The following is a 55,324-nucleotide window of genomic DNA, read 5'->3' as shown; positions in this document are numbered from 1 at the left end:
CTCGGGATGTTCCGCGGTGTGAACCACGGCGGCTGGGACCCGAACACCAACAACTTCCACCTGTACACGATCGTCATCGGCTCGCAGACCCTGCACGCCACCGGCTACGCCATGGGCGTCGCCAAGGACGGCGCGGACTCGGCCGTGATCGCGTACTTCGGTGACGGTGCCTCCAGCCAGGGCGATGTCGCGGAGGCGTTCACGTTCTCCGCGGTCTACAACGCCCCGGTCGTGTTCTTCTGCCAGAACAACCAGTGGGCGATCTCCGAGCCGACCGAGAAGCAGACCAGGGTGCCGCTCTACCAGCGCGCCCAGGGCTTCGGCTTCCCCGGCGTCCGGGTCGACGGCAACGACGTACTGGCCTGCCTGGCCGTCACCCGTTCCGCCCTGGAGCGCGCCCGCCGCGGCGAGGGCCCCACCCTCGTGGAGGCGTTCACCTACCGGATGGGCGCCCACACCACCTCCGACGACCCGACGAAGTACCGGGCCGACGAGGAGCGCGTCTCCTGGGAGGCGAAGGACCCGATCCTGCGCCTGCGCACGTACCTGGAGAAGGTGGGCGCCGCCGACGAGGCGTTCTTCACCGGCCTGGACGAGGAGAGCGAAGTCCTCGGCAAGCGGGTGCGGGAAGCGGTACGGGCCATGCCCGACCCGGACCGGCTGGCGATCTTCGACCACGCCTACGCCGACGGGAGCGCCCTCGTCGACGAGGAGCGCGCCCAGTTCGCCGCCTACCAGGCGTCGTTCGCCGAGGAGGGCAAGTAGCCATGGCCACGCAGAAGATGTCCATCGCGAAGGCGCTCAACGAGTCGCTGCGCAAGGCCCTCGACACCGACCCCAAGGTCCTCATCATGGGTGAGGACGTCGGAAAGCTGGGCGGGGTCTTCCGGATCACCGACGGCCTCCAGAAGGACTTCGGCGAGGGCCGCGTCATCGACACCCCGCTCGCGGAGTCCGGCATCGTCGGTACGGCGATCGGCCTGGCGCTGCGCGGTTACCGGCCGGTCGTGGAGATCCAGTTCGACGGCTTCGTCTTCCCCGCGTACGACCAGATCGTCACGCAGCTCGCGAAGATGCACGCCCGCTCGCTCGGCAAGATCAAGCTGCCGGTCGTCGTGCGGATTCCGTACGGCGGCGGCATCGGCGCGGTGGAGCACCACAGCGAGTCGCCCGAGGCGCTCTTCGCGCACGTCGCGGGCCTGAAGGTGGTCTCCCCGTCCAACGCGTCGGACGCCTACTGGATGATGCAGCAGGCCGTCCAGAGCGACGACCCGATCATCTTCTTCGAGCCGAAGCGCCGCTACTGGGACAAGGGTGAGCTCGACACCGAGTCCATCCCCGGCGGTCTGCACCGCGCCTCCGTCGCCCGCACCGGCACGGACCTCACGCTGGTCGCGTACGGCCCGATGGTGAAGGTCTGCCTGGAGGCCGCCGCGGCCGCCCAGGAGGAGGGCAAGTCGATCGAGGTCGTGGACCTGCGCTCGATGTCCCCGATCGACTTCGACGCCATCCAGACGTCGGTCGAGAAGACCCGCCGGCTCGTCGTGGTGCACGAGGCGCCGGTGTTCTACGGCTCCGGCGCGGAGATCGCCGCCCGGATCACCGAGCGCTGCTTCTACCACCTGGAAGCACCCGTGCTGAGGGTCGGCGGCTACCACGTCCCGTACCCGCCGGCCCGGCTGGAGGACGAGTACCTGCCGGGTCTCGACCGTGTGCTCGACGCCGTCGACCGCTCGCTGGCGTACTGAGGACTGGGGCGTGACAACGATGACCGACACTTCCAACGCTGCTCGCTTCCGTGAGTTCAAGATGCCCGACGTGGGCGAGGGACTGACCGAGGCCGAGATCCTCAAGTGGTTCGTCAAGCCGGGCGACACCGTCACCGACGGCCAGGTCGTCTGCGAGGTCGAGACGGCGAAGGCGGCCGTCGAGCTGCCGATCCCGTTCGACGGGGTGGTGCACGAGCTGCGCTTCGGCGAGGGCACGACCGTCGACGTCGGCGAGGTGATCATCGCGGTGGACGTGGCGCCCGGCAGCGCTGACGAGGCCCCGGCTGCGGCTCCGGTTCCGGCTTCGGCTTCGGTCGAGCCGGCCGCCGCGCCCGCCGCCGAGCCGGAGGCCGAGGCCCCGAAGGGCCGTACGCCGGTCCTGGTCGGCTACGGCGTGGCCGAGTCCTCCACGAAGCGGCGCGCCCGCAAGGGCACGGAGGCGGCGCCCGCCGCCGCGTCCGCCGCGATCCAGGGCGAGATGAACGGGCAGGGCACCGCCGCCGTACCCGAGACCCGGCCGCTCGCGAAGCCTCCGGTACGGAAGCTGGCGAAGGACCTGGGCATCGACCTGGCGACGGTCGTCCCGACCGGCGAGGGCGGCGTCGTCACCCGCGAGGACGTGCACGCGGCGGCGGCACCGGAGCAGGCCCCGGCCCCCGCGCCGGTGCAGGCCCCGGCCGCTGCCCCGGCCCCCGCCCCGGCCCCCGCCCCGGCCCCGGCCGTGGTCGCGTCGATGGGTGCGCGGGAGACACGTATCCCCGTCAAGGGTGTGCGGAAGGCCATCGCACAGGCGATGGTCGGCAGCGCGTTCACGGCACCGCACGTGACCGAGTTCGTGACGGTCGACGTGACGCGCACGATGAAGCTGGTCGCGGAGCTCAAGGAGGACAAGGAGATGGCGGGGGTGCGGGTCAACCCGCTCCTGATCATCGCCAAGGCGCTCCTGGTCGCGATCAAGCGGCACCCCGAGGTCAACGCCGCCTGGGACGAGGCCAACCAGGAGATCGTGCAGAAGCACTACGTGAACCTGGGCATCGCGGCCGCGACCCCGCGCGGACTGATCGTGCCGAACATCAAGGACGCGCACGAGCAGACCCTCCCGCAACTGGCCGCGTCCCTGGGCGAGCTGGTCTCCACGGCTCGCGAGGGCAAGACGTCCCCGGCGGCGATGGCGGGCGGCACGGTGACCATCACCAACGTCGGCGTCTTCGGCGTCGACACGGGTACGCCGATCCTCAACCCGGGCGAGTCCGCGATCCTCGCAGTCGGCGCGATCAAGCTCCAGCCGTGGGTCCACAAGGGCAAGGTGAAGCCCCGCCAGGTCACCACCCTGGCCCTGTCGTTCGACCACCGTCTGGTCGACGGCGAGCTCGGCTCCAAGGTGCTGGCGGACGTCGCCGCGATCCTGGAACAGCCGAAGCGCCTGATCACCTGGGCGTAGCTGTGTGCGAGGGGCCCGCGCGACGTTCGCGCGGGCCCCTCGGCATGTCCGGCCCCTGCCGCAAAACCAGTTCGGCGAACACGGTCTTGCCGACGGTGCGCGGCTCGACGCCCCAGCGATCGGCGAGCCGGGCGACGATCAGCAGCCCGCGCCCGTAGCAGTCGTCGTCCCCCGCCTCGCGCACCGCCGGCAACCGCTCGCCGCGCGGGTCGCTGACCTCGATGCGGAGGGTGGTGGCGGTGAGGAGGAGGTGCACGCGGAAGAGCCGCCCCCGCACGGAGCCGTGCAGCAGGGCGTTGGTCGCCAACTCGCTCACGAGCAGGGCGACTTCACCTACGTGGTTGGGGTATCCCCACTCGGTGACCAGCCGCACGGCCCGGCGCCGGCAGAGGTGGACGCTGCGCGCGGTGGGCGTGTAGTCGAGTCGGTCCTCCTGGAGGACGGGCTCGGGGGTGGACGCGGGGGCCTTCTCCTGGGCTGCGGTCATGGACGCGTGCCTCTCGGTGAGGGGGCGGTGGCGATGCCGATCCTGAGCAGGGCAGGGCGGTGCACTTCCGCCGGGCGGTGCCGCTGGGTGAGCGGCTTGGTGCCGAACGTAGTGACCGCGCGGAGTGAGGGGCAAGTGAAACGGGGACATTAGTCCCCAATGAGTGAAGGTGGTCGACGCCCGGTCGCGTGGGGCGAGACACTGAGGTGGTGAATCGAGCGACTCCGCAAGGTAATCGAACGTCAACTGTGCTCGGCCGCAGACTTGGTAGCGAGCTGCTGCATCTGCGCGACGCCTCCGGGAAGACACAGCAGCAGGCGGCCCAGGTCATCAGCGCGACCAACTCGAAGATTGTGAAGATGGAGCGGGGATGGGTTCCGATGAGGGACCCGGACATCCGTACTCTCTGCGAGTTCTATGACCTTGAAGACGCGAAGATCGTCGGTCGCCTGCTGGAGGTGGCCCGGCTCGACAGGGAGCGTCGCAAGGCGAAGGGCTGGTGGAACCAGTACCCGGAGCTGCGCTCCTTGGTTGAATACGTCGCACTCGAAGACATCGCGACGGGAATCAGAACCTGGCAAGGGGCCTTCGTGCCCGGACTGCTTCAGACGCCGGACTATGCCAGGGCGCTCGCGGTCGGCAACGCGGAGTGGGACGACCCGGAGGAGATCGAGCGTTTCGTGGAGGCGAAGATCGCCCGTCAGGCGCGTCTGTCGGAAAGCAACCCGCTTGCGCTGTGGGCGATCGTCGCGGAAGGCGCCCTGCGGCAACTGGTGGGCGGTCGTGAAGTGATGCGTACACAACTGGCCCGCCTGGCAGAGGCGGCAGCCGAGCCAAATGTCACGGTGCAGGTTGTCCCCTTTCTCGCAGGCTCACACCCGGGCATGACCAGCGCTTTCAGCGTGGTGTCGTTTGCTGAACCCGGTGCGATGGACGTGGTCTACATGGACACGACGTCGTCTACGCTGTGGCTTGAGAGCGAGACGGACGCCGCGCGTCACAACGTCACGTTCGGTCGTATCGCCAGAAGTGGACTCGCTCCTCGCGATTCCATCGCTCTGATTGGGCGTATTCGCAAGGAGTTGTAGCCGTGCCACACTTCGTGTTCGTCAAGTCCAGCTACAGCAGTGGCAATGGCGAGTGCGTCGAGGTCGCCCGCAACATCCCCCACACCGTCGCCGTCCGCGACTCCAAGCGGCTGGACGGCCCCGTCCTCCTCCTGGCCCCCGCCGCGTGGGACGCCTTCCGGGAGGCCTTGGGGCGGCAGGTGTTCTAACTGCACTGCCCGGGTGTTGACTGGCCCAGCATGGGGGAAAGAGGCAGTAAGTGATGGCGTTTGGGTTCGCCAAATCCAGCAGCAGTGGCAACGGAGCGTGCGTCGAGGTGGCCCGCAACCTTCCCCACATTGTCGCCGTCCGTGACTCCAAGCGGCTGGACGGCTCCGTCCTCCTCGTGGCACCCGCTGCGCGGGACGCCTTGGGGCGGCAGCCGTAGGGGGCAGGCGTTCTGGACGCACGTGCCCGAGTGCTGACCGGCCCAGCATTGACAGAGGGAGCAGCAAATGAAGGCTTTCCGGTTCGTCAAGTCCAGTTACAGCACGCTAGAGCACGACTGCGTCGAGGTGGCCCGCAACATCCCCCACACCGTCGCCGTCCGCGACTCCAAGCGGCTGGACGGCCCTGTTCTCCTCCTGGCCCCCGCCGCGTGGGACGCCTTCCAGGAGGCCTTGGGGCGGCAGCCGTAGGGGGCAGGCGTTCTGACCGCACCTGCTCGGGTGTTGACTGGCCGCGCATTGGGGAAAGGGGCAGTAGAAGAATATATAAGAACGTCTAAAGCTTCGATGCCTGCACTACGGAGTTTGCGCTGGCCCAGATGTTTGATTCCTCCTCGTGGTGGTCACTCGCCCGTCGTGACAAGCAGGCTTATCCGCGCGCTCGCGGAGATCGGCCAGCTGGCCGGCTGGACGGCCTTCGACGCCGCCGATCACGGCCTGGCGCAGCGCTACTTCGCCACGGCGCTGAGAGCCGCGCATCAGGCCAACGACCTGCCCCTGTGTGCCCATATCCTGGGCGACCTCTCCTTCCAGGCAGCGAGCCGAGGACACCCAGCGGACGCAATCGCTCTCGGCGAGGCGGCCCGCCGCGCCAGCGAAGCCGCTCCGCCCGCCGCCCGGGCATCCGTCCTTTCCCGGCTCGCCTACGCGTATGCCGCCGCCGGCCGTGACAACGACTTCGCACATACCCGTGGCTCTGCCCGAGAACTGATCGCAAGTCGGGACGGCAGCCAGGAGGAGCCCCGGTGGATGTACTTCCTGACTGACAACCACCTGGACTGCCAGGCCGGCTACGGCTTCATCCAGATGGGGCGCGCGCGGCAGAAGGCCGACGGCAGCACGAAGGCCCGACGATTCCTCGCGCAGGGGACCGAGATGCTCCGGTCCGGGGCATACGACGTTCCGCGTGGCGATCCCAGCCAACGCAGGGCCATGTTCGAGGGTGCCTGGCTGGCCTTGGGGCACAGCGCTCACGGAGACCTGGAGGCGGCCTGCGAGATCGGACTGATCGCGGCTGACCGCCTTGACGCCGTGCGTTCACCGAGGAGCGCCGCCCTACTGCACCAGCTTGCCGCGGACCTCCGCCGCCGCCAGCGCAACCCACACGTCCGCAGCTTCCTGCCGGTCCTCGAAGACGCCCTCGCCCGGCATACTCCATCCACGCCACCCGGCCGTTAATGTCGAGATCATGAACCCAGGGGAGCGCGTTGTCGTTGTCGGGGCTGGGGTGGCCGGACTGACCACCGCCGTCGTTCTCGCCGAGGCCGGGGCCTTGGTGCGAGTGATCGCCGAGCAGGTGCCCGGTGTCACCTCGCTGGCCGCCGGGGCTATGTGGGGCCCGTACCTGGTGGAGCCGAAGGACAAGGTCGACCGGTGGGGGCAGCGGTCCCTGGAGGTATTCCGGGAGCTGGCCGAGGACCAGGCCACAGGTGTTCGGCTCACCAGCGGCATCGAGGCATCGCGTACGGCCGAGTCTCCACCGGACTGGGCTACGACCCTGCCGGGGTTCCGGCCGTGCGAGCCGACCGAACTTCCGACCGGGTTCACGGCCGGGTATCGGTTCACAGTGCCGCTGATCGACATGCCCGCATATCTCGACTACCTCCTGCACCGGCTGCATGCAGCGGGCGGGACGGTGGAGCAGCGACGCCTGGCCTCGTTCGCGGACGTCGGACCGGCCACCGTGATCGTCAACTGTACGGGCATGGGGGCCCGCGGCCTGGTCCTGGATCCAGAACTGCGGCCGATCCGCGGCCAGCACGTAGTCGTCACCAACCCGGGGCTCACCGAGTTCTTTTCCGAGGACACCGGCACGTCACCGGAACTGCTGTGCTTCTACCCGCATGGAGAGACCGTCGTCCTGGGCGGCACAGCTATCGACGGCGAAGACAACCTCACCCCAGACGACAAGGCAGCGGCTGGCATTCTCGCTCGATGCGCCAAGGTCGAACCCCGCCTCGCCCGCGCCCGCGTCCTGGAGCAACGGATCGGCGCTAGGCCGACCCGGTCCACGGTCCGCGTGGAGGCGGAGCAGGGGGAGGGCGGTGCGCTGGTCGTCCACAACTACGGTCACGGGGGTGCCGGTGTCACTCTGTCGTGGGGGTGCGCCGAGGAGGTTCGGGATTGCTCGCTCTGAACTGACTCTGGGTCTCCGGCTGGTGCACGCGCGGGCACTCGCTGCGAACCGCCACAACGACGAGGCGGCCAGGGCCCTGCTGCGAGCTGAGGACGATCTCTCCAACGCACAGACGGGTTGCTGCCGAGGGCCCTAACCAGCCGCTCAACGCTCCTATGGCGCCGGAAGCACGACTCGGACAAGACCCGCACGCTGCACGACGAGCGCGGACTGCACGGCCGGATCACACACAAAGGCCAGAAGGCGCCGATCCAGGCAAGTCAGCGGTGGCACGTCGAGCGCGCACCCACGCCTGGCAGAACGCCTTCCACCGCCTCGCCCGCTGTTACGAACGCCTGGCCGCCGTCATCGACGCCTTCTTCGACCTCGCCGACACGGTCATCACAATCCGTAGCTTGATCCGTCAGGCATGGACGACTCACCGCTGAGGCGAGCGCCCTGACCGCCGACCATGACCGCACTCCTATCCCCTTGACCTCTTACAGACTCCAACCCGGCGGATCGCGGAAGATGTCAGACAGAGAACGATTTTAAGCGCGCATTGCACGGGCGGAATATTTCACCGAAGGAAAATCAGAATGTTGATTCAGCCCGAGGCTTAGTCATCCGCCACGTTCGCAAGAAAGTTTAGATTTACTTCAATCAGGTGATCAAGTGCTGCTCTGGCAGCGGCCATGCTGCCTATTGCGGACGAAAGGCGATTTCGCTCCTGATTCATTGTGGTCAAAGCTTCCCGGGCTCTGTCCATGTTGGGCTCCGTCATGCAGGGGACCATCTGAGCGATGGTTCTGCTGGACATTCCGGCGGCCAGGAAGCTCTGAACCAGCGCCACCCGCTGGACGTGATCATCGTCGTAACACCGCTGGCCGCTGGGGGACCTTGTGCTGACCAGCAGGCCCTGCTGCTCGTAGTAGCGCAGTGATCGACGGCTTGCTCCTGTCCGGGCGGACAGTTCACCGATCCGCATCTCAACCCCTCGTATGCATTGGGTCACAGCGACTTGCCCTTGACATCGATGTGAGCGTTTAGGTTAACCCTATGGCTCGCGATCCGCCGCCAGGGCATCTGGTTGACGGCCTCTCGCGTACGCGAGCGCGAAAAGGAGAAGTCCGTGATCAAGTTCGCTTTCATGATCAACCGTATCGATGGAATGACATTCGAGGAATTCGTTGAGCATCACCGAAATCGCCACGCCCCGTTGTTCACCTCAATTCCAGAAGCGCGGCAGTACGTGAAGAAGTACACCGTCTCCCACCCGATACCCGCCGAAGGGTATCCGAGCCCCGCCTATGATGGCCTCACTGAAATTTGGTTTGAAAACTGGGCGGATCACGACGCCTTCTTCGCGTCTAAGAATTACAAGGAGTTGGTGAACCCGGACGAGAGCAAGTTCATCGATATGAATTCAGTGGCAGTAATGGTCACTGACGAAAGGGTTGTGGTCTAACCCCCTGGGCGCTTTATGTCGCGGGCGACGCGGCGGGGCATCAACGTGATGGAGGCCCAGTGATCAGGGTTTCGGAGTGCTGGACGGGCCGTGCGTAGTCGCGGGCATGTTGGCGAGCGCGCATGATGCAGGCACAAAAATCTCTCGATGCCCAGGCGGCGGGGTGGACCGACGAATCCGGAGCTGTCCTTGGGGCGGATTCCTTGGGCTTGTCGCGATCACGTATCCGTCGATCGTTCCCCTGACGGTAGCCCTGGTGGCGTGATGGGCCTTCTCCGTATACCTGAGGCTTTGACAGCCCGGTCGTGGCAGCGCAGGCACAGGTATCTCCGATGATCACAGAGCGTCGCAACTCCATGATCGCCAGGATCTGTGCCTGTCTTGCGACTGGGTGCCACCATCACGCCTATCCGCGCGTCCTCGTAGTTGAGGAGTCCGGTCACGGAGCGGTCGGAGTCGCTCGGGTTGCTGATGAGGACCCGTCGGCGACGGCCGCGACGGCGGGTCGTGACCGGCGTCGAGCAGCGGGCGCCTGTCGTGGCCGATGGTCGGTGGGCGGGTGTGCCGAAGCCCGATAGTTGTCACTATCGGCGGACACTGACCTGCGGTTTCGACGCGGCGAAGCACGCTGATTCTCACCAGGCCGGCGCGCTACTTGTCACCAGCAAACGGGTGGGCGCAGGGAGTACACCGAGGACGACCTCTTCTGGATCGGCCTGGTCACGTGCTTCCGCGAGGCCGGCCTCGGCATCGCGGACCTGCGGGGGTTCGTCGCCATCCTGCGCGCCGAACACCCTCCGCAGGACCGAGTCGTCTTCCTCCGCGAGCGCCGTGCCGCCCCGGAGCAGCGGGTGGCAGTGCTGTGCCGGGCCATAGATGTCCTTGACGACAAGATCGCCTATTACAGCTGAGCGCCGGGAGCCCCACACCCAGTTCGCGTCCTGCCCACCACACATTGCCCACGACCCCGAACGCCTCGCTGTCCGGAAGCCGACAACGGCACAACGTCTGCCCCTGACTCAGGCAGGCGGATGGGAGCGCTGAAGACGTCCCCTGCTACCGGGCCCGTGCCGTTCCTCGGCGCCCACGCCGAGGCCTCCGCAGCAGCGCACCCGTCACCTTCGAAATCGGCAGCCGCGACCCCCTCTCGCGCCATCGACAAGGCCGAACATGTTGAGGCTTACGGACAACGAATCGGCGCTGAAAAGGACCCGCGCTGAGGGCAGCGTTCGCGTGTCGGCGCCCTCTGGCATCCGCTGGGCTCTCACCGTCGAGCAGTAGTCGGTGCGGGTCGTCATGGGGGTAACCCCCTGACGGTCCACCAGCCCGCCGGATGGTCCCCTGACCGGCCCGTCGGCGATCGTCGGTCCCCTGGCGCAGATTGCGCACGGGGAGAGGAAAAGTGTGCGACACCGGAGTTTCAGGGCGGCAACGGCACTGGTGGCACTGGCTCTTGTCGGCGGGGCCGTGGTCCCCGCCGCCGCGACGCCACGGCCCACCGTCGACGGCGTCTGGCGTGTGAACGGCTACGGCACCGTCCTGTCGATCGCGGACGGGCGCCTTCAGGAGTACCAGACCACCGCTGTCGGCTGTCTGGAGGGCGAGACGTCGGAGCGCACGGCACAAGGCGTGTACCGGTCCGCCGACGGGACGCTCCTCACCGTCCGGCCCACCGGGTCGTTGGAGGTGTCCGGGTCGCCGGGGCACCGGGAGCTGCGGCGCCTCGCGCGGCTTCCGGCGGCGTGCGGGCGGCCCGCGTCCACGGACGCGGTGGCGACGTTTGACGTCTTCTGGCAGTCCTTCGAGGAGAACTACCCCTTCTTCGCCGCCAAGGGCATCGACTGGCATGCCGTACGGGACACGTACCGGCCGAAGGTGCACGCGGGCACGACCAGGGACGAGCTTTTCGCCCTGTTCAGCGAGATGGTGACGCCGCTGTACGACGCGCACGTGGCCGTCTTCGACGGCGACCGGCACTTCGCCCAGGTGCGCCCGGGTACGACCATGATCGGCGAGAAGCTGGACACCAGGGTCAAGAAGTACATCGTGCGGCGCGACCTCAACGGCCGGAAGCCGCGGGAGTTCGCGAGCGGCCGGATCAGCTATGCGGACCTGCCCGGCGGGCGGGGCTATCTGCGGATCTCCGGGTTCGGCGGCTACAACCCGCGGGACCCCTCGTACGCCGCCCAGCTCGCCGAGCTCGACAAGGCGCTGAACGCGGTCCTCACCGCAGGGCGCACGGCCTCGCTCACCGGGCTGATCATCGATCTGCGGCTCAACGGCGGCGGCTCCGACGCCCTCGGCCTGCACATCGCCGAGCGCCTGACCGACACGGCGTACGTGGCCTACCGGAAGCGCACCCAGTACACGCGTCCGCAGCCCATCGCCGTGAATCCGGCGCGCGACGTCCCCCGGTACGGCGGTCCGGTCGCCGTGCTGACGGCCGGGACGACCTTCAGCGCGGGCGAGACGTTCACCCAGGCCCTCATCGACCGGCCCGGCCGGACCGTCCGCATCGGGCAGAACACGCAGGGCGTCTTCTCGGACACCCTGGACCGCACGCTGCCCAACGGCATGGCGGTCTGGCTCCCGAACGAGGAGTTCCTGAACCGCTCGGGCCGGACCTTCGACGGCGCGGGCATCCCGCCCCACATCCGTACACCCGTCTTCACCGAGGAGGAGTTCGCGAAGAACCGCGACTCGGCGTTCGACGCGGCGGTCGCGGCGCTCCGGGGCCCGGAGTGAAGGATTCACTCAAGCCCTCTCCGTCCGACCGTGGTCAAGATCCGCCGGGTCACGGGTCTGTCCCAGCGGGCGGTGACCGGGAAAAGCCGCGGAACGGGGGCGGGAACGGCCGTCCCGGCTGGCCGGCGCGGTGGCGTGAGCGCCGGTGGTCCGTCCTTCTCCGGGACGTGCGTGTAACAGGCATGTCTTAGGGGGTGGTTGGGCGGAACGGTCCGTCGCTCCGGACCGCTCTTGGTGGTCAGGAACGCCCGCTCGTACCGATCCGTACCGATCTGTACCGAGCGGCCGGCGCCCCCCACCGATGCTGAGGAAGAAACCATGCGCGCTCAAAAGCTCACCTTCGCCGCCCTGATCGTCGCCGCCGGTCTCTCGCTCACGGCCTGCCAGAACGGCGACGACGGCGCCACCGGAGCGAGCGACCCGTCGTCCGGGTCGTCCGCCTCCGCCGCGTCCTCCTCGACCGGCGGTTCGGGCTCGGGCGGTTCCGATCAGGACAGCGGGAAGGACTCCGCCGGGAAGGGCTCCGGCGGAACGAGCACCGGCGGGAAGGGCACCGCCGGCGGGACCGGGTCCGGGACCGGGTCCGGCGACAGCGGCAAGGGCGGCAAGTGCCGCACCGACGGGCTGGAGATCACGGCGATGGACAACTTCATCGACGGCGACCCCGACGGGACGGTCGCGGTGGAGATGAAGAACACCAGCGGCCAGGACTGCGTGATCTCCGGGTTCGCGGGCGTCGACCTGAAGACCAACGCGGGGTCGCTGTCCGCCGAGCGCACGGGTGCGCCCGGCGAGCCGTACACCCTCAAGAACGGGTCGCAGATCGCCTTCGCCATCAACTACCCGCTCAACGAGTCGGGCGGTTCCGGCGTCCGCATCACGGGTCTCGTGGTGACCCCGCCGAACGAGACCAAGTCGGTCACCCTCGCCTGGCCGGGCCGGGGCACGCTGCCCGCCACGGACGGCAGCGGTACCCCGGTGAAGGTCGGCCCGATCGGGAGCGCCGGCCAGGGCGGCTGACCCGCGATGCCCGGATGCGCCGGCCGAGTGCGCGAGCACTCGGGGTCGCGAAGAGGTATCCCGAGACGCTTGTCAGGGCCTGTCCGGTGGTCATACCGGACGGGCCCTGACGTGTTACGGGACGGCTCAGCGCTTGAGCATGAAGCTGAAGTCGCCGGACGTCCTGCCGCTCAGCCGGATCGCGGAGACGAGTTTCCCCTCCGCGAGCAGTCGCCCGACCGCCGCCCGCGACAGACCGCACCCTTCAGCGATCAGCCGCACCGGCCGCACCGGAATCCGCGCCGCGAAGCCGACCGATATGTCGATCACCTCGCGGTCCAGGTGATCCGATCCACCGGTGTCGAGGCGCCAGGCATCGCTCCAGTCGAGAGCGACGCGATTGCGGCGCCGCACGCCCGGGTCCTGGAGCAGCTCGGCGGCCAGGCCGGGGTCGTTGTCGTGCATCCGGTCCAGCAGCTCAGGCCGTACGGAGCGCACTTGCGTCCGCTCCAGGACCGTGAGCTTCGTGGTGTCCCCGCAGCCGGTGCAGAGGGCGAGGAGCCAGGCGTCGAGCAGCTTGTGATGCGCGTTGACACGGAATTTGCCGTGCGTCCGGAAGCTCTCGGACGCGCACGTGTGGCAACGGCGGAGAACGAGTGGCAGGCAAGTGGGCATGACGACCCAGTTGTTGAGCACAGGGGTACACCGGTTTCAGTGAGAAGTCCGCAGCGAGAAGCGGCGCGGCGCACAGGTGCGACGCGCGACAGATCAGCAGGTGGGAGGTCTCAAACGGTGTACAACGGAACGCCCTTGCCTAGACGACGTGGTGCGGCAGCACGGTAACTGCGCACGACGGCACCGCTCCAGTGGTTTTCGGGGGCCTCGCCGGAAAGCGCGCTTACCCGGGAGGTAATCGCCGTGGGCCGCCCGTCCTGGCAACAATGGTGACGTCCACGTCGGAGGGCGTGAGTGACGAACTGGAGGACCGGTCATGACCGTTGACACCCCTACGACCACCCGCGCCGCGGTGGAGCAGTTGCTGCACCGGATCGGCGAGGGCGACCCCGAGCGCATCGCCGAGCTGTACGCGGAGCGGGGCGACTGGAAGCTGGACTGGCCGGAGGCCGAACACGGCCGCACCGCCACCCCGTGGATCCGCCACCGGTCCACCCGCGCCGATGCCGCCGTCCACTACCGCGAGCTGGCCGAGCACCACGTGCCCGGGGCGGCGGCCACCGAGATCGAGCGCATCCTCGTGGACGGCGACGACGCGGTCGTGTTCGGCGAGATCCGGCAGACCGCCCGCCCCACCGGACGCGCCTACCGCGCACGGTTCGCCCTGCACCTCACGTTCGAGCGGGGTCTGGTCACCCGGCACCATGTCTACGAGGACAGCCTCGCGGTGGCCGAGGCGTTCGAGGCGTAGGGGCCGAGCGCGGACGTCGCTCCGTCCGGCCGTCACTTGGCCTTCGACGCGGCGGTCGCCGCCCTGCGGCGCCGGGTCCTGTCGTCACCGCGCCTCCTGGCCCGGAAGACCAAGGTGGTCATCGGCGGTGCGCCCGCCGGGCCGGGATCGCGGATCGTGTCGGTGTCCGACAGCTCGAAGCCGTGCCCGGCCAGGAGCTTCTCCCACACGGACGTGTCGAGTACCCAGCGCCGCATGGTGCCGGGGGAGCCGTCGGCCCGGCGGGTGGGAATGTCGGCGGCCCGGCACTCCGTCGCGGGCGCGCCGCCGCCCTTGTAGTGACCGAGCGTCGAGAAGACCAGTCTTCCCCCTGGGCGCAGTGCGGTCGCGAGGGCCGGGAGGAGGGCCCGTGGCTCCGAGAAGTCGAGTGCGCCGAAGAGTGAATACGCCACATCGATCGTCCCTGGACCACGGTTCAGGAATGCGGCGGCGTCCGTGTGAACGGGTTCCAGGCCGGGGATGTCTCCGTACAGCGTGCGGCTGTTGGCGTGCTGCGCGGGAGAGCTGTCGAGGCAGATGAGGCGTGCGGGTTCGAGGAACGTGGCGATGTGCGCCGCCTGGTGACCGGCGCCGGCACCGAGTTCGACGGCCGTCAGTCCGGCCAGGTCGCCGAGCAGTTCGGCACCGGGCCCCGTGCGCTGGTACCAGTCCCAATGGATGCGGTTCATGACGCGGCGGGCCGGGTTGCTGTCGTAGTGCTGCCAGAGATCCGAAGCAGCCGCGCTGGAGGCCGGGGATGGAGTCACGGCCCATATCCTGGGCCTCAGGCAAAGATCATGACGGTGGTGGCACCGAATTCACCCGGGTGCGTCCGGGAACGCACAGGGGCCGGCTCCGTTCCACCTGCACAGTGGGGCTTCCCTGGCACGGAGACCGGCGAGGGAAGGACGGCCAGGAGTGCTGGAGCGGCTGAATCAGGCGGTGGACTACATCGAGGAGCACCTCGGTGAGCCCATCGACATGGCCGAGCCGGCCCGTATCGCCATGACGTCCGAGTACCACTTCCGGCGGATGTTCTCCGCGTTGGCGGGCATCCCGCTCTCCGAGTACGTCCGACGGAGGCGGCTGACGCTCGCCGGGGCCGAAGTGCTCGCCGGGGAGCGGACGCTGCTCGATGTCGCGGTGCGGTACGGGTACGGCTCGGGGGAGGCGTTCGCGCGGGCCTTTCGTGCGGTGCACGGGGTCGGCCCCGGCGAGGCGCGGCGGACGGGTGCGGCGCTGAACTCCCAGCCCCGGATGTCCTTCCGGCTGATCGTCGAGGGGCGGAGCAGTATGCGGTACCGGGTGGTCGAGAAGGAGGGGTTCAGGCTCGTGGGCAGGGGGACGCGGGTCCCGTTGGTCTACGAGGGGATGAACCCGGCCATCGTCGAGTTCGTCAGAGGCATCGGCAAGGAGACGCTGGGGCGCTGGGAGGCGTATGCGAACGGGGAGCCCGGAGGGGTCCTCGCCGTCGTCAGCGACCACTGCGCCGATGACGTGGAGGGCACCGAACTCGGCTACTTCCAAGGGGTGGTGAGTGACGCGGAGGTGCCCGGGGCCTCGGAGAGCCTCCGCGTGGAGCCGGGGACATGGGCGGTGTTCGAGTCCTCGGGGGAGTTCCCGTCGGCGGTCCAGTACCTCTGGCGGGACGTGTACACGCAGTGGTTCCCGTCGAACCCGTACCGGAGCCGGCCAGGTCCGTCGCTCTCGCGTACGAGGGTGTCGCAGGACGGTGCGCACGCGGACGCGGAGGTGTGGATTCCGGTGGAGCGGGTGGGCGGCTGAACCCTGGCCGAGGCCACCCCCGGCCGGCGGCGGCCTCGGCCGGGGAGCGTCACGCAGCGGCAGCGGCGACGCAGAACTCGTTGCCCTCCGGGTCCGCCATCATCACGTGGTGCCCGTCGAACACCTCCAGGACGCTCCCGCCCGCCCGCACCAGCCGCGCGGACTCCGCCTCGATCCGTGCCCACCGCTCGTCGGTGCTGCCGTGCCCCGGTACGCGGACGTCGATGTGGAGCCGGTTCTTCGCCGTCTTGGGCTCGGGGACCTTGAGGATGGCCAGACGGGGGCCGTTGCCGTCGGGATCGCAGAGCCATGCGCCATCGTCGACGGAGTCGTCCTCCGGCAGGTCGAAGGACGCGTGCCACTCCTCGCGGGTCGTGAAGGGGGCCGGCGGCGGCTCGTCGATGTAGCCGAGGGCCGTTTTCCAGAACACGGCGAGGGATTGGGCGTCCGCACAGTCGAGCGTCAGGTCGATTTTGGCTGCCATGGGGCGACCGTACTGCGCGCCTCTGACAGTCGGCCGGTCGGCGGCTGCCGCGCCTGGCTCCCCCGATATCGATTTCCGCCAAATCGGAGCGTGCAAAAGGATGTTGTGGGCAGGTGCCGGGGAAGAGCCGTGTCGCGGTCAACCCGATGGCCCGCGCCACGCGTCTCTCCAGGTTCCCGGCCCGCGACGGCGCCGTACCGATACCGCTTCATCAGCTGGAGAACGATCTTGACGAACGACGAACACGACCGGACCGACGTGCATCCCGAGGCACCGTGGTGGTGGGGCATCGGCCCGGTGGGGGCCGTCCTCGTCATCATCGCCGGGGTCGCCTGGGCGCTGTGGGCGTTCCTGGGCTCCGGCGACGCGGACGTGCCGGTGGTCGGCTACCAGGTGGGCAAGATCATCGCCATCGGGCTGGTGCTCCTCGGCGCAGCCGTCATGGAACACTTCCGCAGCCGTCATGCGCGTGCGCACAAGGCAGCGGAGGACGGGCCGGCCACCTGAGGCGTGGAGGGGCCCCGCGAGCTTTCCGCGGGACCCCTCCTCCGTGACGTCGGCCAGGACCGGCCTGGGCCGGGCTACTTCTTGAAGCCGTAGTCCATGAGCTTCTTCGCGTCCGCGGTCCGGGTGGACTCGGACGTGGCCGTCAGGACCGTACCGATGACCGTCTTGCCGCTGCGAGTCGCGGCGAAGACCAGGCAGTACTTGGCAGCCGGGCCGGAGCCGGTCTTCACACCGATCGCGCCGCTGTACGTGCCCAGCAGCTTGTTGGTGTTCGTCCACGACATGTAGCGGTAGCCACCGCTCTTCGTCGTGACCTTCTGCTTCGTCGACTTCGTCTTCACGACGGTGCGGAAGGTGGAGTACTTCATCGCGCTGCTGGCGAGCTTCGTCAGGTCGCGCGGGGTCGAGTAGTTGGACCCGTTCCCTATGCCGTCGAACGAGTCGAAGTGGGTGTTCTTCAGCCCGAGCGTCTTCGCGGTGCTGTTCATCTTGCCGATGAACGACTTCACCCGGGCGGCGCGCGTGGAGCCGGAGCCGAACTTGTCGGCCAGCGCGTACGCGGCGTCGCAGCCGGACGGCAGCATCAGGCCGTACAGCAGCTGACCGACCGTGACCTTGTCGCCCACGATGAGGCGGGCCGAGGACGCGCCCTTGGAGACGATGTAGTCGCTGTACGCCTTCTGGACCGTGACCTTGGTATTCAGGTTCAGGCCCTTCTGGGCCAGCACCACCCGGGCGGTCATGATCTTCGTGGTCGAGCCGGTCGAACGGCGGGTGTCCGCGGCCTTGGTGAAGAGGGTCTTCCCGGTGCCGTTGTTCATCACGAAGCCGCCCTTGGCGACGATCGTCGGCGGCTTCGGCGCGGCGGCCTGAGCCTGGGAGGCGAACGCGCCTCCCGCGATGACGGCACCTGCGGTGAGGGCGACCGTAGCGGTGGCCGATACGCGCCTTATGCCCTTAATGCCGATATTCAAGTTGAACGCTCCAAATGCCCCTGGAATGCGGCCACATGAGGGTGCCGCGCGCTGATGAGACTCGTCAGGCCGGTGAATGGTTGTGGCGCACGAGGAGTGATTTTCTACGACATCCCGAGATGCGGATTCCACGGGCGCGCACACGCCGTGGCCGTCCGCATACTGGAACGGTTCCGTCATGCGTCCATGTTGTATCTATGCTGTGCGCATGCCTGCCCCAGCCGCGTCCCCCGTCCGTCCGCCCGTGAAGCGGCCCCCCGCCGCCGAGCGCGTCTACACCCACATCAAGGAAGCGGTCCTGGACCGCCGGTACGAGGGCGGGACGCTCCTCACCGAGGGCGATCTCGCGGACGCCGTGGGGGTCTCCCGCACGCCCGTGCGCGAGGCGCTGCTCCGGCTGGAGGTGGAGGGGCTGATCAAGCTCTATCCGAAGAAGGGCGCCCTGGTGCTCGCCGTCTCCGCGCAGGAGATCGCGGACGTCGTGGAGACCCGGCTGCTCGTCGAGGAGTTCGCGGTGCGCCGGGCCGTGCCCGCGTCGGCGAAGCTGATCGCCCGGCTGGAGGGGCTCCTTGAGGAGCAGCGGCAGATGTCGGAGGCCGGCGATCTGGCGGCCGTCTCGGTGAAGGACCGCTGCTTCCACGCCGAGATCGTCCGGCACGCCGGCAACGAGATCCTGTCCCGCCTCTACGACCAGCTGCGCGACCGCCAGCTGCGGATGGGCGTCGCCGTCATGGAGGCCCACCCCGGCAGGATCGCCGCCAACATCGCGGAGCACGGCGAGCTGCTGGACGCGATCAGGGCCGGTGACGCGGACGGTGCCGCACACGTCGTGCGCCGTCATGTGAGCCGGGTCAAGGTGCTGGTCAGGGGTGAGGACCGGTGAGTTACGCCGCCTCCCCCACCCTGTCCCTGCCCGGCGATCCGCCCGGTGGCCGGCGTGCCGCCCGGGTCTGGGGCATCGGGGTCGCCGTCTACTTCGTCGCCATCATCTTCCGGACCAGCCTGGGCGTCGCCGGGCTCGACGCCGCCGACCGGTTCGACGTCAACGCCTCCGCGCTCTCCACCTTCTCCATCCTCCAGCTGCTGGTCTACGCGGGCATGCAGATACCCGTCGGCCTGATGGTGGACCGGCTGGGCACCAAGAAGGTGCTCACCATCGGCGCCGTCCTGTTCACCCTCGGGCAGCTCGGCTTCGCGCTCTCCCCCTCCTACGGTGCCGCGCTGGCCTCCCGCGCCCTGCTGGGCTGTGGTGACGCGATGACGTTCATCAGCGTGCTGCGGCTGGGCGCGCGCTGGTTCCCGGCCCGGCGCGGCCCGATGATCGGGCAGGTCGCCGCCCTCTTCGGGATGGCGGGCAACCTCGTCTCCACGCTGGTGATCGCCCGCTCCCTGCACGGCCTCGGCTGGACCACCACGTTCGTCGGCAGCTCGCTCGCCGGGGTCGTGGTGCTGGTCCTGCTGCTCCTCTTCCTGAAGGACCACCCCGAGGGGCACGCGCCGCCGCCCGCCGAGCACGCCGGCGGGGCGTACGTGCGCAGGCAGATCGCCGCCGCCTGGCGCGAACCCGGCACCCGGCTCGGGATGTGGGTGCACTTCACCACGCAGTTCCCGGCCATGGTGTTCCTGCTGCTGTGGGGGATGCCGTTCCTCGTCGAGGCGCAGGGGCTGAGCCGGGGGACCGCGGGGGAGCTGCTCACCCTGGTGGTGCTCTCCAACATGGCCGTCGGCCTCGTCTACGGGCAGATCATCGCCCGCCACCACGCGGCCCGTGTCCCGCTCGCGCTGGGCACGGTCGCGATGACGGCACTGCTCTGGGCGTCGGTGATCCTGCACCCCGGGGACCACGCGCCGATGTGGCTGCTGGTCACGTTGTGCGTGGTGCTCGGCGCCTGCGGACCCGCGTCGATGATCGGCTTCGACTTCGCCCGCCCGGCCAATCCGCCGGAGCGCCAGGGCACCGCGTCGGGGATCGTCAACATGGGCGGCTTCGTCGCCTCGATGACCACGCTGTTCGCCGTCGGTGTGCTGCTGGACGCGACCGGCGACAACTACCGCATCGCGTTCGCCTCGGTCTTCGTCCTGGAGGCGCTCGGCGTCGTGCAGATCCTGCGGCTGCGGGCCAGGGCCGCGCACCGGGAGCGCGAGCACCACGTGATCAGCCGGGTGGAGGCCGTGCACGTACCCGCGTAACCGTGCGAACGGCGGCGTAACCGTGCGAACGGCGGCGTAACCGCGCGAACGGCGGCGCGCCCGTGGAAACGGCGGCGCGTCCGTGGAAACGGCGGCGCGTCCGTGGAAACGGCGGCGCGTCCGTGGAAACGGCGGCGCGCCCGTCCCCCTTCGCGGTGCTCGGGGCGGGCGTCGCCGGTTGCCGTGACGGGGCGCCGGTCGCGGTGACTACGGGGTGACGGCGAAGTTCGCCAGGATGGCGGCGGCCAGCTCCTGATCGCCCTCGGCCTTGATGCCGTCCGCGACCGCGCTCGCCCGCACCCGGCCGCAGGCCAGCCGTACGTACGTCTCCCAGTCCATCGCCAGCGTCACCGCGGGGCCCAGCGACGGCGCGCCGTCCACCGAACCGCGGCCCTCCGCGTCGACCCGGACGGTCCGCAGGAACTCCACCGGTCCGTGCACATCCAGCACGACCGCCGAGTTGGGCGGTGCGCCCGCGTCCTTGGCGACCACCTTCGGCAGCGCGGCCAGCAGGGTGTCCCGGACGATCGCGGCACCGGGGGAGTCCAGATTGCCGGGCTTCCCCAGCGTCGTGCGCAGATCCTGCTCGTGCACCCAGACGTCGAAGGCGCGCATCCGCAGCGCCAGTTCGAGGGTCTGCTCGGCGCCGAGCGGCGCCCGCGTCATGGTCTCCGGGGCACGCGTCTCGTTGCGCAGCTGACGGGCCCGGCGGATGATCGTGTACTCCAGCTCGGAGGTCATCTCCGGTGCGGTGTGGTGGCGCCGCACATCGACCTGCATCTCCATGTAGCGGGCGAAGTCGCTCTGCACATGGTAGAGATCGCGCGGCAGCGTGTGGATGGGGCGCGGGTCGCCGAGCTGCTCGGACTCCATGCCGATGATGTGCGACACGATGTCACGCACCGACCAGTTGGGACATGGAGTACGGCCGTTCCACTCCCCCTCGGTGAGCGGGTTCACCAGCTCGGCTATCGACTCGATGGAATGGGTCCAGGCGTCGGCGTAGGTCTGGAGGCTGGGATGGACGGTCACGGGACCCCTCGTGCGGTTCTGCGGTGCATGGGCTGGAGAACTGGGCGCGGACGGCGGGCTGCGAGCTGCAATGAGGTTCGGTCGGTCCAAGTTACGCTGCGAGCAGGCACCCCGGCAGTGCTTTCGTGTGACGATCGTAGGCCCGTGTTGACGGCTCATATGCCAGGACGGTGGTAGTGTGCGCGCCTCTCTCATCCAGATCGCAGTAGACCCGGACGAATCCATCGACGCCCGCAGGGAGCGTGCGGCTTCGCTGGTCGCGGCCCAACGGGGCGCGGATCTGGTGGTCCTGCCCGAGCTCTGGCCGGTCGGGGCGTTCGCCTACACGGAGTTCGAGGACGAGGCCGAACCGCTCTCCGGCCCCACGCACGAGGTGATGGCCAAGGCCGCCGCCGATGCCGGGGTCTGGCTGCACGCCGGTTCCTTCGTCGAGCGGGCCGACGACGGCACGCTCTACAACACCACGCTCGTCTTCACCCCCGAGGGTGAACGGGCCGCCGCGTACCGCAAAATCCACCGCTTCGGCTTCGACAAGGGCGAGGCGGTCATGATGGGCGCCGGCGACGAGCTGGTCACGCTCGCCCTGCCGCAGACCACGATCGGCCTCGCCACCTGCTACGACCTGCGCTTCCCGGAGATGTTCCGCGGGCTGGTCGACGCGGGCGCCGAGACCCTGGTCGTCGCGGCGGGCTGGCCCGAGCGCCGCCGCGCCCACTGGACGCTGCTCGCCCAGGCGCGGGCCGTCGAGAACCAGGCGTACGTACTGGCCGTCGGCTGCGCCGGCACCCACGCCGGAGTCCCGCAGGCCGGGCACAGCATCGTCGTCGACCCCTGGGGCGAGGTGCTCGCGGAGGCGGGTGCGGGCGAAGAGGTGCTGAGCGTGGAGTTCGACCCGTCGCGGGTCGCCGCCACCCGGGAGCAGTTCCCGGCCCTCAAGGACCGCCGCCTGGGACTCGCGCCGCCGACTGTTCGCGGCTGAGCCCTTCCGTGCGGACCGGTGCCTGTTTCACGTGAAACAGGCACCGCCGGTCCTCAGTCGTCGTGCTCCTTCTCCGCGAGCACGATCGCGCACACCGCCACCGCGATCAACAGCGCCGTGTCGGCGTCGTCCCGCACGATGTCGATCCCGTACGTGTCCCGGATGGTCAGCCAGCGGCGCGAGATCTGGGCCAGCAGCTCCCCGTCGTAGTCCACCGCGAACTCGCGGTCCAGGATCTTGCCGCTGACATCGAGCTCGGTGCCGTCCACCAGCGTCACCCGGTAGTGGTTGCGGAGCAGCGAGAGCCGTTTCCGCTTGACCTTGGCCAGCTGCTCGCCGTCCCGCTCGATCAGCATGGTGTCGCGCAGGCTGATCAGCTTCTGCTTGATCTCGACGACGATCCGGCCCTGGGCGTCCTTCAGCTCGAAGGTGTCACGCAGCCGCATGGCCTTGCCGTCGACGAGGAAGACCTTGCGGCCGTCCGCGTCCTCGATCCAGTAGTCGTCGCCGATGCCGAACACTCGCTCACGTACGAGAAGTCTCATGGCTCACAGGTTCCCCGAGGTACCTGTGGAATGCGTGGACGCCACGGTGATGTTGACTGTTGACATGGCAACACGTGCGCGCGTCAGGGCCCCCGAACTGATCGGCAAGGGCGGCTGGCTCAATACAGGCGACCAGCAGTACACCCTCGCTGACCTGCGAGGACGCATCGTGATCTTGGACTTCTGGACGTTCTGCTGTGTGAACTGCCTGCATGTCCTCGATGAGCTGCGCGAGCTGGAGGAGAAGCACCGCGACACTGTGGTGATCATCGGCGTCCACTCGCCGAAGTTCGTCCACGAGGCGGAGCACCAGGCCGTGGTCGACGCCGTCGAGCGGTACGAGGTGCACCACCCGGTGCTGGACGATCCCGAGCTCGCCACGTGGAAGCAGTACGCCGTACGCGCCTGGCCGACGCTCGTCGTCGTCGACCCCGAGGGCTATGTCGTCGCCCAGCACGCGGGCGAGGGCCACGCCCACGCCATCGAGAAGCTGGTCGAGGAGCTGGAGGCCGAGCACGCCGCGAAGGGCACCCTGCGACGTGGCGACGGGCCGTACGTGGCGCCCGAGCCGGTCGCGACGCACCTGCGGTTCCCCGGCAAGGCGCTGCTGCTGGCCGACGGCGGCTTCCTGGTCTCCGACACCACCCGCCACCGGCTGGTCGAGCTGGACGCGGACGGCGAGACCGTCCGCCGCCACTTCGGCACCGGCGACCGCGGGTTCACCGACGGCGGGCCGGCGGAGGTCCGGTTCAGCGAGCCGCAGGGGCTGGCGGTGCTGCCCGACGGGCGGATCGCCGTCGCCGACACGGTGAACCACGCGATCCGCGCGCTCGACCTGACCACCGGTGCGACGACCACCCTCGCGGGCAGCGGCCGCCAGTGGTGGCAGGGGGCGCCGACCAGCGGCGCGGGCCGCGAGGTCGACCTCTCCTCGCCGTGGGATGTCGCCTGGTTCGGCGGCAGGCTCTGGATCGCCATGGCGGGCGTGCACCAGCTGTGGACGTACGACCCCGCGGACGGCACCGTGCGGGTCGCGGCCGGCACCACGAACGAGGGCCTGGTCGACGGTCCGGGTGACGAGGCCTGGTTCGCCCAGCCGTCCGGGCTCGCCGCGACCGCCGACCGGCTCTGGGTCGCCGACTCGGAGACGTCCGCGCTGCGCTACGTCGATCTGGAGGGCGCTGTCCACACCGCCGTCGGCACCGGGCTCTTCGACTTCGGTCACCGCGACGGGGCCGCCGGCCAGGCGCTGCTCCAGCACCCGCTGGGCGTCACCGCGCTGCCCGACGGATCCGTCGCCGTCTGCGACACGTACAACCACGCCCTGCGCCGCTACGACCCGGCGAGCGGTGAGGTCACCACGCTCGCCACGGATCTGCGCGAGCCCAGCGACGCCGTGCTGGTGGACGGCGATCTCGTGGTCGTCGAGTCCGCCCGGCACCGGCTGACCAGGCTGCGGCTGCCCGAGGAGGCGGTACGCGTCGCCGATCAGGCGCACCGCACCCAGCGCGTCGCCACCGAGATCGCCCCGGGCACCCTCCGGCTCGACGTCGTCTTCCAGGCGCCCGCCGGCCAGAAGCTGGACACCCGGTACGGGCCCTCGACCCGGCTGCTGGTCTCCTCGACCCCGCCGGAGCTGCTGGCCGGGGGCGAGGGCGCGGGCACCGATCTGTTCCGCGATCTGGTCCTCGCGGACGGGGTGACCGAGGGCGTCCTGCACGTCTCGGCGATGGCCGCGTCCTGCGACGACGATCCCGCGAACGAGTACCCGGCCTGCCATGTCCACCAGCAGGACTGGGGCGTCCCCGTCCGCGTCAGTGCGGCGGGGACGCCCCGGCTGCCGCTCGTGCTCGCCGGGATGGACGAGCAGGGCTGACAGCCGTCCGGAGGGGACGGGGCCGAGCGGTTCAGAAGTCGTCGGCGCCGTTGCGCAGCTCGTACGTCCAGTAGCCGGTCTTGTACGTCGCCGGGTCGACGGCGACGCCCTCGGCGCCGGGTGCCCGCACGGTGGCCTGGCCGTCGCCGCCCTGGAGCCACACGGCGAACGCGGTCACGGGCTCGACGTCCTCGTCGGCGCCGCCGTCCGACAGCTTCACCAGCGCGTACGCCGGTGCGCCGGCATCGAGCACGACGGGGGCCTCCGGCCTGCTCCTGGCGACCGACGGGATGTTCTGCTTGTGGCTCTCCAGGAACTGGATCTGCGGGAAGCCCTTCATCTCGCACCTGTGGCCCGAGGTGTTCTTCGCCGTCAGGACGAGGTGGGTGTAGGGCGGGCCGTCCTGGGTGGCGGCGCTGATCCTGACGTCCTCCGTGGTGCAGAGCGGGGTGCTCGCGGACCCGGTGGTGCCGCCCTTGGCGGTCACGGGGGTCTTGGCCGCGGCGCCGCCCTTGGCACCACCGTCTTCCCCGGCCGGGGCGTCGTCCTTGGCGGCGGTGCCCTGCGCGGACTTGGCGGCGCTGTGGGCGGACTTGCTCGCCGGGCCCTCCGCCCTGGTGCCGGCGCCGCTGTCACCGCCGCAGGCGGTGAGTGCCAGGGCGAGTACGGCGGTGGTTGTGGCGGCCAGGGCCGTGGTGCGGTAGCGGAAGGCAGACATGTGTTTTCCCCCGTGCGGACGGTGAGGCGAGGGCCCGGCGCGTCGGTGAGTCGCGCCCGCCCGGCTGACAGCCATGAGTCTTCCGGGTGCCGCTCACGTTCCGCTGCCGTGCGGCTAACGTCCCGATGACGCCGGCCGCACCGCGCGCCCGTGGGCCACCCGCCGGTCACCCGGCGTCGGCGAGCCGCCGTAGCGCCTGTTCGTACCGCCGCACGTACTCCGCCCCCGAGGTCACCCGCAGCAGCGCCTCCAGCGACCCCACCGCGCCCTCGTCGTACCCGGCGCGCTCCGCCTCCGCGGCCGCCAGGTCCAGCAGCCGGACGCCCTCGCCCTCCGAGCCGAGGGCCAGGTGCGCCTCGCCGCTGACGGCCAGCAGGAGGACGCGACGGGCGGCCTCCTCGTGCTCGGGACCCAGATCGAACGCGGTCCGGGCGGAGTCCAGGGCGTCCTGCGGCCGGCCGGCCGTGAGCTGCATCCGGGCGAGGTGCTGGAGGGCGAGCATCTCGGTGTGCGCGTCGCGCTCCTGCCTGGCCAGCGCGAGGGCTCGCCCGCAGCTCTCCATCGCCTCCTCCGGACCGCCCTGTTCGGCGTGGACGATCGCCAGGTTGATCAGGGCCGTCGCCTCACCGAGCCGGTCCCCGGCCCGCCGGGCCAGACCCGGCGAGGGCGCAAGCGCCATCTCGGCGTCTGTGGTCCTGCCCTCCTCCGAGAGCACCCAGCCCAGCAGATTGCGCACGCGCGACTCGGCGTACGGGTCGCTCCGCGCGGCCGCCGCGTCCAGCGCCAGTTCCAGGACCGGGGCCCAGCCGTCCCTGGCCCGCCACACCACGTGCGGCCACTGGAGCAGGATGATCCGCCAGGCGCGGTCGTCGAGACCGGCGGTGCGGGCTGCCGCGGCCGCCAGGGACAGGTCCTCGCGCTCGGTGGCCAGCCAGTTCATCGCCTCGGCCCGGTCGGTGAAATCCCTCACGGCGGCCGGCCGCCGGTAGTCGTCCGGCAGGACGAAGCAGGGCTCGCCGCCCGGTTCGGCCGTGTCGGCGGCCGCGAGCGCGGTCGCGATGCAGTGGTCCAGGACGCCGAGGAGGGCGTCGGGCCCGGCCGCGGGATCGAGGCCGCGGGCGTAGAGGCGCACCAGATCGTGCAGCACCCAGCGCCCGGGGCTCGTCTCGCCGACGAGGTGGGCGGCGGCGAGCCGTTCCAGCGCCGCCGCCGCGACGACCGGGTCGCTGCCCGCGAGCGCGGCGGCGGTGTACGGGTCGAAGTGGTTGCCGGGGTGGTGGCCGAGCCGGGAGAAGTGGTGGACGGCGTCCGGCGGGAGCTGCTGCACGGTCAGCCGCAGCGCGGCGGAGACCCCGGTGTCCTCCACGTCGAGATACGTCAGCCGGCTGCGCTCGTCGGCCAGTTCGTCGGCCGTCCCGGCGAGTGTCCGGTGCGGGCGGCCCGCCAGCCGGGCCGCCGTGACCCGCAGGGCGAGCGGCAGCCCGCCGCACAGCTCAGCCAGCCGACGGGCCGCCACCGGTTCGGCGAGCACCCGCTCCTCACCGAGCACCCCGGCCAGCAGGGCGGTGCCGTCCGGCGGTTCGAGCACGTCCAGCGGCACCGGACGGGCGGCGTCCGAGGCGATCAGGCCGTCCAGCCGGTGCCTGCTGGTGACCAGCGTGACGCAGCCGGTGCCGCCCGGGAGCAGCGGCCTGACCTGGGCCGAGTCGCGGGCGTTGTCGAGGACGACGAGCAGGGTGCGCCGGTCGGTCAGCGAGCGGAAGAGCGCGGCGGCGGCCTGGGCGGACTCCGGGACCCGGCGGGGCGGGACGCCGAGCGCGAGCAGGAACTCGCGCAGGACCTCCAGCGACGTCGGCCGGCCCGTGTCGCCGAACCCGCGCAGATCGGCGAAGAGCCGGCCGTCCGGGAACGCGGCGGGGGAGCGGCGCGCCCAGTGCAGGGCCAGCGCGGTCTTGCCCACCCCGGCCGGTCCGGTGACCAGGCAGACGGGCGCCTCACCGGCCGCCGCCCGGGAGAGCGCGGCCAGCTCGGCCGCCCGGCCCTGGAAGCCGCGGGGGGCACGGGGCAGCAGATCGGCGGGGTGGGGGTCACCGCTCCCGGAGCCGCCCGGCGCGCCCGCGCCGGTGGTCCCTGACGCACCGGCTCCGGTGGCGCCCGGCGCCACGGCCACAGGACCGTCCCCCGGGACCGCCGCCGTCGCCGTGCCCGGTTCGGGTTCCGGGGCGCCGCGGAGGATCCGCGCGTACGCGTCCGCCAGTTCGCGTCCGGGGTCGATGCCCAGCTCGTCGGCGAGCAGCCGTCGTGTGCGGTGGAACCAGTCCAGCGCCTCCGACTGGCGCCCCGACCGGTGCAGCGCCGTCATCAGGGCCGCCGCCAGCGACTCCCGCATCGGATGGGCCACGGCCTCGGCCCGCAGCACCGCCGCCGCCCGGTGGTGCTCGCCCAGCACGGCGTAGGCGTGCGCCAGTTGCTCGACCGTCGTGAGCCTGGACTCCTCCAGTGCGTGCGCGGCCGCCTGGAGCGGTGCGCTCGGGTACGTACCGGTGAGCGCCGGCCCCTCCCACAGCGACAGGGCCTCCTTCAGCATCAGCGCGCTGTCGGCCGGGCCGCGCTGCTCCCGGGCCAGCATGAGCAGTTCCTCGAACCGGTGGGAGTCGAGCAGGGTCTCCGGCACCCGCAGCACGTACGCGTCGCCGAGCGTCGCCAGCTCGACCCCGTACGTCTCCGCGTCCGCGCCCGTCAACAGGGCGCGCAACCGGGACACATGGCCCTGGATGACGGTCCGGGCGTGCAGGGGAGGGGCGTCGTCCCAAAGACAGTCCGTCAGCCGGGCCACGGACACGGGGGTGTTGGCGCGCAGCAACAGGGCGGCGAGCAGACTCCGGCGCTTGGCGGGGCCGAGCGGCAGCGGCCCGGTCAGCGTGTCGACGCAGACGGTGCCGAGCAGCCGGAACTCCACGAGCTGCTCCCCCTCCGGGCATGACGCGCCCGGCGCCGGGTCACGGACGAGGTTCGAGAATATCCGGCTTCCCCGGCGCGCGGGGAGGGGGTGCGCCCGGTCCGACGGGCGCACCCGGCCGGATCACAGGTGGCGTTCGTCCTCGGAAACCACTGTGGTGGGGGGCACGACCATGCGGCGGCGCCGCATGACGCTCGCGTAGACGAAGACGCCGATGACGCCGACGATCATCATGATCCAGCCGACCATGTCGACGTTGACGCTGTCCATCTCCCAGTCGGTCGCGAACGCGAGTATCGCCCCCGCACCGATGAGAATGAAGCATCCTCCGAGTCCCATGAGTTCCGCCTCCTTGACAGCCCGGAAGCTCCGGTCCGTGTACGGAGCGAGTACCCGGCCCGGCAACGACCATGTCTGCGGCGGCGATTGTCGTCCCGGTCAGCCCGCGAGGAACGACGCCAGCGCGGTCGCCAGCAGGTGCGGGTCGTCGGCGCCGCACAGCTCACGGGCGCTGTGCATCGACAGGATGGCCACGCCGATGTCGACGGTCTGGATGCCGTGCCGGGCGGCGGTGATCGGGCCGATCGTGGTGCCGCACGGCATCGAGTTGTTGGAGACGAACGTCTGCCACGGCACGCCCGCCTTCTCGCACGCCGACGCGAACACGGCCCGGCCGCTGCCGTCGGTCGCGTACCGCATGTTGACGTTGACCTTGAGGATCGGTCCGCCGTTGACGACCGGGTGGTGCGTCGGGTCGTGCCGCTCGCCGTAGTTGGGGTGGATCGCGTGGCCGGTGTCGGAGGAGAGGCAGACGGTGCCGGCGAAGGCGCGGGCGCGGTCCTCGTACGTACCGCCGCGGGCGAACACGGAACGCTCCAGGACCGTGCCGAGCAGCGGTCCGTCCGCGCCGGTGTCGGACTGCGAGCCGTTCTCCTCGTGGTCGAAGGCGGCCAGCACCGGGATGTACGGGATCTCCGCGTCGGGCTGTCCGGCGACGGCGGCGAGCGCCGCGACCGCCGCGTGCACCGAGAGCAGGTTGTCCATCCGGGGTCCGGCCACCAGCTCGCGGTCACGGCCCAGGTAGGACGGCGCCTCGACGGGGTGCGGCATCAGGTCCCAGCCGGTGATGTCCTCGGCGTCGACGCCAGCCTCCTCGGCGACGAACCGGATGAGGTCGCCCTCCTCCACCTGGCCGAGGCCCCAGATCGGCTGCATGTGCTTCTGGCGGTCGAGCTTGAGGCCGTCGGGGTTGGCCGTCCGGTCCAGGTGCACGGCCAGCTGCGGGACGCGCAGCAGTGGCCGGTCGATGTCGACCAGCCGGTGCGTGCCGTCGCGCAGCGAGATCCGCCCGGCGAGGCCGAGGTCCCGGTCCAGCCAGGTGTTGAGGAGCGTCCCGCCGTAGACCTCCACGGCGATCTGCCGCCAGCCGTAGGCGCCCGTGTCGGGCATCGGCTTCACGCGCAGGTTCGGCGAGTCGGTGTGCGCCCCGGCGATCCGGAACGGGGTGTGTGCCTCCGCGCCCTCGGGCACGTACCAGGCCACGATCGCGCCGCCGCGCAGCACGTACTTGCCGCCGCTGGACCCGTCCCAGGCCGCCGTCTCCTCGACCTGCCGGAAACCGGCCTTCTCCAGCCTCGACGCAGCGGTCGCCACGGCGTGGTACGGGGAGGGGCCGGCCATCAGGAAGGCCATCAGATCGTCGGTGTGCCCGCGGTCGAAGCGGAGGGAAGAACTCATGTTCTTCACTGTAACCAGGCCCGTGGACGAGAATTCACCGTCATCCCCCGGTGTGACGCCGCTATCGTCCGGGCAGCGCCGCGGAGGGCCTGTCGCCGTCCTGCGCCTGCCGGGCGCGCTCGGCGAACATGGCGGCGAGGGCCTTGACCTGATCGTCGGAGAGGGCCGAGGTGCCCCAGAAGGTGACCGGGTCGCAGGCCGTCCTGTGCTTCTTCTCCGACGTGGTCACGCAGGGCGGCGGGGGAAGCTCCGGAACCGGGTCCCGATCATGGGGAGGGGCGGGGACGGCCGCTACAGCTCGTCGATCGCCGTCAGATCGACAGCGACGCCGTACGGCACCGAGAGCTTGAGCCGGTCGCGGTGGACGCCCCACGGTGCAGCCGTCAGGCCGGCGGCGCAGCGAGTCGGGCAGTGACTCAGCGGCCATGGTTCCTCCCATGAACGGGATTCCCGGACCCCTACCCAGCGCACCCACGCCGTACGACAGCACCGCCACCCGAAAGCGTGTCCGAGTGACGGTGCGTGTTGACGATCGTGAGCGGTGAAGCCCAGGGCCTCTCGTTCGGCCCTAGAACGCGGCCTCGTCCAGCTCCATCAGGGAGTTGTCGACGGACTCGGCGAGCGCGCGCTCGGCGCCGACACCGGGCAGGACGTTCGCCGCGAAGAACTTCGCGGCGGCGATCTTGCCCCGGTAGAAGGCGGCGTCCTTCGCGGAGGCGGTCGGCAGCTTCTCGGCGGCCACGGCCGCGCCCCTGAGCAGCAGGTAGCCGACGACGACGTCGCCCGAGGCCAGCAGCAGGCGGGTGGTGTTCAGGCCCACCTTGTAGATGTTCTTCACGTCCTCGCCGGTCGCGGTGAGGTCGGTGATCATCGTGCCGACGATCGCCTCCAGGTCCACGGCGGCCTTGGCGAGCGAGTCCAGCGCGCCGGACAGCTCCTCGTTGCCCTGGGCGTCCGAGAGGAACTTCTTGATCTCCTCGGAGAGCGTGTTGAGCGAGGCGCCCTGGTCGCGGACGATCTTCCGGAAGAAGAAGTCCTGGCCCTGGATCGCCGTCGTGCCCTCGTACAGCGTGTCGATCTTGGCGTCACGGATGTACTGCTCGATCGGGTACTCCTGGAGGTACCCGGAGCCGCCGAACGTCTGGAGCGACTGCGCCAGCTGCTCGTACGACTTCTCCGAGCCGTAGCCCTTCACGATCGGGAGCAGCAGGTCGTTGAGGCCGTGCAGCGCCTTGGCGTCCTCGCCCGCGGCCTCCTTCTCCTGGATCGCGTCCTGGACGGAGGCGGTGTAAAGCACGAGGGAGCGCATGCCCTCGGCGTACGCCTTCTGCGTCATGAGCGAGCGGCGCACGTCGGGGTGGTGCGTGATGGTGACCTTGGGGGCCGTCTTGTCCATGAACTGCGACAGGTCGGTGCCCTGGACGCGCTCCTTGGCGTACTCCAGCGCGTTCAGGTAGCCCGTGGAGAGCGCCGCGATGGCCTTCGTGCCGACCATCATGCGGGCGAACTCGATGATGCGGAACATCTGGCGGATGCCGTCGTGCTTGTCACCGATCAGCCAGCCCTTGGCGGGGTGCTGGTCGCCGAACGTCATCTCGCAGGTGTTGGACGCCTTGAGGCCCATCTTGTGCTCGACGTTCGTCGCGTACACGCCGTTGCGCTCGGCCAGCTCGCCGGTGGTCCAGTCGAAGTGGAACTTCGGGACCATGAAGAGCGAGAGGCCCTTGGTGCCCGGTCCGGCGCCCTCGGGGCGGGCCAGTACGTAGTGAATGATGTTCTCGGACATGTCGTGCTCGCCCGAGGTGATGAAGCGCTTCACGCCCTCGATGTGCCAGGAGCCGTCCTCCTGCTCGACGGCCTTCGTGCGGCCCGCGCCGACGTCGGAACCGGCGTCCGGCTCGGTCAGCACCATCGTCGAGCCCCACTGCTTCTCGACGGCGATCTCGGCGATCTTCTTCTGCGCCTCGTTGCCCTCGTCGAAGAGGATGCCGGCGAAGGCCGGGCCGGAGGAGTACATCCACACGGCCGGGTTGGCGCCGAGCAGCAGCTCCGCGTAGCCCCAGATCAGGGAGCGCGGGGAGGTCGTGCCGCCGATCTCCTCGGGGAGGCCCAGGCGCCAGTACTCGGAGTCCATGAAGGCCTGGTAGGACTTCTTGAAGCTGTCCGGGACCGGTGCGGTGCCGGTCTCCGGGTCGAAGACCGGGGGGTTGCGGTCGGCGTCGGCGTAGGAGTCGGCGAGCTCGTTCTCCGCGAGGCGGGCGACCTCGTCGAGGATGCTCTTCGCGGTCTCGACGTCCATCTCCGCGAACGGGCCGGTGCCGTACAGCTTGTCGCGCCCGAGTACCTCGAAGAGGTTGAACTCGATGTCGCGGAGATTCGACTTGTAGTGCCCCATGGGAAGGCTCCGTAATCAATAGCAGTGGCGCGCAGCGCCCCGTGGAGGGTGAGGATCGGGCGACGGGCTCGCGGATACCGGTCTGCCGCGCGGTCGGGGACCTGGCCGGACCCAGACGTATCAGCTGACCTCTACGATGATGCTACCCGTCAGTAATAAGACGCAACCCCTCAAGCCGGAGATGTGGCCGATTACTCTTTGTCCCATGTACGGCTACGACCAGAATCAGGGCGCACAGCAGCCGATGGGTGGCGGCTACGGCGAGCAGCCGCTGTATCCCGAACCCTCGCCGCCCTCGCTGGGCGACGCGGTACGGGCCTTCACCACCGGTTCGCTGGCCGCCGAGGACTTCCAGCAGATCTTCGCGACGTCGAAGGTCTACTGCCCGCGCGGTGACAATCCGGGCTTCCTCGCGCTGCACAACACCCAGCAGCCGGTCATCCCGATGTTCACCACGCTCAAGGAGCTGCGGCTCTACGCGGGCAAGGAGTCCAAGTACTTCGTGATCACCGGCGCCGAGGTGATCGACCTGCTGCCCACCGGCTACGGCTTCGTCCTGGACATGGAGGGCGAGCACCGCATGGTCTTCGACGCCAAGGCCGTGGAGCAGATGGTCGACTTCGCGATGCGCCGCATGTACGGCTGACCGCCGACCCCGACTCCCCCCGGAAGGGGCCCGTACTGCCGAGCGGTACGGGCCCCTTTTCGCCGCTTCGGACGGTGCGGGAATGGAAGCCGCCTTGCTAGATGTTCACCATTCAACTAAATTGATTGCAGAACAGTCCCCGGAGGTGGCTCCCATGCCCGCAGTAACCGTCGAAAACCCGCTGACCCTGCCCAAGGTCGCCGCCCCGGCCGACGCCGTGGCCCGTCCCGTGCTCGCCGTGACCACGGCGCCCAGCGGGTTCGAGGGCGAGGGGTTCCCCGTGCGCCGCGCGTTCGCGGGCATCAACTACAAGCACCTCGACCCGTTCATCATGATGGACCAGATGGGTGAGGTGGAGTACGCGGCCGGCGAGCCGAAGGGTACCCCCTGGCACCCGCACCGCGGCTTCGAGACCGTCACCTACCTGATCGACGGCACCTTCGTGCACCAGGACTCCAACGGGGGCGGCGGCACCATCCAGAACGGCGACACCCAGTGGATGACGGCCGGGTCCGGCCTGCTCCACATCGAGGCGCCGCCGGAGTCGCTCGTCATGTCGGGCGGCCTCTTCCACGGCCTCCAGCTCTGGGTGAACCTGCCCAAGGCCGACAAGATGATGGCCCCGCGCTACCAGGACATCCGCGGTGGCCAGGTCCAGCTGCTCGCCTCCCCGGACGGCGGCGCGCTGCTCCGGGTGATCGCGGGCGAGCTCGACGGCCACGAGGGCCCCGGTGTCACCCACACCCCCATCACGATGATCCACGCCACCGTGCGCCCCGGCGCCGAGGTGACGCTGCCGTGGCGCGAGGACTTCAACGGCCTCGCGTACGTGCTCGCGGGCCGCGGCACCGTGGGTGAGGACCGCCGGCCCGTCCACCTGGGCCAGACCGCCGTCTTCGGCGCCGGCTCCTCGCTGACCGTCCGCGCGGACGAGCAGCAGGACGGCAACACCCCGGAGCTGGAGGTCGTCCTCCTCGGCGGGCGTCCCATCCGGGAGCCGATGGCGCACTACGGGCCGTTCGTGATGAACAGCCAGGCCGAACTGAAGCAGGCCTTCGAGGACTTCCAGGCCGGCCGCCTCGGCACCGTTCCCGCCGTCCACGGGATGTGAGCCGCCGTGCCGCCGCCGTATGACGGTTCGTCACTCGTACGGCGGCGCGGACGGGACACCGGCCCCGCGGCGTGATCGGGTGGGAGGGTGCAGAACCGGAAGCCCCTCCTGCCCATCGGCGCGCGGCGGACGGCCGCCTGGTGCGGTGTCGTGCTGCTGGTCGCCGGCGTCGCCGCGGTGGCCATCTGGCTGTGCGTCGCCCTCAAGACCGCCCTCACCCCCGTCCTGCTCGCGCTGCTCGGTACGGCCCTGCTCGGTCCGGTCCACCGCAGGCTGACCGCGCACGGGGTGAACCGTTCGGTGGCGGCCGGATTCACCTGCGCGCTGCTCGTCGCGGTGGTCGGCGGCGCCGGCTACATCGTGGTCACCGCGCTCATCGACACCGGCGACCAGATCGTCCGGTCGCTGAAGGACGCAGGTCAGTGGGTCGTCGACCACTTCGGGATCGCGGGCAACACGAATGTGGACGATCTGGCCGAAAATGCCAAGAATCTCGTCGGGAAGTTCGGCGCGAGCGCCGCGGGCGGGCTGCTGACCGGCATCAGCCTGATCGGTTCCCTCATCGCCACGAGCGTGCTCGCGCTCCTGCTGACCTTCTTCTTCCTGCGCGACTCCGACCGGGCCGCGCACCTCGCGCACTCCGTCGCCCCGCGCGGCGCGGGCGACCTGATCGAGGCGATGGGCCGGCGGGCGTTCGAGGCCGTCGAGGGCTTCATGCGCGGTACGACGTTCATCGCGTTCATCGACGCCGTCTGCATCACGGTCGGCCTGCTGATCCTGCGCGTGCCCGGTGCGGTGGGGCTGGGCGCGCTGGTCCTGGTCGGCGCCTACATCCCGTATCTCGGGGCCTTCATCTCCGGCACCGTGGCGGTACTGGTGGCGCTCGCCGACCGGGGTTTCGTGATCGCGCTCTGGGCGCTCGGGGTGGTGCTCGCCGTGCAGGTGCTGGAGGGCCACATCCTCCAGCCGGTGATCCAGAGCCGGACGGTCCAGATGCACCCCGCCACGATCATGATCGCGCTGACGGCGGGCGCGAGCGTGGCGGGCCTGCTGGGGATGCTGCTCGCGGTCCCGGTGTGCGCGGCGGCCTTCGGCATCCTCGGCGAACTCCGCAACGGCCGGCTGCCCCCACCCGACTCGACGGCCGACGCGGACCCGGCCCCGGACGCACCACCGAGCCCGTCCGGCGCCTGAGGGCGGAACCCTCGCGCCGGGCCCCCGGCTACGGCTCGGGTTCCGGAGCCGGCTCCGGAACCCGAGCCGGCTCCGGAACCCGAGCCGGCTCCGCCCGCGTCAGCTCCACCGGCTCCGCCGACTCGTACAGCTCGAACCAGATCGACTTGCCCTCACCCCGCGGATCCACCCCCCACGCGTCGGCGAGCATCTCCATCAGGACCAGCCCCCGCCCGCTGGACGCCATCTCGCCGGGCCGCCGTTTGTGCGGCAGTTCGTCGCTGCGGTCGGCCACCTCCACCCGCAGCCGCCGCTCCCCGTGCTCCCCGCTGGCCTGGGCGACCAGCAGCGCGTCGCCGTCCGTGTGGACCAGCACGTTCGTGGCCATCTCGGAGATCATCAGCACCGCCGAGTCGACCTGCTCCGGGTCCGCCCAGTCGTGCAGCATCTCGCGCACCTGCTGCCGGGCCGCCGAGATCCGCTCCGGCTCGGCCTGGGCGATGGTCAGCGCCGTCCGCCGCGGCGCTGACCGCCGGGGCGTGGCGCCCTCGCGGCGCAGCAGCAGCACCGCGACGTCGTCCTCGCGGCGGTCCGCGAGCGGGCCCGTCGTGTAGTGCGAGGCCGGCCCGTGCACGGCCTGCACCAGGGCGTCCGCGAGCTTCTCCAGATCGCTGGTGTGCCGCTCCAGGATCGGCCGGAGCCGGACCCAGCCGGTGGCCAGGTCGTGCCCGCCGGTCTCGATCAGCCCGTCCGTGCAGAGCATGATCGTTTCTCCGGCCTCCAGGGTGAACCGGGTCGTCGGGTAGTCGGTGTCCGACTCGATGCCCAGCGGGAGCCCGCCCGCGGTCTGCCGGATGACCGCGGTCCCGTCGGCGGTCATCACCACGGGGTCGGGGTGCCCCGCCCGCGCGATGTCGAGGGTGCCGGTGTCCGGGTCCGCCTCCGCGTACAGGCACGTCGCGAACCGCGCCCCGCTGTGCTCCCCGTCCTCGTACGCGTCGGTGAGCCCGGAGAGGAAGCGCGAGGCCCGCGCGAGCACCGCGTCCGGACGGTGCCCCTCGGAGGCGTACGCGCGCAGGGCGATCCGCAACTGGCCCATCAGCCCCGCGGCCCGTACGTCGTGGCCCTGGACGTCACCGATGACGAGGGCGACCCGGCCGTTGGGGAGCGGAATCATGTCGTACCAGTCACCGCCGACCTGGAGCCCGCCCCCGGTCGGCACATAGCGCGCGGCCACCGTCATCCCCGGGATGCCGGCCCCCAGGGACGGCATCATCGTGCGCTGGAGCCCCTGCGAGAGCTCCCGCTCGGTCTCGGCGATCCCGGCGCGGGCCAGCGCCTGCGCGAGCATCCGGGCCACCGTCGTCAGCACGGACCGCTCGTCCGGCGAGAACGACACCGGATGCCGGAAGCCGGCCATCCAGGCACCCATCGTGCGGCCCGCCACGATCAGCGGCAGGAAGGCCCAGGAGCGGCGCCCGAACCGCCGGGCCAGCGGCCAGGTGGTGGGGTAGCGGCGGTAGTACTCCTCGGGGCTGGGCAGATAGATCGCCCGCCCCGTCCGTACGACCTCCGCGGCCGGGTAGTCGGTCTCGAGCGGCATGTCGTTGAACGGATCCTCGTCACCCATGGTGTGACCGTGGTGCCCGACGATCGTCAGCCGTTCGCCCTCGGCCCCGAAGACCGCCAGTCCGTCCGGCGAGAACCCGGGCATGGAGAGCGAGTAGGCGACCCGCAGCACCTCCGCCGTCGACCGGGCCTCGGCCAGCGCCCGTCCCGCGTCCAGCAGGAACGCCTCCCGGGACCGGCGCCAGTCGCCGGTGATCCGGCTCTGCGCCCCGGCGGCGCCCGGCGGCGGATCGGCGACCTCCTGGAGGGTGCCGACCAGCACGTAGTCCCCGTCGTCGCCCTCCACGGGCGGGAGCGGCCTGGAACGGGTGCGCACGGTGCGCAGCACGTGCCCCTGCCCGTCCACGATCCGCAGCCGGGCCTCGGCGAGCGTGCCCTCGGCGACGGCCAGATTGACCACCCCGTGGATCTCGTTCCAGTCGACGGGATGGAAGCGGGAGCGCACCTCCGACTCACGGAAGCTGCCCTCCTCGGAGGGCAGCTCCAGCAGCCGGGCCGCCTCCGCGTCGAGCGTGACCGTCCCGGCTCCGTTGTCCCAGCGCCAAAGACCGGTCGCGGTCGCGGCCAGGACATCCTCGGTGCGCATTGCCCCACTTTAGGAAGATGTGCGCCCCGAACGCCACCGAGGGTCGCCCCGCCGGGCCCCTCCGGCGATCATGCCGGGGACAACGGCAATGAAACGGTCCGGTCGTGGGCGGTAGCCTGGGGTGGCTGTATCCGCCCCCAACCGCGAAGACTGGATGAACGACGATGCATCGGTACAGGTCCCACACCTGCGGCGAGCTCCGCGCCTCTGACGTCGGCACCGACGTCCGGCTGAGCGGCTGGCTGCACAATCGCCGAGACCTGGGTGGCATCCTCTTCATCGATCTGCGCGACCACTACGGTCTGGTGCAGCTCGTCGCCCGCCCCGGCACCCCCGGCAACGACGCCCTGGCGAAGCTCACCAAGGAGACCGTCGTACGGATCGACGGCAAGGTCTCCGCCCGCGGCGCGGACAACGTCAACCCGGAGCTGCCGACCGGCGAGATCGAGATCGAGGTCACCGCGGTCGAGGTGCTGGGCGAGGCCGCCCCGCTCCCCTTCACGATCAACGCCGAGGACGGGGTGAACGAGGAGCGGCGTCTGGAGTACCGCTTCCTCGACCTGCGCCGCGAGCGCATGCACCGCAACATCATGCTGCGCTCCTCCGTCATCGCCGCGATCCGCGCCAAGATGGTCGCCCTCGGCTTCAACGAGATGGCGACGCCGATCCTCACCGCGACCTCTCCCGAGGGCGCCCGTGACTTCGTCGTCCCGTCCCGGCTGAACCCCGGCAAGTTCTACGCGCTGCCGCAGGCCCCGCAGCAGTTCAAGCAGCTGCTGATGATCTCCGGCTTCGACCGCTACTTCCAGATCGCGCCGTGCTTCCGCGACGAGGACGCCCGCGCCGACCGGTCGCCCGGCGAGTTCTACCAGCTCGACGTCGAGATGTCCTTCGTCGAGCAGGAGGACGTCTTCCGTCCGATCGAGAAGCTCATGACCGAGCTCTTCGAGGAGTTCGGCAACGGCCGCCACGTCACCTCGCCGTTCCCGCGCATCCCGTTCCGCGAGTCGATGCTGAAGTACGGCAACGACAAGCCGGACCTGCGCGCCAAGCTGGAGCTCGTGGACATCTCCGACGTCTTCGCGGACTCGGAGTTCAAGGCCTTCGCGGGCAAGCACGTCCGCGCCCTCCCGGTGCCGGACACCGCGGGCCAGTCCCGGAAGTTCTTCGACGGCCTCGGCGACTACGCCGTCGAGCACGGCGCCAAGGGCCTCGCCTGGGTCCGGGTCGGCGAGGACGGCAAGCTGGCGGGCCCGATCGCCAAGTTCCTCACCGAGACGGACGTCAAGACCCTCACCGAGCGGCTCTCCCTCGTCCCCGGCCACGCCGTGTTCTTCGGCGCCGGCGAGTTCGACGAGGTCTCCAAGATCATGTCGGTCGTCCGCGTAGAGGCGGCCAAGCGCGCCGGTCACTTCGAGGACGGCGTCTTCCGGTTCTGCTGGATCGTCGACTTCCCGATGTACGAGAAGGACGAGGACACCGGGAAGATCGACTTCTCGCACAACCCCTTCTCGATGCCCCAGGGCGGCCTGAAGGACCTTGAGGAGAAGGACCCGCTCGACATCCTCGCCTGGCAGTACGACATCGTCTGCAACGGCATCGAGCTGTCCTCCGGCGCCATCCGGAACCACGAGCCCGAGCTGATGCTCAAGGCCTTCGAGATCGCCGGTTACGACCGCGAGACCGTCGAGCACGAGTTCGCGGGCATGCTCCGCGCCTTCCGCCTCGGCGCCCCGCCGCACGGCGGCATCGCCCCGGGTGTCGACCGCATCGTGATGCTGCTGGCCGACGAGCCCAACATCCGCGAGACGATCGCCTTCCCGCTGAACGGCAACGCCCAGGACCTGATGATGGGCGCGCCCACGGTGCTGGACGAGACCCGGCTGCGCGAGCTGAACATCCAGCTCCGCAAGCCGGTCGCGCCCGCGAAGGACGCCACCGAGAAGTAGTCCGGGAAGCGCACCGAGAGGCGCACCGGGAAGCAGCCCCGTCAGCTGCCCGGGTTTCACGTGAAACAGCCCCTGGCCATCCGGCCGGGGGCTGTTCCGCGTCCCGGCCGCCCTCGCTCGTGCCGCGACGGCCCGCACCGGAGACGCACAGGAACGCACAGGCTGCACCCACGCCCCTGCCAGCTGGGCTCCCTAGCCTCGTGGACATGACAGACACTCAGGGACCCGCGCACAAGAAGGACCTGACCCGCCGCCGGATGATCCTCGCCGGTGGTGCGGCCGTCGCCGCGGCCGGAATCGGAGCCGGAGCCGTCGCGAACGCCTCGGCCGGCGAGGGCAGCGCCGACAAGGGCGGCAGCGGCGGGAAGAAGCCCACCGGACAGGGCGAGGCGTGTTACCGGCTCACCTCGGAGACCACGGAGGGCCCGTACTACATCGACGCTGACAAGATCCGCAAGGACATCACCGAGGACAAGGAGGGCATCCCGATGACCCTCCGCCTCAAGGTGATCGACTCCGACACCTGCAAGCCGCTCAAGCGGGCGGCCGTCGACATCTGGCACTGCGACGCGCTGGGCGTCTACTCCGGTTACGAGAGCATGAGCACGGGCGGCCCCGGCGGTCCGGGCGGCGGCACCCCACCGACCGGCGCCCCCACGGACGCCCCGACCGGCGCCCCCACCGGTGCGCCCCCGTCCGGCGGCCCGGGTGGTCCGGGTGGCCCCGGCGGCGGACACAGCGAGCCCACCGACGACGAGCGCTATCTGCGGGGCACCCAGCTCACCGACCAGCACGGGTACGTGGAGTTCCGGACGGTCTTCCCGGGCTGGTACCAGGGCCGTGCCGTGCACATCCACACCAAGGTGCACGTCGGCGGCAAGATGACCGACGCCGGGTACGAGGGCGGGCACACCTGCCACACCGGCCAGTTCTTCTTCGCGGAGTCCGCGGTCCTCGACTCGGCGAAGGCCGAGCCGTACTCGACCAGCACCACCACCCGCACGACGCTCACCGAGGACACCATCTACGACCAGAGCGGTGTCACGGGCGGGCTGATGAAGCTCTCGTACCGGAAGAACCACATGGCGCGCGGTGTCGTCGGCTCGATCACCATGGGTGTGGACCCGGACGAGACGCAGGACGGGACGGGGATGTGACCGCGCAGACAGGACGGGACGGGGATGTGACCGCGCAGACCTGACCCGGTCGCGCGCCGCCGCACGGAGGGGCTCCGGGCATACAAGTACACAAATCACCTGAACGGTTACAGCCGGATGGCCCCGGGGCCGGATTGGCGAAACCCGGCTGCGGCAAAGACTGCCTGGGACGACATCGGCACAGCGGACCCCCAACCGTGTCCGCAAAGCCCCCGCGGCATCGCCACCGACCGTTCAGGAGCCCCTCCGTGTCCGTGCCCCGTTCGAGCGTTCCTCGCCGGCTCCCGTACGTCGTCTGCGCCGTCCTCGTCCTGCTCCTGGCCGGGTGCGGAACGGATGGCACCGCCGGTAGTCCGGGCGGGAGCGGCACGCACACGAGGAGCGCGGGCGCCCCCGGCGTTCCCGGCCCGCCGGGGGCCGGCGGGGCGTCGGCCGCACCGCCGTCGACCGGGCCCGCCGCCGCGCCGCCGAGACCCTCGCCGGCCCCGCCGCGGGAGATCCCGGGCCTCGGCCCGCGGACCAGGGCGGCGATCCCGGCCGGTGCCCGTCAGGCGTTCGTCGTCACCGGCGAGTCCGCGGACTCCAACCGCTCCACCGCCGTGCTCTACACCCGGGACGGCCCCGCCGCGGACTGGCGGGCGGCCATGGCGCCCTGGCCCGCCCACAACGCCCTGAACGGCTGGACCTCCGACCACTGGGAGGGCGATCTCCGCTCACCCGTCGGCGTCTACACGCTGACCGCGGCGGGCGGCCGGCTCGACCCTCCGGCCACGGCGTTCCCGTACGACCTGAGCCCGGACTTCAGGGTGGCGGGCGAGGGCTTCCACGGGGAGCCGCTGGAGGGGTCCTTCGACTACGTCGTCGCCATCGACTACAACCGCCTCCCCGGCACCTCGCCCCTGGACCACACCCGTCCGCTCGGCACGGAGCGCGGCGGCGGCATCTGGATCCACGTCGACCACGGCGGCCCCACCCAGGGCTGCGTATCGATCGCGGAGGACCGGATGAAGGAACTGCTCGGCCTGCTCGACCCCTCGGGGGACCCCGTCGTCGTGATGGGGGACGCCGCGTCCCTGAGCGCCTGAGAGCGACCGCGCGGCGGGCCGGGAGGACCCGGTTCACGCGCGCGAAGGGGCGGGACCGTCAGCGCGGTTCCCGCCCCTTCGCGTACGTACGAGCCGTTACTCGGGCTTCTCCTCCAGACGCGGGAACAGCACCGCGCCCTTCGTCACCGTCGCGCCGGCCGGCAGCTGGCCCCAGTCGGCGGCGTTCTGCACGCGCCGGCCGGAGAGCGCGCCGAGGGACTCCTCGGCGCCCAGGCACTCCCACAGCTGCTGCGAGGTGTCCGGCATGACGGGGTTCAGCAGGACCGCGACACCGCGCAGCGCCTCCGCGGCCGTGTACAGGATCGTCGCGAGGCGGGCCCGGCCCTCCGGCGACTCGTCCTTGGCGACCTTCCACGGCTCCTGCTCCGTGATGTAGCCGTTGACCTGCTTCACGAAGTCGAAGATCGCCAGGATGCCGCCCTGGAAGTCCAGCTCCTCGCCGATCTTCCGGTCGGCCACGGCGACGGCCTTCGACAGCCCGTCGTGCACCGCCTGCTCGGCCTCGCCCGCGGCCGCGGCCTCGGGGAGCGCACCGCCGTAGTACTTGCCGACCATGGCCGCGAGGCGCGAGGCCAGGTTGCCGTAGTCGTTGGCCAGCTCGGAGGTGTAGCGGGCGGTGAAGTCCTCCCAGGAGAACGAGCCGTCGCTGCCGAAGGCGATGGCCCGCAGGAAGTACCAGCGGTACGCGTCCACGCCGAAGTGCGACGTCAGGTCCTGCGGCTTGATGCCCGTCAGGTTCGACTTCGACATCTTCTCGCCGCCGACCATCAGCCAGCCGTTGGCGACGACCTTGCCCGGCAGCGGCAGACCCTGGGCCATCAGCATCGCGGGCCAGATCACCGCGTGGAAGCGCAGGATGTCCTTGCCCACCAGGTGCACGTTCGCCGGGAACGTACGGTCGAACTTCTCCTGGTCGGAGCCGTAGCCGACCGCCGTCGCGTAGTTGAGCAGCGCGTCGACCCACACGTAGATGACGTGCTTGTCGTCCCACGGGACCGGGACGCCCCAGTCGAACGTCGAGCGCGAGATCGACAGGTCCTGGAGACCCTGCTTCACGAAGTTCACGACCTCGTTGCGGGCCGACTCCGGCTGGATGAAGCCGGGGTTGGCCGCGTAGAACTCCAGCAGCTTCGGGCCGTACGCGCTCAGCTTGAAGAAGTAGTTCTCCTCTTTGAGGATCTCCACCGGCTTCTTGTGGATCGGGCACAGCTTCGTGCCGTCCTCGGCCTCGATGAGGTCGCCGGGGAGCTTGTACTCCTCGCAGCCCACGCAGTACGGGCCCTCGTACCCGCCCTTGTAGATCTCGTCCTTGTCGTACAGGTCCTGCACGAACTCCTGCACCCGGTCGGTGTGCCGCTTCTCCGTCGTACGGATGAAGTCGTCGTTCGCGATGCCGAGGTGCTCCCAGAGGGGCTTCCAGGACTCCTCGACGAGCTTGTCGCACCACGCCTGGGGCGTGACGTTGTTCGCCTCGGCCGTGCGCATGATCTTCTGACCGTGCTCGTCCGTGCCGGTGAGGTACCACACCTTCTCGCCGCGCTGGCGGTGCCAGCGGGTGAGCACGTCGCCTGCGACGGTCGTGTAGGCGTGGCCCAGGTGAGGAGCGTCGTTGACGTAGTAAATGGGGGTCGAGACGTAGAAACTCCGCACGTCCTCGCCCCCCTGCTTCTCTGATCCAGTGGCCGCCATGGTCGAAATCCTAACGGTCCGTGGGAGATCCACTCGCACCGAACAAACGCGGGGGCGGATGCGGAGAGCTTTGCGAAACATCGCTTCCCGTAGCAAAGACGCATCCTGGGATGGAGTGGACACGCATGTACGAGGCAGAGGACATCACGATGCGGGTACTGGTCGCCGAGGACGAGGAGATCCTGGCGGAGCTGGTCGCCACCGGGCTGCGGCGGGCGGGGTTCGCCGTCGACACGGTGTACAGCGGTGACGCCGCCCAGGCCTACCTGGGACTGCACGACTACGACGTCGTCGTCCTGGACCGCGACCTGCCCCGCGTGCACGGCGACGACGTGGCCCGCGCACTCGTGGCCTCCGGCTCCCGGACCAGGATCCTGATGCTCACCGCCGCCGGGTCCATGGAGGACCGGGTCTCCGGGCTCGACCTGGGCGCCGACGACTATCTCGGCAAGCCCTTCGAGTTCCCCGAGCTGGTGTCCCGGGTCCGGGCGCTGCGGCGCCGCAGCGCCCGCCCCGTGCCGCCGCAGCTGGAGCGGTACGGAATCCGGCTCGACACCGTACGGCGCACCGCGTCCAGGGACGGGCAGGAGCTGGACCTCTCGCCGAAGGAGTTCACCGTGCTGCAACTGCTCCTGGAGGCCGACGGCGGGACGGTCAGCGCGGAGGAGCTGCTGGAGCGGGCCTGGGACGCCAACGCCGACCCCTTCACCGGGGCCGTCCGCGTCTGCATGAGCAAGCTGCGCGGCAAACTCGGCGAACCGGCGGTGATCCGCACCGTGCAGGGCGTCGGGTACGCCCTGTGAGGCATCCGGCCCGGGTGCCGCACTCCACGATCAGGACCCGGATCGCGCTCGTGTACGGCGGGGTGTTCCTGGTGCTCGGCACCGCCCTGCTCGTCACCGTCAACCTGGCCTCCCGCGCCGGTACGGACTCGCAGGCCCGCTCCATCGCCCGCACGGCCGCGGTCGTCCAGCCCGGCTACGCGGTGAACGGCCCCCTCGTCACCCGCCGGAGCCTCGGCCCGCCGACCGTCTACGACCTCACCGACCACGTGAGCGACGCGGCCGGCCACCAGCTGCTCATCTGGTCCGCCGCCTCCCTGCTCGTGATGACGGCCTGCGCGGTGGGCGTCGGCTGGTGGACCGCGGGGCGGGTCCTGCGGCCCGTCCACGCCATGACCGCCAAGGCGCGCCGCCTCTCCGAGCACACGCTGCACGAGCGGATCGCCTCCAGCGGCCCCGACGACGAGCTGAAGGAACTCGGTGACACGCTCGACGCGCTGCTCGCCCGGCTGGAGAGGGCCTTCGACAGCCAGCGGCGGTTCATCGCCAACGCCTCGCACGAGCTGCGGACCCCGCTGGCCACCCAGCGGACGGCGATCCAGGTCGGCCTGGACGACCCGACGCCGGACGACCTCGTACGGACCCGGCAGACGCTCCTGGACAACAACCGGCGCAGCGAGCGGCTCATCGAAGGCCTGCTGGTGCTGGCGCGCAGCGAGCGCGGGCTCGCGAAGGGCGAGCGGGAGGGCGTGGACCTGGCCCGGGTGGTGGCGGAGGAGGCGGGCCGGCACCCGGGGGTGACGGTCGGGTCCGTTCCCTGCGCGGTGCTGGGGAACCGGATGCTGCTGGCCCAGCTGGTGGCCAATCTGCTGGCCAACGCGGTGACGTACAACGTGCCCGACGGGACGGTGGAGGTGTCGCTGACCACCGGGGGCGGGGACGGGGTGCTCCGGGTCTGCAACACCGGTCCCGTGGTGGACGGGGCGGACATCCCCGGGCTGTTCGAGCCGTTCCGCAGGGGCGAGGGCAAGGACCGGATGGGGCGCGGCTCCGGACTCGGTCTCTCGATCGTGCGTTCCATAGCGGTGGCGCACGGCGGTACGGTCACGGCGGTGCCGGGCCCGGAGGGCGGGCTCGCCGTGACCGTACGCCTGCCGGCCGGTCAGGCGCCGGCGGCGACCCAGGCGGGCAGCGCGGCGAGCACCTCGCGGTAGAACGCGGCGTCCGCGACCTCGCGCGGGGCGGGGCCCGCGTGGAAGAAGCCGGCGTTCGGGGCGTCCAGCTTCCGCAGGAAGTCGAAGCCCTTCGCGTCCTCGTCGCCGAACGCGACGAACTGGAAGAACAGCGGCAGCCGTGCCGCGTCGGTCAGGGCCTGGCGGGCGGCCTGCTTGACGTCCGGCGGGCCGTCCGTCTGGAAGATCACCAGCGCCGGGCCGGTGGCCCCGGACTTCTCGTAGTGCGCGACGACCTCCTCGACGGCGCGGTGGTAGTTCGTCCGGCCGAGCCGGCCGAGGCCCGCGTTCAGCTCGTCGATCCGGCCCTCGTGGCCGGACAGCTCGACCGTGCCGGTGCCGTCGATGTCCGTCGAGAAGAAGACGACCTGGACGGTGGCGCTCTCGTCCAGGTGCGCGGCGAGGGCGAGGGTGCGGTCGCCCAGGTGCTGGGCGCTACCGTCCTTGTAGAACGGCCGCATGGAGCCGGACCGGTCCAGGACCAGGTAGACGGTGGCGCGCAGACCGGTCAGCCCGTGCGCCTTCAGACCGGCCTGGGCGGCCTTGTACGGGGCGACGAGCTCCGGCGCGCGGGACTTGACCCGGGCGAGGGAGAGCGCGGGCTTGCCGTCGGCGGGGGCGGAGGCGGAGGCGGGGGTGGAGACGGCAGCGGGGGCCGGGGCGGCCGGTTCGGGCTCGGCTTCGAGTTCCGGTTCCGGTGCGGCTTCCGCCACCGGCTCCGCTACCGGCTCCACTTCCGGTTCGGGTTCCGGGTCCATGTCGATGGTGATCGGCGCGGGCGCGGCCTCGGCGGCGACCGGCTCGGCGGCTGCGGCGGCTGCGAGGGCTTCGGCCGGAGCCTCAACGGGCGCCGGGGCCACGGCATCCGCCGCTTCCTCGACCTGCTTCGACCCCTGCTCCGCCTTCGGCTCCGGCTTCGGCTCCAGATCCAGCTTCAGTTCCAGCTCCGGCTTCGCTTCCGCTTCCGGCTTCGACTCCGGCTCTGCCTCCGCGGCCTTCGCCCGGGGCCCGGAGCCCTGCGACGGAACCGTGGGGGTGGCCTTGGGCGCGGGGGCGGCGGCCTTGTCGAAGGCGGCTGCCACCAGATCCGTCGCCAGACCGCCGTCGTCCTTGACGGACCGGGACGTGGCGGTCCGGGTCGTCACGGACCCGGACTCGGCGGACCCGGACGTGGCGGACCGGGACGAGGTGGAGGAGGCCGGGGCCGGTACCGATGCCTTGGCGGCCGCGGCGGGTTCGGGCTCCGACTCGGCCTGCACAACCGCTTCGTCCACCGCCACCGACTCCGACTCAGTGGACCGGGTGCGCTCGCCCTGGGGCGGGACCGTGGCCGTCGTCGGGCCGTCCTGCTCCGTGACGTCACGGCCGAACACCTTGCGCAGCAAGCTCCGAATGCCCATGGGCGAGGCCTTTCACGTGAGTTGGGTGCGATGAATGTCCGTACTGCGGGAATTGATCCCTGGCCAGGGCGGATACGTAAGGTTAGCGGCCGGATCAGGCCGTTCGGTGGTGCGGCCCGCCTGAGGGACAACTGAGCCGAAACCGATCCCGGACCGAGTCCTGTCACCGCGCTGTGGTGGTCTGATGTACGTCATTCACATGTATTTCTGTAGTGCTGAGTTGCCTGGTTGACGCGCGGGGCCGGGCCCCACGCGTACCGGGCGCACTAGAGTCGGAAGCATGGTTTCCGGTGAGGCTCCGCAGGCGGCGGGCAGCGTTCGGGTCGACGTCTGGATCTGGTCGGTCCGGCTGACGAAGACGCGTGCGCAGGCTGCCGCCGCCTGCCGCGCGGGTCATGTGAAGGTGGCCGGCGAGCGCGCCAAGCCGGCCCAGGCGCTGCACGTCGGCGACGAGGTACGGCTGCGCCATGCGGGCCGGGACCGGGTCGTGGTCGTGTCGAAGATCGTGAAGAAGCGGGTCGGGCCTCCGGTGGCGGCGGAGTGCTTCGTCGACAACAGCCCGCCCCCGCCGCCGCGCGAGGCCGCGATCCAGGTGCCGGTGCGGGACCGGGGCGCGGGGCGGCCGACGAAGCGGGACCGGCGCGAGATGGACCGGTTGCGGGGGGACGGCCCGCCCGCGGAGTGACCGGGCCGTGCGGGGGCGACCGGGCCGGTTCGGGCGCGGTGTTACGGCTGTGGCGAGGTGATCGCCCTGGCCGCAGCCACCTCCTGGCGCAGCGGGGCCAGTACGCCCTCGTCGTCGCCCGGGAGTTCGGCCCGGACCTCCACCAGGACCTCGCTCGCCCTGATGCCCGCCGCCAGTTCGCGGAGCTGCTGCCGCACCTCGGCCACCTCGGCCGGTTCCGGTTCCGGCGCCCCGTGGTTGACGCGGACCCGGGCCGCGGTCGTGGCGTCCACGATCCGTTCCACCGCGACGACCAGGGGCCACCACGCGGCGGCCCGGCGGCCGGTCGGGGGCGGCTCCGTCAGGGCGCGCTGGAACTCGGAGCGTACGGAGGACAGATCGCGGTAGATGCGGCGCCGGGCCCGTACCCGTTCCGCCCGGTCGCCGGAGGCCTCCGGTTCGAAGGCGTACGCCACGTAGTCCGCGATGTCCGTCACCGCGTCGGCCAGGCGGTGGCCGATCCGGGTGTGCCAGCTCTCCGGCCACAGCAGGTATCCGGCCACCAGCACGATGCCGCAGCCGATCAGGCTGTCCAGGAGGCGCGGCCAGACGAGGTCCACGCCCTGGTGGTTCAGCAGGTCGGACAGGAGCAGGATGACCGGGGTGACGGCCGCAGTCTGGAAGGCGTAACCCTTCGCCGTGAACGCCGGGATCAGCGCGGCGAGCAGCACCATCACCGGCACGTCCCACCAGCCGATCGGCACCTCCGCCAGCACCGGCGCCGCGATGACGAGGCCCGCCACCGTGCCCACCGAACGCAGCACGGCGCGGGAGAACACCGAACCGAAGTCCGGCTTGAGGACGAACGTGACGGTCAGCGCCACCCAGTAGGAGCGCGGCACGTCGACCAGTGACGTCAGCGACTGGGCCAGCCCGATGCAGAGGGCGAGGCGCAGCCCGTACCGCCACGAGGGCCCGGAGAGCAGGACGTTGCGGGTGGCGCGCCGGACGCGTACCCCCAGCGCGGCGGGGCGTCCGAGCCGGTCGTCGACGTTGTACGGGTCGGGCTCCGCCTTGTGGACGACCGCCGCGGCGTGCCGCAGGGCGCTGTCCACGGCCCGGGTGGCGGGCGAGTCCGGTGCGGGCAGGGCGGGTTCGGCGTCGCCGGTGCGGCTGTCCTCGATGTCGTCGGCCAGTTTCCGCACCGCCGCCGGGATCTCGGGAGGCAGCGGGCGCCGCCGCAGGTGCACCGCGGGGGCCGCCTCGACCAGCGGGATGACGACGTTGAGCTGGGACAGCATCCGCACCATGGCGCCGCTGCGGCCGTGGTAGCGGGCGCGGCGGGCCAGGATCAGGTCGTAGGAGGTGTTGAGGGACTGGGTGACGGCCTGCCGCTTCTCCTCGTACGCGTCGGTGCCGGCGGCGGCGAGCAGATCGGCGACCGTGCAGTACGTCCCGGCGACCGAGACCCGTTCCGGGAGTTTCCGCCGCAGGGGCCAGGCCAGCAGTGTCAGGGCGAGGACGAACAGTCCGCCGAGCGTCAGCAGCAGCGGCGCCACCCACCACGGTTCCGGCATCGGAAGTCCGGCGCCCACCACCGAGTTGAGCAGGAGCAGCAGCCCCGATACGGAGGCGACGGCGCCGATCGTCGACATCATCCCGGAGACGAGCCCGATGACCGTGAGCACGGCCACGGCGCCCCAGCCCGACCCGTGCACGAGCGTGCCGGTCATGATGCCGAGCGCGCCGAACACCTGCGGTACGGCGATGTTGAGGATGCGCATCCGGTACGCGTCGGCGGTGTCGCCGATCACGCCGGAGAGCGCGCCCATGGAGACGAGCGCCCCGTACACCGGCCGGTCGACGGCGAATCCGGCGGCGAGCGGCACGGCCAGGGCGACGGACGCGCGGGCGACGGCGGCCCAGGGGACGGGGGTGGGCTGCGGGCGCAGCCCGTACCGGAGCCAGACGGGCGGCATCCCCCGCCGCGGCGCCGCGGCGGAACCTGTGCCGTCCAATCCGTACCCCCTCCGGTGCTCAGCGGTCAGCCGCGGTATCCCTCGACCTCGTCGGCCGGGCGGACCCGGGCCTGTGACGGGTCGTCCCCGAACTCGCTCAGTGCGCGGCGCTGCCGCAGCAGGTCCCAGCACTGGTCGAGCCTGACCTCCACCGTACGCAGTCGCTTCCGCTCGTCGGCGGTGAGGCCCGGGTCGCGGCCGCCGCGGTCGCGCAGGGCACGCTCCTCCGCGACGAGTCCGTCGATGCTGCCGATGATGTCGTGCTCCTGGTCGCTCATGAGGTCCTCGTTCCGCTCGGTGGTGGAGGGTGCCGGCCGATGTGCCGGGGGTGCGGTTCAGCGGTGGCGCTGGTTGCGCAGCACGATGACGGTCTTGCCGCGGGCCCCGCCGGTCCGGTTGCGGTCCAGGGCCTGCGGTGCCTTCTCCAGCGGGAGTTCGATGTCGATGGGCACCCGGAGCACCCCTTCCGCGGCGCCCGCCGCCAGGACGTCCAGCAGGACGGGGCTCGGGTCGAGCCGGAAGTCGATGCCGCGCACGCCCCCGGGGAGCGCCGCCCCGGCCGCGGCGTCCCGGGTGCTGAGCGCGATGCCGCCGGGCCGGACCGTCGCGGCCTGGACGGCGAACGCCTCCGGGGTGTCGGAGACCAGGTCGGCCAGCGCGTCGATGCCGTCCGGGCAGACCGCCCGTACCGAGTCGGCCGTCGGGCCCCGGGTGGTGTCGACCGTGGCGGCGGCGCCCAACGACGCCATCCTGGACCGCTCGTCGCCGCGCACCGCCGCGATCACGCGCACGTCGCGGGCCCTGGCGAGCTGGGTCAGACAGCTGCCGACGCCGCCCGCCGCGCCGATGATCAGCAGGCTCTCGTGGCCGCGGAGCGCCGCCGCCTCCAGGATCTGTGCGGCCGCCGTCCCGGCTGTCGGCAGCGCGGCGGCGGTCCGGGCGTCCAGGCCGGGCGGGACGAGCGTGACGGCGGCGTCCTGCGGGACGCAGACGTAGTCGCAGTACGTACCGGCGCCGACCGCCGGGCCGGTCCGTCCGAAGACCTTGTCGCCGACCCGGAAGCGGTTGTCGCCGCGGCCGATCATGTCCACCCGGCCCGCGAAGTCCACGCCGACGACCAGCGGGAACACATGCGGGACCTGTCCTTCCAGGGAGCCGTCGGCCGTCTGCCAGTCGTAGGGGTTGAGGGAGGCGTACTCAACCCTCACCCGTACCTCGCCGGGCGCCGGTTCCGGCTTGGGGACCTCGACCAGTGCGGGGTCGGCCCGGAACGCGCCGACGGCGATGGCTCGCATACGGAAGACCTCCCAGTCGCCCCCGGCAGTGCACGCGATCCACTCTTCCCCGGCCCGCCCGCGCCCGCACGTCGGCGCCCGCGCCCGCACGTCGGCGCCCGCGCCCGCACGTCGGCGCCCGCGGGGCGCCTTTGTCACGCCTCGGGCGACGGCGCCGGCAGCACCCGCTGGGCCCAGATCCGTGCCGCCACCGCACACACCGCCAGGGCAAGACCCGCACCGAGGACGATCCACACCGTCGTGCGCAGGGACGCCGTCAGCGCGTCGTAGACCGCGGCCGCGCCGTCGGTCTCGTTGCCCGGCACCTCGGCCAGCACCCGGTTGCGGGCGAAGGCGAGCGCGCCGCGCAGCAGCAGCGCGCCGGCCGCGAAGCCGGTTCCGGCGACGGCGGTGGCGGCCAGCGCGGCGAGCGCGGAGCCCCGGCGGCCGGGCCCGCCGCGCACCCACGCCAGGACCACGGCCAGCAGGGCGAACACCAGCGTGCCGACGGCCGGCCAGATGCTCGCGGCCCGCAGCCACCGGAAGCTCTGCCGCAGCTGGTCGGCCCGGTCGGCGGAGACGATCTGGATGTCGGTGTGCTCGATGGGGATGCGGTCGGCGAACGGCACCCCGTTGTCCAGCAGGTTCTGCTTCACCTGTTCCGTCACGGGTGCCAGGTCGATGGTGACGCTCTCGCCGGTCCCGCCGTCCAGTGCGGCGGTGACGGCCTCGTGGGCGGTGCGGTTCGCGGCCGTCCACGCCGCCCGGAAGGCATCGGTCGTGGTGAAGGACTGCACGGCCTGGTGCAGGAAGCCGCGCACGGTGTCCCCGAGCGGACCGACGTCGATCTGCTTCATCGCCGCGTCGGTGATCAGGTCGGCCACGGTGGTCTGCACAGCGGGATCGGAGGCGAGCGGCTCCACGGCGGCGACGTAACGGTCGGTGTCGTCGATCTCCAGATCGACCCACGCCGAGAGCGCGCTCAGCGGTACCAGGACGGCGAGCAGCACCAGGAGGGCCGCCGAGAGTGCCGTCGAGAAGTAGGTCCGCACCCCACCAGGGAATCCCGGATGCGCCGGGAGCGCCCCGGGCCGTGAGCCATTCGAGTTGCCGGGCGGCGCGAGCAGGTGTGCTCTGGAGGGAAAGAGGGGGCGACGGAAGGAGCTTGCCGCCATGGCCGCACACGCTTCGGTGCAGGCACGCGGAACGCGCTCGCGAGCGCGCGCCCGGCACCACTCCACCCTCAGCTGGGCCGTGCCCGTCACACTCGGTGTGATCCTCGGCTGGTACGCGACGTCCATCGTCCGGGGCGGCGGTGTCCTCACCGGCGGGCAGCTCGCCCTCGGGCTGATCTCGGGCGCCGTCCTCGCGGCACTCTGCTTCGGCCTGGGCCGGATGCAGAAGCGGCTGGCGGCCATGCCCGCGGCGGCGGCCTACGGCGCACTGTTCGGCGGGTCGATCGGCTTCCTGTACAGCCTGTCCGGCAAGAGCGTGCTCGCGGCGTCGGTGCTGGGCCTGCTGACCGGGGTGGGCATGCTGCTCGCCGCGTTCTACGCCTTCTACACCCACGAGGACTGAGCGCGCCGGCCCCGAGACCGCGTCCGCCTCCGTCAGCGATCCTTGACCTTCTCCGCGGGGGAAGGCCAAGGATCGGCGTGCCGGGCGAGCACCGCCCGGTACGAGGAGGCACGAGGTGACGGTGACGGACGACGGGCAGGGGCGGCGGCCGCCCGGAGCGGCGCTGATGACGATCGGGGCGTTCGCCCGGCTGTCCCGCCTGTCCGCGAAGGCGCTGCGCCGTTACGACGAGCTCGGTCTGCTGGAGCCCGCGCTCGTCGACCCGGTGAACGGCTACCGCTACTACGACCCGGCTCAGGCGCAGACGGCCAGGCTGGTGGCCTGGCTCCGCCGGATCGGCATGCCGCTCGCCCGGATCACCGAGGTGATCGCGCTGGACGCCGGCGCGGTCGCCGCGGCGGTGCGGGCGTACTGGGCGCGGGTCGAGGCCGACACGGCGGCCCGGCGGGACCTCGCTGCCTTCCTCATCGACCAGTTGTCGACGGAGGAAGCCATGACACAGGTGGGAACGCTCGGAATCCGGTACGCGGCACGCACCGACACCGGTGCGGTGCGGGAGACCAACCAGGACGCGGCGTACGCCGGCGCCCGGCTGCTCGCGGTCGCCGACGGGTTCGGCGCGGGCGGCGCGGAGGCGAGCACGGCCGCGATCGACGCCCTGAAACCGGTGGCGCGGGGAGCGGTGCCGGCCGCGGAGCTGCTGAACGTCCTGCACGACGCGGCGGAGCGGGCCGCGCGGGCGGTGCGGGACGCGGTGGCGGGGAGCGGGGCGCCCGAGGCGTCGGGGACCACGCTGACCGCGATGGTGTGGACGGGGGAACGGCTGGGGCTCGTGCACATCGGGGACTCGCGGGCGTATCTGCTGCGCGGGGGCGCACTGTTCCGGATCACGCACGACCACAGCCTGGTCCAGTCGATGATCGACGACGGTTCGCTGACCGAGGAGGAGGCGGCGTCGCACCCGCGGCGGGCGCTGCTGCTCAAGGTGCTGTCGGGCGGCGACCGGGACGGCTCCGCGCGGGGCGGCGGCCCAGCGCCGGTCGAGGGCTCCGGTCCTGATCTGGGGGTGCGGGACGCCCGCGCCGGTGACCGCTATCTGCTCTGCTCGGACGGGCTCTCGGCGGTCGTCGACGGCAGGGAACTGGCCCGCGTGCTCGCCGCGGCGGACGGCCCCGGCACGGCGGTGCGCGAGCTGGTCGCGCTGGCCGGTGCGGCGGGCGCCCCGGACAACGTGGCCTGTGCGGTGGCGGACGTCGTGGAGCTGTGACGGTACGGAACCGGCGCGCGCGGGCGTGAGGAACGCGCGGGACGGCAGGAGGGCGGGTCCGTACGGTCGTGGTGCACGTGCGGGACGACAGAGGGCGGGCCCGCGCGGGCGTGGCGACGCGAGGGACGGCAGAGGGCGGACCCGTACGGTCGTGGTGCACGTGCGGGACGACAGAGGGCGGGCCGGTGCGATCGGAAACGATCGCGCCGGTCCGCCCCTGCTTGTGCCGTGTCGGCGTCAGCCGCGCACCACCGTCACCGGGCACGGCGCGTGCTGGGTGACGTGGAGGCTGACCGAGCCGAGCAGGGTGGCCTTGAAGCCGCTGTATCCGCGTGCGCCCACCACCAGCAGACTCGCGCCCTCGGCCCGGTCCAGCAGGGTCTGCGCCGGGTTGCCGATCACCACGACCTTGCTGACCGCGGCGGCACCCACCGCGCCGAGGGCCTCCTCCAGCGCCTCGGTGAGCGACACGGTGGCCAGGGCCTGCGGGTCGAAGTCCTCCGGCAGGCCCGGCATCATGGACGCCCAGCTGGTGGCGGGGTACTCCCAGCTGTTGACGGCCTCGACCGTGTCACCGGTCAGCTCCGCCTGGCGTACGGCCCAGTGCAGTGCCTTGATCGACGACTCTGAGCCGTCAACGCCCACCACGATCCTGCCCATCTCTGCCTCCAGCTCGGTTCGGCTCGGTTGCACGGGTGCGCCGTGCGGTGTCCCGACGACGCGCCCTCCCGCCCAACTCTAATCAAATAGGACGAAACCACAGCGCCGGGGGTCGATACCGCCGCACTCGGGTCGGTCAGGCCGGCCGGAGACCGGCCAGCTGCTGCTCGAACGGGACCACCTCGTCGTCCACACCGAGGGCCCTGGACGCCCCGGAGACGGCCCGGCCCCCGGTGATCGCGCTCGCCAGCTCGCCGCCCGCGCGCTTGATCCGGGCCGGCAGCCCGTCGGCGTACGCGTCGCCCGAGGCGCCCCAGTCCTCCGACGCCGCGTACACCGACGTCGGCAGCGTGACGGCGCGCAGGTAGGCGAAGAGCGGGCGCATCGCGTGCTCCAGCACCAGCGAGTGCCGGGCGGTGCCGCCGGTCGCCGCGACGACGACGGGCTTGCCCGTCAGCGCAGTGTTCTCGACGAGGTCGAAGAACGACTTGAACAGCCCGCTGTACGAGGCGGTGAAGACCGGGCTGACGGCGATCAGACCGTCCGCCTCCGTGACCGCGCCGATCGCCTCCTCCAGGGTGGCCGAGGGGAACCCGGTCACCAGATGGTTGGCGATGTCGACGGCCAGGTCACGCAGCTCGATCACCCGGATCTCGACCGGGCGGTCCTGCTCGGCGTCCAGCCGGTCCCGGGCGGCCCCGGCCAGCCGGTCGGCCAGCAGCCTGGTCGACGAGGGGCGGCTCAGCCCGGCCGAGACGGCGACGATCCTCAGCGGTTCGGTGGCGAACACGGTGTCAGCTCTCCTTCGCGATGACGGCCGGGTGCAGCGGCGCGGACTCGGGGACCCCGGCCGGCCGCAGGGCGGCGAACTCCTTGCGCAGCACCGGTACGACCTCCTCGCCGAGGATGTCGAGCTGCTCCAGGACGGTCTTCAGCGGCAGCCCCGCGTGGTCCATCAGGAACAGCTGGCGCTGGTAGTCGCCGACGGCGTCCCGGAAGGACAGCGTCCGCTCGATGACCTCCTGCGGGGAGCCCACGGTCAGCGGTGTCTGCTGGGTGAAGTCCTCCATCGAGGGGCCGTGCCCGTAGACCGGTGCGTTGTCGAAGTACGGGCGGAACTCCCGTACCGCGTCCTGCGAGTTCTTTCGCATGAACACCTGCCCGCCCAGGCCGACGATGGCCTGCTCGGCGGTGCCGTGCC

At 71.0% G+C, this 55,324-nt stretch carries 53 protein-coding genes and 3 pseudogenes (2 of these 56 cut by a window edge); 32 read left to right on the top strand and 24 right to left on the bottom strand.

From position 1 onward, the window contains the following. The 3 genes in view from pdhA to ACIO3R_RS22635 are tightly spaced (at most 10 nt apart) and all read left to right on the top strand, a layout consistent with a single transcriptional unit that may run on beyond the window. Window positions 1–765, top strand: partial view of a pyruvate dehydrogenase (acetyl-transferring) E1 component subunit alpha gene (gene pdhA, locus ACIO3R_RS22645; protein ID WP_385034809.1) — the 3' portion only. It extends 399 nt beyond the left edge of the window; 765 of the gene's 1,164 nt are visible here — the last part of the coding sequence; its start codon lies off the left edge, out of view; it ends in the stop codon at window positions 763–765. 2 nt (window positions 766–767) lie between these two features. Then, window positions 768–1,748: an alpha-ketoacid dehydrogenase subunit beta gene (locus ACIO3R_RS22640; protein ID WP_385034807.1), complete on the top strand. Its 981-nt coding sequence runs from the start codon at window positions 768–770 to the stop codon at window positions 1,746–1,748. 10 nt (window positions 1,749–1,758) lie between these two features. Next, window positions 1,759–3,210 (top strand): dihydrolipoamide acetyltransferase family protein, encoded by a 1,452-nt coding sequence (locus ACIO3R_RS22635; RefSeq protein ID WP_402108164.1) that lies wholly within the window; start codon window positions 1,759–1,761, stop codon window positions 3,208–3,210. Here the strand turns inward: ACIO3R_RS22635 and ACIO3R_RS22630 are convergent. After that, the gene (locus ACIO3R_RS22630; RefSeq protein ID WP_402108162.1) at window positions 3,197–3,697 is read right to left on the bottom strand and encodes an ATP-binding protein; all 501 of its coding nucleotides are present in this window, start codon (window positions 3,695–3,697) and stop codon (window positions 3,197–3,199) included. The two genes, ACIO3R_RS22635 and ACIO3R_RS22630, sit on opposite strands and share 14 nt — an antisense overlap. Before the next feature lie 209 nt (window positions 3,698–3,906). On the opposite strand from ACIO3R_RS22630, the gene ACIO3R_RS22625 reads away from it, so the two are divergent. From ACIO3R_RS22625 to ACIO3R_RS22595, 7 genes and pseudogenes are all read left to right on the top strand, one after another. Then, complete coding sequence (locus tag ACIO3R_RS22625; RefSeq protein WP_363021065.1) at window positions 3,907–4,785, top strand: helix-turn-helix transcriptional regulator; 879 nt, start codon at window positions 3,907–3,909, stop codon at window positions 4,783–4,785. A 2-nt stretch (window positions 4,786–4,787) separates the two neighbouring features. Further along, on the top strand, window positions 4,788–4,973 hold the full coding sequence (locus tag ACIO3R_RS22620; protein ID WP_402108159.1) for a DUF397 domain-containing protein: 186 nt from the start codon (window positions 4,788–4,790) through the stop codon (window positions 4,971–4,973). A gap of 53 nt (window positions 4,974–5,026) precedes the next feature. After that, window positions 5,027–5,191: a DUF397 domain-containing protein gene (locus ACIO3R_RS22615; RefSeq protein WP_402108156.1), complete on the top strand. Its 165-nt coding sequence runs from the start codon at window positions 5,027–5,029 to the stop codon at window positions 5,189–5,191. Window positions 5,192–5,258: 67 nt separating this feature from the next. Beyond that, window positions 5,259–5,441, top strand: coding sequence for a DUF397 domain-containing protein (locus ACIO3R_RS22610; protein ID WP_402108154.1), 183 nt, complete (start codon window positions 5,259–5,261; stop codon window positions 5,439–5,441). A gap of 147 nt (window positions 5,442–5,588) precedes the next feature. Further along, window positions 5,589–6,428, top strand: a pseudogene (locus ACIO3R_RS22605) (transcriptional regulator); the annotation flags it as partial. Window positions 6,429–6,438: 10 nt separating this feature from the next. Then, window positions 6,439–7,386 (top strand): FAD-dependent oxidoreductase, encoded by a 948-nt coding sequence (locus tag ACIO3R_RS22600; RefSeq protein WP_402108151.1) that lies wholly within the window; start codon window positions 6,439–6,441, stop codon window positions 7,384–7,386. Window positions 7,387–7,482: 96 nt separating this feature from the next. Then, a pseudogene (locus ACIO3R_RS22595) lies at window positions 7,483–7,814 on the top strand (transposase); the annotation flags it as partial. Between the two features lie 170 nt (window positions 7,815–7,984). Here ACIO3R_RS22595 and ACIO3R_RS22590 read toward each other — a convergent pair. Continuing rightward, window positions 7,985–8,353 carry a MerR family transcriptional regulator gene (locus ACIO3R_RS22590; RefSeq protein WP_402108148.1) on the bottom strand — a complete coding sequence of 123 codons (369 nt, stop codon included), beginning with the start codon at window positions 8,351–8,353 and terminating at the stop codon, window positions 7,985–7,987. Window positions 8,354–8,497: 144 nt separating this feature from the next. On the opposite strand from ACIO3R_RS22590, the gene ACIO3R_RS22585 reads away from it, so the two are divergent. From ACIO3R_RS22585 to ACIO3R_RS22570, 4 genes and pseudogenes are all read left to right on the top strand, one after another. Further along, window positions 8,498–8,833, top strand: a complete 336-nt coding sequence (locus ACIO3R_RS22585) for an EthD domain-containing protein (protein ID WP_402108145.1) — start codon at window positions 8,498–8,500, stop codon at window positions 8,831–8,833. Window positions 8,834–9,504: 671 nt separating this feature from the next. Continuing rightward, a pseudogene (locus ACIO3R_RS22580) lies at window positions 9,505–9,744 on the top strand (MerR family transcriptional regulator); the annotation flags it as partial. 526 nt (window positions 9,745–10,270) lie between these two features. Further along, entirely contained in the window at window positions 10,271–11,578 is a 1,308-nt protein-coding gene (locus ACIO3R_RS22575) for a S41 family peptidase (protein WP_402108412.1), read from the top strand. A gap of 318 nt (window positions 11,579–11,896) precedes the next feature. Continuing rightward, a complete protein-coding gene (locus ACIO3R_RS22570; protein WP_402108142.1) occupies window positions 11,897–12,598 on the top strand; it encodes a DUF4232 domain-containing protein in 702 nt (233 codons plus the stop codon). Between the two features lie 126 nt (window positions 12,599–12,724). On the opposite strand, the gene ACIO3R_RS22565 is transcribed toward ACIO3R_RS22570, so the two are convergent. Then, entirely contained in the window at window positions 12,725–13,273 is a 549-nt protein-coding gene (locus ACIO3R_RS22565; RefSeq protein WP_402108139.1) for a DUF1062 domain-containing protein, read from the bottom strand. A gap of 295 nt (window positions 13,274–13,568) precedes the next feature. Between ACIO3R_RS22565 and ACIO3R_RS22560 the strand changes: the two genes are divergently transcribed. After that, complete coding sequence (locus tag ACIO3R_RS22560) at window positions 13,569–14,003, top strand: nuclear transport factor 2 family protein (protein WP_402108137.1); 435 nt, start codon at window positions 13,569–13,571, stop codon at window positions 14,001–14,003. Between the two features lie 32 nt (window positions 14,004–14,035). On the opposite strand, the gene ACIO3R_RS22555 is transcribed toward ACIO3R_RS22560, so the two are convergent. Continuing rightward, window positions 14,036–14,788, bottom strand: a complete 753-nt coding sequence (locus tag ACIO3R_RS22555; RefSeq protein WP_402108135.1) for a methyltransferase domain-containing protein — start codon at window positions 14,786–14,788, stop codon at window positions 14,036–14,038. A gap of 151 nt (window positions 14,789–14,939) precedes the next feature. On the opposite strand from ACIO3R_RS22555, the gene ACIO3R_RS22550 reads away from it, so the two are divergent. Next, entirely contained in the window at window positions 14,940–15,806 is an 867-nt protein-coding gene (locus tag ACIO3R_RS22550) for a helix-turn-helix domain-containing protein (RefSeq protein ID WP_385034785.1), read from the top strand. Between the two features lie 49 nt (window positions 15,807–15,855). On the opposite strand, the gene ACIO3R_RS22545 is transcribed toward ACIO3R_RS22550, so the two are convergent. Then, the gene (locus tag ACIO3R_RS22545; RefSeq protein WP_402108132.1) at window positions 15,856–16,290 is read right to left on the bottom strand and encodes a VOC family protein; all 435 of its coding nucleotides are present in this window, start codon (window positions 16,288–16,290) and stop codon (window positions 15,856–15,858) included. A 228-nt stretch (window positions 16,291–16,518) separates the two neighbouring features. On the opposite strand from ACIO3R_RS22545, the gene ACIO3R_RS22540 reads away from it, so the two are divergent. Further along, on the top strand, window positions 16,519–16,797 hold the full coding sequence (locus ACIO3R_RS22540) for a hypothetical protein (protein WP_402108129.1): 279 nt from the start codon (window positions 16,519–16,521) through the stop codon (window positions 16,795–16,797). Window positions 16,798–16,871: 74 nt separating this feature from the next. Here ACIO3R_RS22540 and ACIO3R_RS22535 read toward each other — a convergent pair whose 3' ends face one another. Then, on the bottom strand, window positions 16,872–17,771 hold the full coding sequence (locus ACIO3R_RS22535) for a D-alanyl-D-alanine carboxypeptidase family protein (protein ID WP_385034780.1): 900 nt from the start codon (window positions 17,769–17,771) through the stop codon (window positions 16,872–16,874). Window positions 17,772–17,979: 208 nt separating this feature from the next. Here ACIO3R_RS22535 and ACIO3R_RS22530 point away from each other — a divergent pair, with 208 nt between their 5' ends. Together ACIO3R_RS22530 and ACIO3R_RS22525 are read left to right on the top strand one after the other, a co-directional pair. Beyond that, window positions 17,980–18,654: a GntR family transcriptional regulator gene (locus tag ACIO3R_RS22530; RefSeq protein ID WP_385345664.1), complete on the top strand. Its 675-nt coding sequence runs from the start codon at window positions 17,980–17,982 to the stop codon at window positions 18,652–18,654. Continuing rightward, on the top strand, window positions 18,651–19,961 hold the full coding sequence (locus ACIO3R_RS22525) for a nitrate/nitrite transporter (protein ID WP_385345666.1): 1,311 nt from the start codon (window positions 18,651–18,653) through the stop codon (window positions 19,959–19,961). The genes ACIO3R_RS22530 and ACIO3R_RS22525 overlap by 4 nt, the downstream gene beginning before the upstream one ends. 207 nt (window positions 19,962–20,168) lie before the next feature. Here ACIO3R_RS22525 and ACIO3R_RS22520 read toward each other — a convergent pair whose 3' ends face one another. Further along, window positions 20,169–20,993 (bottom strand): maleylpyruvate isomerase family mycothiol-dependent enzyme, encoded by an 825-nt coding sequence (locus tag ACIO3R_RS22520; protein WP_385034773.1) that lies wholly within the window; start codon window positions 20,991–20,993, stop codon window positions 20,169–20,171. Between the two features lie 178 nt (window positions 20,994–21,171). Between ACIO3R_RS22520 and ACIO3R_RS22515 the strand changes: the two genes are divergently transcribed. Next, window positions 21,172–21,972 carry a carbon-nitrogen family hydrolase gene (locus ACIO3R_RS22515; RefSeq protein ID WP_402108123.1) on the top strand — a complete coding sequence of 267 codons (801 nt, stop codon included), beginning with the start codon at window positions 21,172–21,174 and terminating at the stop codon, window positions 21,970–21,972. Between the two features lie 53 nt (window positions 21,973–22,025). On the opposite strand, the gene ACIO3R_RS22510 is transcribed toward ACIO3R_RS22515, so the two are convergent. Then, window positions 22,026–22,517: an LURP-one-related/scramblase family protein gene (locus tag ACIO3R_RS22510; RefSeq protein WP_402108121.1), complete on the bottom strand. Its 492-nt coding sequence runs from the start codon at window positions 22,515–22,517 to the stop codon at window positions 22,026–22,028. Window positions 22,518–22,581: 64 nt separating this feature from the next. On the opposite strand from ACIO3R_RS22510, the gene ACIO3R_RS22505 reads away from it, so the two are divergent. Then, window positions 22,582–24,393 (top strand): NHL domain-containing thioredoxin family protein, encoded by a 1,812-nt coding sequence (locus ACIO3R_RS22505; RefSeq protein ID WP_402108118.1) that lies wholly within the window; start codon window positions 22,582–22,584, stop codon window positions 24,391–24,393. Window positions 24,394–24,424: 31 nt separating this feature from the next. On the opposite strand, the gene ACIO3R_RS22500 is transcribed toward ACIO3R_RS22505, so the two are convergent. The 6 genes from ACIO3R_RS22500 to ACIO3R_RS22475 form a co-directional block, all read right to left on the bottom strand. After that, the gene (locus tag ACIO3R_RS22500) at window positions 24,425–25,111 is read right to left on the bottom strand and encodes a DUF4232 domain-containing protein (RefSeq protein WP_402108115.1); all 687 of its coding nucleotides are present in this window, start codon (window positions 25,109–25,111) and stop codon (window positions 24,425–24,427) included. Between the two features lie 166 nt (window positions 25,112–25,277). Then, window positions 25,278–28,070 (bottom strand): BTAD domain-containing putative transcriptional regulator, encoded by a 2,793-nt coding sequence (locus ACIO3R_RS22495; protein ID WP_402108112.1) that lies wholly within the window; start codon window positions 28,068–28,070, stop codon window positions 25,278–25,280. A gap of 123 nt (window positions 28,071–28,193) precedes the next feature. Further along, a complete protein-coding gene (locus tag ACIO3R_RS22490; protein ID WP_385041198.1) occupies window positions 28,194–28,409 on the bottom strand; it encodes a DUF6458 family protein in 216 nt (71 codons plus the stop codon). 99 nt (window positions 28,410–28,508) lie between these two features. Continuing rightward, entirely contained in the window at window positions 28,509–29,807 is a 1,299-nt protein-coding gene (locus ACIO3R_RS22485; protein ID WP_363021085.1) for a M18 family aminopeptidase, read from the bottom strand. 61 nt (window positions 29,808–29,868) lie between these two features. Then, a complete protein-coding gene (locus ACIO3R_RS22480) occupies window positions 29,869–30,036 on the bottom strand; it encodes a hypothetical protein (RefSeq protein WP_402108109.1) in 168 nt (55 codons plus the stop codon). 339 nt (window positions 30,037–30,375) lie between these two features. Next, window positions 30,376–32,202, bottom strand: a complete 1,827-nt coding sequence (locus tag ACIO3R_RS22475) for an acyl-CoA dehydrogenase (RefSeq protein ID WP_385345677.1) — start codon at window positions 32,200–32,202, stop codon at window positions 30,376–30,378. Between the two features lie 205 nt (window positions 32,203–32,407). On the opposite strand from ACIO3R_RS22475, the gene ACIO3R_RS22470 reads away from it, so the two are divergent. The 3 genes from ACIO3R_RS22470 to ACIO3R_RS22460 all read left to right on the top strand — a co-directional run bounded on the left by ACIO3R_RS22470 (window position 32,408) and on the right by ACIO3R_RS22460 (window position 35,153). Then, a complete protein-coding gene (locus ACIO3R_RS22470; RefSeq protein ID WP_018522179.1) occupies window positions 32,408–32,848 on the top strand; it encodes an SseB family protein in 441 nt (146 codons plus the stop codon). 154 nt (window positions 32,849–33,002) lie between these two features. Next, complete coding sequence (locus tag ACIO3R_RS22465) at window positions 33,003–33,959, top strand: pirin family protein (protein ID WP_385041209.1); 957 nt, start codon at window positions 33,003–33,005, stop codon at window positions 33,957–33,959. An 87-nt stretch (window positions 33,960–34,046) separates the two neighbouring features. Further along, on the top strand, window positions 34,047–35,153 hold the full coding sequence (locus ACIO3R_RS22460) for an AI-2E family transporter (protein WP_402108106.1): 1,107 nt from the start codon (window positions 34,047–34,049) through the stop codon (window positions 35,151–35,153). A gap of 28 nt (window positions 35,154–35,181) precedes the next feature. On the opposite strand, the gene ACIO3R_RS22455 is transcribed toward ACIO3R_RS22460, so the two are convergent. Next, on the bottom strand, window positions 35,182–37,347 hold the full coding sequence (locus ACIO3R_RS22455) for a SpoIIE family protein phosphatase (protein WP_402108103.1): 2,166 nt from the start codon (window positions 37,345–37,347) through the stop codon (window positions 35,182–35,184). A 164-nt stretch (window positions 37,348–37,511) separates the two neighbouring features. Here ACIO3R_RS22455 and aspS point away from each other — a divergent pair, with 164 nt between their 5' ends. From aspS to ACIO3R_RS22440, 3 genes are all read left to right on the top strand, one after another. Next, window positions 37,512–39,296: an aspartate--tRNA ligase gene (aspS, locus tag ACIO3R_RS22450; protein ID WP_363021092.1), complete on the top strand. Its 1,785-nt coding sequence runs from the start codon at window positions 37,512–37,514 to the stop codon at window positions 39,294–39,296. 206 nt (window positions 39,297–39,502) lie between these two features. Further along, a complete protein-coding gene (locus ACIO3R_RS22445; protein ID WP_385033006.1) occupies window positions 39,503–40,453 on the top strand; it encodes an intradiol ring-cleavage dioxygenase in 951 nt (316 codons plus the stop codon). A gap of 248 nt (window positions 40,454–40,701) precedes the next feature. Further along, complete coding sequence (locus ACIO3R_RS22440) at window positions 40,702–41,538, top strand: L,D-transpeptidase family protein (protein WP_402108098.1); 837 nt, start codon at window positions 40,702–40,704, stop codon at window positions 41,536–41,538. 96 nt (window positions 41,539–41,634) lie between these two features. Here the strand turns inward: ACIO3R_RS22440 and metG are convergent, their stop codons facing one another. Then, window positions 41,635–43,248 carry a methionine--tRNA ligase gene (metG, locus tag ACIO3R_RS22435; protein ID WP_402108096.1) on the bottom strand — a complete coding sequence of 538 codons (1,614 nt, stop codon included), beginning with the start codon at window positions 43,246–43,248 and terminating at the stop codon, window positions 41,635–41,637. 149 nt (window positions 43,249–43,397) lie between these two features. Between metG and ACIO3R_RS22430 the strand changes: the two genes are divergently transcribed. Both ACIO3R_RS22430 and ACIO3R_RS22425 read left to right on the top strand, forming a co-directional pair. Then, window positions 43,398–44,051, top strand: coding sequence for a response regulator transcription factor (locus ACIO3R_RS22430; protein WP_385040154.1), 654 nt, complete (start codon window positions 43,398–43,400; stop codon window positions 44,049–44,051). Then, window positions 44,048–45,244: a sensor histidine kinase gene (locus ACIO3R_RS22425; protein ID WP_385040139.1), complete on the top strand. Its 1,197-nt coding sequence runs from the start codon at window positions 44,048–44,050 to the stop codon at window positions 45,242–45,244. Before ACIO3R_RS22430 ends, ACIO3R_RS22425 begins: the two co-directional genes overlap by 4 nt. Here the strand turns inward: ACIO3R_RS22425 and ACIO3R_RS22420 are convergent. Further along, complete coding sequence (locus ACIO3R_RS22420) at window positions 45,193–46,662, bottom strand: VWA domain-containing protein (RefSeq protein ID WP_402108094.1); 1,470 nt, start codon at window positions 46,660–46,662, stop codon at window positions 45,193–45,195. The genes ACIO3R_RS22425 and ACIO3R_RS22420 overlap by 52 nt on opposite strands. A 280-nt stretch (window positions 46,663–46,942) precedes the next feature. Between ACIO3R_RS22420 and ACIO3R_RS22415 the strand changes: the two genes are divergently transcribed. Continuing rightward, on the top strand, window positions 46,943–47,347 hold the full coding sequence (locus ACIO3R_RS22415) for a S4 domain-containing protein (protein WP_311304551.1): 405 nt from the start codon (window positions 46,943–46,945) through the stop codon (window positions 47,345–47,347). Between the two features lie 41 nt (window positions 47,348–47,388). Here the strand turns inward: ACIO3R_RS22415 and ACIO3R_RS22410 are convergent, their stop codons facing one another. The 4 genes from ACIO3R_RS22410 to ACIO3R_RS22395 form a co-directional block, all read right to left on the bottom strand. Continuing rightward, window positions 47,389–49,305: an FUSC family protein gene (locus tag ACIO3R_RS22410; RefSeq protein WP_402108408.1), complete on the bottom strand. Its 1,917-nt coding sequence runs from the start codon at window positions 49,303–49,305 to the stop codon at window positions 47,389–47,391. Between the two features lie 65 nt (window positions 49,306–49,370). Further along, a complete protein-coding gene (locus ACIO3R_RS22405; RefSeq protein ID WP_363021098.1) occupies window positions 49,371–49,622 on the bottom strand; it encodes a DUF2630 family protein in 252 nt (83 codons plus the stop codon). Between the two features lie 57 nt (window positions 49,623–49,679). After that, window positions 49,680–50,639: an NADP-dependent oxidoreductase gene (locus tag ACIO3R_RS22400; protein ID WP_402108089.1), complete on the bottom strand. Its 960-nt coding sequence runs from the start codon at window positions 50,637–50,639 to the stop codon at window positions 49,680–49,682. Between the two features lie 134 nt (window positions 50,640–50,773). Further along, window positions 50,774–51,670 carry a hypothetical protein gene (locus tag ACIO3R_RS22395; RefSeq protein ID WP_385040128.1) on the bottom strand — a complete coding sequence of 299 codons (897 nt, stop codon included), beginning with the start codon at window positions 51,668–51,670 and terminating at the stop codon, window positions 50,774–50,776. 121 nt (window positions 51,671–51,791) lie between these two features. Between ACIO3R_RS22395 and ACIO3R_RS22390 the strand changes: the two genes are divergently transcribed. Next, a complete protein-coding gene (locus ACIO3R_RS22390; RefSeq protein ID WP_402108087.1) occupies window positions 51,792–52,196 on the top strand; it encodes a hypothetical protein in 405 nt (134 codons plus the stop codon). Window positions 52,197–52,362: 166 nt separating this feature from the next. Then, the gene (locus ACIO3R_RS22385) at window positions 52,363–53,463 is read left to right on the top strand and encodes a MerR family transcriptional regulator (protein WP_402108405.1); all 1,101 of its coding nucleotides are present in this window, start codon (window positions 52,363–52,365) and stop codon (window positions 53,461–53,463) included. A gap of 237 nt (window positions 53,464–53,700) precedes the next feature. Here ACIO3R_RS22385 and ACIO3R_RS22380 read toward each other — a convergent pair whose 3' ends face one another. The 3 genes from ACIO3R_RS22380 to ACIO3R_RS22370 all read right to left on the bottom strand — a co-directional run. After that, the gene (locus ACIO3R_RS22380; protein ID WP_363021297.1) at window positions 53,701–54,123 is read right to left on the bottom strand and encodes a universal stress protein; all 423 of its coding nucleotides are present in this window, start codon (window positions 54,121–54,123) and stop codon (window positions 53,701–53,703) included. A gap of 136 nt (window positions 54,124–54,259) precedes the next feature. Continuing rightward, window positions 54,260–54,913 carry an FMN reductase gene (locus tag ACIO3R_RS22375; protein WP_385038790.1) on the bottom strand — a complete coding sequence of 218 codons (654 nt, stop codon included), beginning with the start codon at window positions 54,911–54,913 and terminating at the stop codon, window positions 54,260–54,262. A 4-nt stretch (window positions 54,914–54,917) separates the two neighbouring features. After that, window positions 54,918–55,324, bottom strand: partial view of an LLM class flavin-dependent oxidoreductase gene (locus tag ACIO3R_RS22370; RefSeq protein WP_363021116.1) — the end only. Its footprint extends 670 nt past the window's final position; the window shows 407 of its 1,077 coding nt (coding positions 671–1,077); its start codon lies beyond the right edge, outside the window; its stop codon occupies window positions 54,918–54,920.

The organism is Streptomyces sp. NPDC087428, from assembly GCF_044744085.1.
In the GTDB taxonomy this organism is placed as follows: Bacteria; Actinomycetota; Actinomycetes; order Streptomycetales; family Streptomycetaceae; genus Streptomyces.
Note: the sequence above shows the minus strand (reverse complement) of the source record. Positions and strands in the feature narration are given on the sequence as shown.

Bases quoted from the DNA above. Each gene is read 5' to 3' on its own strand.
- ACIO3R_RS22640 (WP_385034807.1), top strand. From the start codon at position 768: ATGGCCACGCAGAAGATGTCCATCGCGAAGGCGCTCAACGAGTCGCTG.
- ACIO3R_RS22630 (WP_402108162.1), bottom strand. From the start codon at position 3,697: ATGACCGCAGCCCAGGAGAAGGCCCCCGCGTCCACCCCCGAGCCCGTC.
- ACIO3R_RS22615 (WP_402108156.1), top strand. From the start codon at position 5,027: ATGGCGTTTGGGTTCGCCAAATCCAGCAGCAGTGGCAACGGAGCGTGC.
- ACIO3R_RS22610 (WP_402108154.1), top strand. From the start codon at position 5,259: ATGAAGGCTTTCCGGTTCGTCAAGTCCAGTTACAGCACGCTAGAGCAC.
- ACIO3R_RS22600 (WP_402108151.1), top strand. From the start codon at position 6,439: ATGAACCCAGGGGAGCGCGTTGTCGTTGTCGGGGCTGGGGTGGCCGGA.
- ACIO3R_RS22590 (WP_402108148.1), bottom strand. From the start codon at position 8,353: ATGCGGATCGGTGAACTGTCCGCCCGGACAGGAGCAAGCCGTCGATCA.
- ACIO3R_RS22570 (WP_402108142.1), top strand. From the start codon at position 11,897: ATGCGCGCTCAAAAGCTCACCTTCGCCGCCCTGATCGTCGCCGCCGGT.
- ACIO3R_RS22560 (WP_402108137.1), top strand. From the start codon at position 13,569: ATGACCGTTGACACCCCTACGACCACCCGCGCCGCGGTGGAGCAGTTG.
- ACIO3R_RS22545 (WP_402108132.1), bottom strand. From the start codon at position 16,290: ATGGCAGCCAAAATCGACCTGACGCTCGACTGTGCGGACGCCCAATCC.
- ACIO3R_RS22530 (WP_385345664.1), top strand. From the start codon at position 17,980: ATGCCTGCCCCAGCCGCGTCCCCCGTCCGTCCGCCCGTGAAGCGGCCC.
- ACIO3R_RS22510 (WP_402108121.1), bottom strand. From the start codon at position 22,517: ATGAGACTTCTCGTACGTGAGCGAGTGTTCGGCATCGGCGACGACTAC.
- ACIO3R_RS22505 (WP_402108118.1), top strand. From the start codon at position 22,582: ATGGCAACACGTGCGCGCGTCAGGGCCCCCGAACTGATCGGCAAGGGC.
- ACIO3R_RS22500 (WP_402108115.1), bottom strand. From the start codon at position 25,111: ATGTCTGCCTTCCGCTACCGCACCACGGCCCTGGCCGCCACAACCACC.
- ACIO3R_RS22490 (WP_385041198.1), bottom strand. From the start codon at position 28,409: ATGGGACTCGGAGGATGCTTCATTCTCATCGGTGCGGGGGCGATACTC.
- ACIO3R_RS22485 (WP_363021085.1), bottom strand. From the start codon at position 29,807: ATGAGTTCTTCCCTCCGCTTCGACCGCGGGCACACCGACGATCTGATG.
- ACIO3R_RS22475 (WP_385345677.1), bottom strand. From the start codon at position 32,202: ATGGGGCACTACAAGTCGAATCTCCGCGACATCGAGTTCAACCTCTTC.
- ACIO3R_RS22470 (WP_018522179.1), top strand. From the start codon at position 32,408: ATGTACGGCTACGACCAGAATCAGGGCGCACAGCAGCCGATGGGTGGC.
- ACIO3R_RS22465 (WP_385041209.1), top strand. From the start codon at position 33,003: ATGCCCGCAGTAACCGTCGAAAACCCGCTGACCCTGCCCAAGGTCGCC.
- ACIO3R_RS22455 (WP_402108103.1), bottom strand. From the start codon at position 37,347: ATGCGCACCGAGGATGTCCTGGCCGCGACCGCGACCGGTCTTTGGCGC.
- aspS (WP_363021092.1), top strand. From the start codon at position 37,512: ATGCATCGGTACAGGTCCCACACCTGCGGCGAGCTCCGCGCCTCTGAC.
- ACIO3R_RS22445 (WP_385033006.1), top strand. From the start codon at position 39,503: ATGACAGACACTCAGGGACCCGCGCACAAGAAGGACCTGACCCGCCGC.
- metG (WP_402108096.1), bottom strand. From the start codon at position 43,248: ATGGCGGCCACTGGATCAGAGAAGCAGGGGGGCGAGGACGTGCGGAGT.
- ACIO3R_RS22430 (WP_385040154.1), top strand. From the start codon at position 43,398: ATGCGGGTACTGGTCGCCGAGGACGAGGAGATCCTGGCGGAGCTGGTC.
- ACIO3R_RS22420 (WP_402108094.1), bottom strand. From the start codon at position 46,662: ATGGGCATTCGGAGCTTGCTGCGCAAGGTGTTCGGCCGTGACGTCACG.
- ACIO3R_RS22415 (WP_311304551.1), top strand. From the start codon at position 46,943: ATGGTTTCCGGTGAGGCTCCGCAGGCGGCGGGCAGCGTTCGGGTCGAC.
- ACIO3R_RS22410 (WP_402108408.1), bottom strand. From the start codon at position 49,305: ATGCCGCCCGTCTGGCTCCGGTACGGGCTGCGCCCGCAGCCCACCCCC.
- ACIO3R_RS22405 (WP_363021098.1), bottom strand. From the start codon at position 49,622: ATGAGCGACCAGGAGCACGACATCATCGGCAGCATCGACGGACTCGTC.
- ACIO3R_RS22400 (WP_402108089.1), bottom strand. From the start codon at position 50,639: ATGCGAGCCATCGCCGTCGGCGCGTTCCGGGCCGACCCCGCACTGGTC.
- ACIO3R_RS22390 (WP_402108087.1), top strand. From the start codon at position 51,792: ATGGCCGCACACGCTTCGGTGCAGGCACGCGGAACGCGCTCGCGAGCG.
- ACIO3R_RS22385 (WP_402108405.1), top strand. From the start codon at position 52,363: ATGACGATCGGGGCGTTCGCCCGGCTGTCCCGCCTGTCCGCGAAGGCG.
- ACIO3R_RS22380 (WP_363021297.1), bottom strand. From the start codon at position 54,123: ATGGGCAGGATCGTGGTGGGCGTTGACGGCTCAGAGTCGTCGATCAAG.